Source organism: Kribbella hippodromi (assembly GCF_039531045.1).
In the GTDB taxonomy this organism is placed as follows: domain Bacteria; phylum Actinomycetota; class Actinomycetes; order Propionibacteriales; family Kribbellaceae; genus Kribbella; species Kribbella hippodromi.
Map to the genome: position 1 here is coordinate 1 of NZ_BAAAPH010000033.1, position 56,715 is coordinate 56,715.

Sequence of the window (56,715 nt, forward strand, 5' to 3'; positions counted from 1 at the left end):
TACCAACACCCAACCCCATCAGCCGCTTGACGAAACCCATAGGGACACCCCCCCGGGTGCAGGAGCGAGCTGTGCCTCCACACCCGCCAAGGACGATCGCGGGTACGCGCGGGTGCGCGCGACGAGGGCTCGAGCACGGCGGCCGCCGGTGCACTTGGCGAACGCTCGAGCGCGAGCGTGGCTAGTGCGCTGCGGGTGCTCGGGCAGGTGCGAGCTGGCGGGTAGGGCAGACGGTCGGACAGGTGCGAGCCGCCGGATCGAGCAGACGGTCGGCCAGGCCGACGAGGCAGACGCGAGCCACCGGATCAAACCGACCGTCGAGCAGACGGGCGGGGCAGGTGCGAACCGCCGGATCGGGCCGACGGACGAGGAGGCCGACGGGCAGACGCGAACCACCGGACCGAGCAGACAAACGAGCACGCCGACAGGGCAGACACGAGCCACCGGATCGAGCCGACAGACGGGCAGGCCGGTGGAGCAGGCGCGAGCCGCCGGGTGGGGCAGACGGTCGGGCAGGCGGGTGGGCAGACGGTTGGGGCAGATGGGTGGGGCGTGTACCGCGAGTTTGGTGGGGGTGGCGGAAAGGGCGGGTTGGGTGGGGAGGTGGGTGGGTTAATGCGTGGGTTTGGGTACGGGTGGAGGGTGATGGTGGTGGATCCGCAACCCGACTGCTTTTGGTTTCAGTGGGTTGGTGTTGGTTCGGGTACTGGTTGGAGGGCGATGGTTGTTGACTGGATGATCGTTGCATTGGTGCGGATCCAGGTGGAGAGGACTACTTGGAGGTCTTCGAGGTCGCGTTCTTCGAGGATTACGCCGGGGACGGGGGTGGTGGCGCCGAGCTCGGCTAGGACTGGGCGGAGGTGGTGATCGGCCAGGAGTTTGTGGCTGGGGGCGGCGGAGACGGTTACCGGGATCACGACGGAGCCAGCCAGCGCTTGTGGGCGGAGGATGTCGAGGAAGCTCTTCACCAGGCCCGTGTAGCTGCCTTTGTAGACCGGTGTCGCGATCACGATCACCGACGCGGACGACACCAGATCGACGGCGTTCTCCAGCGCGGCCCGTTCAGCGTCGGCGGCCTGGTCGCCCTGGAAGATCGCCGGCGCGAACGTGACCAGGTCGATCAGCTCGTCGATCCGGTAGGGCGTACCGAGCTCGGAGGCGAGCAGCTCCGCCACGGACGCGGCCGCGGCGGCTGTCCGCGAACCCGGCCGGGGGTTGCCGACCACGGTGACCACCGACTGCGGCCAGACCGGTGGCTCCGGTACGACCTGCGACTCGAACGCGACTGACGGCATCTGACCCAACTCCTGAGGCATCGGTTGTGATCCCTCGAGCGTAGTGAAAGTCGAGCCTCTCACTTGACTTTCTCAGATGGCGAACGTCTGGCCCTGAGCTTGACAACCACGAACCAAGCCACCGCCGCCACCGCACCGACGATCACGACCTTCTGGAACACGCCGACCGACGACTCCACCACGTGCCACCGCTCGCCCAGCTGGTACCCGGCGAGAATGAGCAACGAGTTCCACACCAGACTCCCCAGTGCGGTCAGCGGCAGGAACACCGCGACTCGCATCCGCTCCACCCCGGCCGGAACCGAGATCAAGCTGCGGACCACCGGAACCAGCCGCCCGATCAGCACCGCCTTCGAACCATGCCGGACGAACCACTCCTCCGCCTTGTCCACATCCCGCACCTTGACCAGCGGCAGTTTCGAAGCCAGCGCCCTGGTCCGATCCCGCCCGAGCACCGCACCCACCCCGTACAAAGCGAGCGCCCCGACAACCGAACCGAGCGTGGTGAAGAGGATCGCATTGAACAGCCCGAAATCACCCCGGCTGGCGGCGAACCCCGCCAGCGGCAGGATCACCTCGCTCGGCAGTGGTGGAAACAGATTCTCCAGCGCGACCGCGAGCCCGGCGCCGGCCGGGCCGAGTCGCTCCATCAAATCGATCGCCCACCCGGCCACTCCACCGGTCGGCTCCGCGGTCGTTGCCTGCAGCGTGGTCATCAGCACCTGACTCGTCGTCGTCACCATGCGTAAGAAACTAGAGAGCTGGCTCCCGACAAACACTGGAGCCAGCCCACCGGTCTCACCTCTGGCCATCCACCGTACCGACCGGGGGAAAACCCCCGGTTGTGCGAGCCTGTGCGCACCACACGTCTCCCCGAAGGAGTCTCCATGACCGTCGAGCACGCGCCGCGGATCAGTACGCACCCGACCCGCGAGGACCTCGGCCGCGCCGCCGCCACGGCCGCCGCCGCCGAACTTCTCGAGGCGATCGCCGCCCGCGGACAGGCCCGCGTCATGCTGGCCGCGGCCCCCAGCCAGGCCGCGACCCTAGCCGCACTCGCCGGTGCGGCGGAGATCGATTGGAGCCGGATCGAGTTCTTCCACATGGACGAGTACGTCGGCCTGCCCGCGGACGCCCCGCAAGGTTTCCGGAACTGGCTGCACCGGAGCTTCCTGAACAAGGTGCCGCAGGCAACTTTTCACCCGCTCGCGCCGGAGGACGGCCCCGAGCACTACGCGGAGCTGATGGGCACCGAGCCCTTTGACCTTGTCCTGTTCGGCCTCGGCGTCAACGGCCACCTGGCGTTCAACGACCCGCCGGCCGACTTCGCCGACCCACAGGCCACGAGGATCGTCGCGCTCGACGACACCAGCCGCCGTCAGCAAGTCGACGAAGGCAACTTCGCAGCCCTGGACGACGTACCGACGCACGCGATCACCGTCACGATCCCCCGCCTGCTGAACGCCCACGCACTGATCGGTTCGGTCCCCGGCGCGGTCAAGCTGCAGGCCGTACGCGACACCCTCAACCAACCGATCGGCCCCAATCACCCCGGGACGGCACTGCGCACCCACCCCAACGTCCAGCTCTTCCTGGACACCGAGTCGACACCCTGATCACCCCACGCCGAGATCACCCCACCCCGAGGTGCAGCCCACCGGACGCGTCGATGACCTGACCGGTGATCCATCGCGCCCCGGGCGAGGCGAGGAACGCAACCACCTCGGCGACATCCTCGCCACTGCCCAGCCGGCCGAGAGCGGTCTGGCCGACGATCAGCTCGGTCAGCCCGGGCGCTTCGAAGACCGCGCCGTTCGCCTCGGTCCGGGTCGCGCCCGGGGCGACGGCGTTCACCGTGATGCCCCGCCGCCCGAGCTCCTGCGCGAGCGTACGCGTCATCGTCTCGACCGCGCCTTTGGTCATCGCGAACGAGGTCTGTCCCGGATTGGCCATCCGCGTCGCGACCGACGACAGCGAGACGATCCGCGCGCCGTCGGCCAGCACCGGCAGCAACCGCTGGATCAGGAAGTACGGCGCCCGTACGTTCACCGCCATCAACCGGTCGAACCCGGCTTCCGTGTCCGCACCGATCGGTCCGTTCGGCGGCGCGGCGGCGTTGTTCACCAGTACGCCCAGCGATCGCCCCGCCAAACCAACGCTCAGCTGCCGAAGCACCTCGTCGGCATCACCTGGTACGCCGAGCTCCGCGCCGAGGACGAACCCGCGCCCGCCGATCCGCTCCAGCGTCTCCTCGGCCCCGGCCTTGTCCCGGTTGTAATGCACCGCGATCTCGGCACCGGCTGCCGCCAGCCGCTCCGCGATCGCCCGCCCGATCCCCCGCGAGGCCCCGGTCACCAACGCCACTTGGCCATTCATGTTAGAAACTATCATGATGTTAGTATCTACCACATGAACCTGAGGGACCGCCAGCGCGCGGACACCCGGCAACGCGTCCAGCGCCAGGCGCTCCGCCTGTTCGCGGACCGCGGGTACGACGCGACCACGGTGAACGACGTCGCCGAGGCGGCCGGCGTCTCCGCGATGACGGTCTACCGGAACTTCCCCACCAAGGAAGATCTGGTGCTGTACGACGACTTCGACCACCTGGCCGCGGCGACGATCACCGAACTGCCCGCGACCGGTTCACTCGCCGACCGCATCGGCCGCACCGTGCTCGCCACCCTCGAATTGGCGGTGACCAACGACCACGACCTGCTCCGCACCCGGTTGCAACTGATGATCTCGACGCCCGCGCTGCAGGCCCGGCACCTGGACAGTCAGTTCCGCCTGCAAGAGGTGTTCGTGACCGCGATCTGCGCCGACGATCCGACCCTCGAGTACGCCGCCCGGGCCGCCGCGAGCGCATGCCTCGGCGTGGCGCACACCGCCTTGCTCCGCTGGGCCTCCGACGACAGCGATCCGGACTTGCCGAGCCTGTTCCGCGAGGCCTTCAGCGCCGCCTTCGGACACACTCCCTAGAGCGGCCGGACCGGGTTATATTCCTGGTATGGCAACTACGTTCGAGGTGCTGGCGGAGCCGCGGCGGCGGGAGATCCTCGACCTGTTGCGGACCGGCGAACGTCCGGTCGGTGAACTCGTCGACGCGCTCTCGCTCAGTCAGCCGGCCGTGTCCAAGCACCTGAAGGTGTTGCGGGACGCCGGCCTGGTCGAGGTACGCCACGACGCGCAACGCCGCTGGTACAAACTGCGCCCCGCGCCGCTGGCCGAGCTCGACGCCTGGCTGGAGCCGTACCGCGACCTGTGGCGCGGCCGGCTGGACGCGCTCGAGGCGCACCTCGACCAGATGGACTGAGGTACGCCTCGAGCTACTACCTGGTTCAGCCGTGCTGTTCCGCTACGTCGAACACATTGCCCTCGGGATCGGCCAGCGTGATCCAGTGCGTGCCGTACTCGTTGTGCTCGTCCAGCCGCTTCGCACCCAGCCCGACCAAGCGGTCCACCTCGCCGGCCCAGTCGTCGGCGACCAGGTCCAGGTGCAGGCGGTTCTTCCCGTTCCGCGGCTCGGGGACCTGCAGGAACATCAGCGACGGACCGGCCGCGGCCCGGTTCACGGTCGCGAAGAACTCGTTGCCGTCAGCATCTACCTCGGTGGAGAGCACGGCCGCCCAGAAGGTGGCCAGCGCCTGCGCGTCGGTGCAGTCGACGGTGATGTTCTCCAGTGTCACGGACATCGTTCAGCCTTTCAGTGTTGGATACTTTTCCCACCCCACCGCCCCGGTCACAGGGATGCGCTGGATCGGCCAGCACACTTCGGTTCGGTAGTCGGCCGGGTCTGATACGTCACCCGGCGAGATCGGGTACAGCTCGCGGATCGGCCCCGGCGCCACCTCGCAGAACTCCGCGACATGGCTGCCAAGGGCGCCGTAAGTACGGTCGAAATCGGTCATCGGGCCGGTGTGCACCGCGATCGCGAAGTACCCACCGGGCAGGTCGACGAGCTCGACACCGTCGGCTGCCGGCTGGTCCGGCGGGACCGGATGGAACGCCAGCACCTCACCCTCGTCGTCGGCGAAGAACTCGTCGCTGTACGTGGCGCCCGAGGTCCCCGGAATGTCACCAGTGACCGCGCCGAGCCGCCCGAACGCGTACTCACACCATGGCCCGATGCCGTCCCGCAGCACCTGATCGCGGATGCCGTACGCCCGGAACGGCGGAATGAACCGGTATTCGACGTCGAGCACCGGCCGCCCCGGCGTGAGCAGTTCGCGTAGCGACACCACTACGTCCCGGGTTTGCGCGAGCTCCCGCTCCATCCGCTCGAGGTGCGAGCGCAGCGTCTCCTCGCGGGCGGCACCGTCCCCCGCCTCGACCACGGCGCGTACGTCCGGCAGCGGCATCCGCAACAACCGCAGCCGGCGAATCAGCAGCGCGGTCTCCACCTGGCCGGTGCCGTACCGCCGGTAGCCGGAGGTGGCATCGACCGAGACCGGCGCCAGCAGCCCGATCTCGTGGTAGTGGTGCAGGGTCTTCACACTCAGGTGGGTGAGTCGCGAGAACTCCCCCACCGTCACCGTCGCCGTCATGCGACAAGCTTCCACCCTCCGGTAACCGGAGGGTCAAATGTCGCTCCGGGGTTGCGATGAGAGCGTTCTCATGGGACGCTGCCGCGCAAGCAGCATCCTCATTCAGACGCCCCCGGAAATGAGGTAGTCATGCAGCGTTCCCGCTTGCTCGCGTTCGTCGCGATCGGTGCCGTCGCAGTCGGCACCGCCCTCCTCCAGCCGGCCGCCTCCGGTCATCAGCAGGCCGCGGCCGCTCAGACCGCGACGGTCTGGGAGGACAACTTCGACGGCCCCGCCGGCCAGGCCCCCGATCCCGCCAAGTGGCGGTACGACATCGGCGGCAACGGCTGGGGCAACAACGAAATGGAGTACTACACCAACAGCACCCGCAACTCGGCGCTCGACGGCAACGGCAATCTGGTCATCACCGCTCGCCAGGAGAACGGCGGTTATCAGTGCCACTACGGCCCGTGTCAGTACACGTCCGCGCGGTTGCTGACCGCGCAGACCTTCACCCAGACGTACGGCCGGTTCGAGGCGCGGATCAAGATTCCGCGCGGGCAAGGGATCTGGCCGGCGTTCTGGATGCTCGGCGGCGGCAACTGGCCGAACGACGGCGAGATCGACATCATGGAGAACATCGGCAAGGAGCCGGCCACCGTCCACGGCACGATTCACGGGCCTGGCTACTCGGGCGCGGGCGGTATCGGTGCCGCGTACAACCATCCGAACGGCTGGTCGTTCGCGGACGACTTCCACACCTTCGCCGTCGATTGGGCGCCGGATTCGATCACCTGGTACGTCGACGGTGTGCAGTACCAGCGCCGTACGCCTGCGGATCTGAACGGCAACGCCTGGGTCTTCAACCACCCGTTCTTCATGATCCTGAACCTCGCGGTCGGCGGCTACTGGCCCGGCTACCCGGACGGCACCACCCAAATGCCACAGACCATGACCGTCGACTACGTCCGCGTCTCCACTCTGGGCAGCTCCGGCGGTGGTGGCACCCAGATCACCGGCCTGGCCGGCAAGTGCCTGGATGTAGCCGGCGCGAACCCGGCCGACGGCACCACCGTTCAACTGTACGAATGCAACGGCACCAATGCGCAGAAGTGGACCCGCCCCGGCGACGGCACAATCCGGGCCTTGGGCAAATGTCTCGACGTGGCAAACGCTGATGTTGCCGACGGCACCAGGGTGCAACTCGTGTCCTGTAACGGAAACGCGGCCCAGCAGTGGGTGTACTCGTCGGGCCGCGACCTGGTGAATCCGCGGGCCAACAAGTGCCTCGATGTCACCGGCAACAACTCGGCAAATGCGACACCGACCCAGATCTGGACCTGCTCCGGCGGTGCGAATCAGAAGTGGATCGTCTAGACCCGGATGCCCAGGCCATCACAATCGGCCCGCCGCGCGCCCCGTACGCGGGGCGGCGTTCTCCGGCGGCGATTGTGATGGCCTGGCGATCCGCTAGCCCTTCTGCGTGACCCGGTCGAGCGGGGCCGGAGTCAGGGTCTTGTGCGTACGGAGGTACGAGGCGAACGTCTCGTGGTCCGTGTTATTGCGTACCGGGTTCGTGTACGCCTTGAACGCCGAGTACCCGTCAGCACCGATCACCGTGTAGGCGAGCGCCGCGACCCGGTACGTCTTCGCTGGGTCCAGTGCGACACCATCGAGCTTCACGTCCGCCGGATCGATCCGGTCGCCGACCGGACGGCTCGCGTCGAACGAGTACTTGACATTGGACGACAACGCGAGCGGCGCGAACTTCACCGTACCGTTCGCCTGCGTCTGCCACTGCTGTTCGAGGACCGCGTCCAGCTGCGCACCGGTCAGGCTGACCGTCAGCACCGGGTTGCCGTAGCCGTACGCGTCCCACGACTCGCCCAGCATCACCCGGCCGTCGGCGTCACCCGGCTTGTTGCTCGCAGCAACCAACAGGTCACCACGGACGGCCGTCGATCCAGTCGCCGGCTTGGCGGCAATCACACCAAGGTCAGCCGGCCCGTTCTGCCGAGCGGTCCACAGATGTACGTCGGCCCCGAGGTCGGCCATCGTGCTTTCACCAACAGCGTTCGGCGTACGAGTGAAGTCGCCGGTGATCGTCGCGACCGGCTCGGCGTACTTCCGGTTGCCCGCCGCGGTCCAGTAGTCGACGATCTTCTGGATCTTCGGGTCCGGCGTGACGTCACGGGTGACCGCATGGTTCACCGACGTGGTCTTGTCCCGCAGCACCTCACCGCTGCGCGGGTCCAGCTGCAGGTTGATCTCGCTGATCAGCCGGCCGTGGTTCGCGGCCTCGACCACCGGGCGCGGGTTCCCGGCCGGGTCGGGGATGGTGCAGTTGAACGCCGCGTGCCAGTGCCCGGTGACGATCGCGTCGATCTCCGGTGTCACCTGCCGCGCCACGTCGAAGGCCGGTCCGCTCGGGTTCACACAGTTGTCGTACGTCGCCGACGCGTCCGTACCGCCGTCGTGCATGTTCAGCACGATCGCCTTCACGCCGCGCTTGGTCAGCTCCGCGGCGGCCCGGTTCGCGGCCTCGACCTGGTCCAGGGCCTTCAGCTCCGGCTGGTACGACGTGGAACCGACCGGTGTGTCCGGAACAGTCAGCCCGATGAAGCCGATCGGGTACGTCCGGCCGCCGTTCTTCACCATCCGGATCGTGTACGGCGCGACGATGGTCTTGCCCTTCGCGTCGACGATGTTCGCCGACTGGAAGTCGAAGTCGGCACCGTGGAACCGTCGGCCGGTCGAGTCGGTGAAGCAGCTGTCCACGCCGACCGTGCCGAAGCACTTGCCCTTCTCCATGTGGTCGACGAGGAAGCTCTTCGACACGTCCAGCTCGTGGTTGCCGACGCTGGAGAACTCGACGCCGAGCGCGTTCAGGACCTCGATCGTCGGCTCGTCGGCGTGCACGTCCACCTCGAACGGCCAGCCGGAGAAGTTGTCGCCGTCGGTGAAGAAGATCGAGTTCTTCTTCCCGGCGCGGATCTCGTTCAGGTGCGTGGCCAGGTACGCGGCGCCGCCGACGACCTGGGTGGCGCCGTCCGGCCCGGCGATGGTGCCACCGTCGGCGGGCGTCGGCGGCCGCAGGTAGCCGTGGAAGTCGGTGATCGACACGAGTTGCACGGGAACCGGTGGGGGCGCGGCGTGCGCTGCCGCGGGCACGAGGCCGGCGATCAGCGCAGCCGACAATACGGCGGCGGTTCTGCGCATAATTGTCTCCTTGGCGGTAGAAACAAGCATGATCCGACAGAAGGAGACTGCACCATGATGGCCGCGATGTCACCATCGAACGGCGAGTCGGTGAATCCGGAAAGAATCCACCGGGCCTGGTCCGAGGTCTGTCCCGGCCCGTGGTCTTGCCGCAAACTCGTCGGATGAGCCTCCCCGTGATCCCCGCACCCGCGAAGACCACCGCCGCCGACGGCACGTACACACTGACCACCGCAACCGGCATCGCCGCCGCCCCTGACCTCGCCGGACCCGTGAGCCGATTCATCGAGGACGTGGCGCTGGACACCGGATTGGAACTCACCGGCACCGCGGGCATCACCCTCGCGATCGAGCCCGTCGACGAAGTCGCCCCGGTCGCCGGCCTGCGCGCCGACGGTGAAGCTGTGGACGAACGGCACGGCCTGGAGATCACCACCGACGGCATCCGCGTCTGGGGCCCGACGCCGGAAGCGGTTCATCGCGGCCTGACCTCGCTCCGCCAGCTGATCTCGGCGCAGCTCCAGGACGGCAGCGCAGTACTGCCGGCGACCCGCATCGTCGACGGACCGCGCTTCGCCTGGCGCGGGTTGTCGTTCGACGTGGTCCGGACGTTCCATGGACCGGACGAAGTACGCCGGGTCATCGACATGCTCGCGCTGTACAAGCTGAACGTTCTCCACCTGCACCTCACCGACGACCAGGGCTGGCGGGTCGAAGTACCGTCCCGGCCTGCCTTGACCGAGGTCGGCGCGCGCGGTGCACTCGGCGATCGCCCCGGTGGGTACTACAGCCAGGCGGAGTTGGCCGAGCTCGTGCAGTACGCGGCCGAGCGGTACGTGACCGTCGTACCCGAAATCGACATGCCCGGGCACACCACCGCCGTGTTCGCCGCGTACCCGGAACTGGCGCCGGCCGAGCTTCGCACGATCGACTTCGGCGACGGAAACTCCATTCCGCTGAACGCGCTCCAGCCGGATCGCGCCGAGACCTGGGCGTTCGTCGAGGATGTACTGGATGCCGTCATCCCGCAGTTCCCGCAGAGTGCGTACGTACACATCGGCGGTGACGAGACGTGGGGGATGGCCGACGAGGACCATGCGGCCTTTGTCGAGCAGGCCGCCGCGCTGGTTCGCGCCCGTGGGAAGCGCGTCGTCGGCTGGCAGGAGATCGCCCGCGGCGCAACCGGTCCGGACGACGTGGCGCAGTACTGGATCAGCATCGACATCGACGCGATGGACACCGGCAATGCGCCACGGTTGCCGGAAGATGTACTGCCGATGCTGCTGGAGCATTTCCAGAAGGCGAAGTTGGATGCACCGAAAGCGCTCGCCGCCGGTACGCGCCTGATCGCCTCGCCGACCACGTGGGTGTACTTCGACCGTCCGCATGGTGATCCGTCCTCCGACCCGGCGCAGGAGGAAGCGCGCAAGCGACTGGGGCTCGAGTTCTACGGCCCGGCCACACTGTGGGACGGGATCTCGTGGGATCCGGTCGAAAACACACCGGGTGTCACCTCGACCGACCAGCTTGTTGGCGTCGAAGCGGCGATCTGGTGCGAGACCATCCTCAGCTCCGAGGACCTGGAGTTGATGCTCCTCCCCCGCCTCCCCGGCGCCGCCGAAAAGGCCTGGTCACAGCACACTTCAGTCGACTGGCCCACGTACGCCGCGCGCCTCGCCCAGCAATCGCCGACTTGGCGCCACCGCACCTGGACCTGGCACCACTCCACCGAAGTCAACTGGCGCTGATCGGCAGCAACTGCGCTCCGCCGTACACCCGGCAGCTCGACAGGAGGTGTCCCCTGCGCCGGCCCCATCCCCCGCCTGCACACGCTCGCGGCGCGGCGCAGTGGGCATATACGTACTGTCGAGCCGCCGATCTCTCCCTTGCGCCGGCCCTTGGGGGCTGGCATATTAATTCCTAAATTATGAGCAAAGGAGGCGCCGCGTGCGGCTGGGTGGGCGGGTGATCGTGGTGACCGGGGCCGCGTCCGGGATCGGAGCGGCGTGCGTCGCGCGGGCGGTGGCCGAAGGTGCGCGGGTGGTGCAGGTCGACGTGCATCCCTGTCCGGAAGTGCCGGGGCAGACGATCGCGGTGGTCGGCGATGTGTCCGCACCGGATACCTGGGCGGAAGTACTGTCCCGCGGGCGTGACGAGCTCGGGCGGATCAGCGGCCTGGTCAGCAACGCGTACATCTCAGACGTACGGCCGGCGCACGAAATGACCCCGGCGTCCTGGCAGCGGCAGCTCGACGTGAACCTCTCGGCCGCCTTCCTCGGATTCCGCACGTTGCACGACGACCTCGCGGCGGACGACGGCTCGGTCGTGCTCATCTCGTCGGTCCACGCGCTGGCAGGCATCCCCGGCCACGCGGCGTACGCGGCAAGCAAGGGTGCTTTGGTCGCACTCGCCCGCCAGCTCGGAGTCGAGTACGGCGGGAAGATCCGCGTGAACTCGGTCCTCCCCGGCCCGATCCACACCGCCGCCTGGGACAGGTGCGGGCCGGAGGATCTGAAGCGCAGTGCGCAGGCCACCGCGATCGGGCGGCTCGGCCAGCCGGACGAGGTCGCCAAGGCGGTGGCGTTCCTGCTGTCGGCGGAAGCGTCGTACGTGACCGCCGCCAGCCTGGTCGTCGACGGCGGATGGTCCGCGGTGAAGGATTCCGCGTGACGAACAGGGTGGTGGCGCGCGGGCTGCACGGGCAAATCGTGGAGGAACTGGCGCGGCGGATTCTGTCCGGACAGGTACCAGAAGGCGCGACGATCAACGTCGCCGAACTGCAGACCGATCTCGGCGTCAGCCTGACCGCGGTCCGCGAGGCACTGAAAGTACTGACCGCCAAAGGGCTGGTCGATGCGCGGCAGAAGCGCGGCACGTACGTCCGGCCGCGTGCTGACTGGAACCTGCTGGACCCGGACATGATCCGCTGGCAGGTCACCGATGCCGACGCCCGCCCGGGGTTGCTCGAGGACCTGCATGAGCTACGCGGCATCGTGGAACCCGCCGCGGCGCGCCTGGCCGCGCTGCGTGGCGAGGCCGCGCACTTGACCGCGCTGGACGAGGCGCTCGCGGCGATGGAATCCGCTGACGACCACCACGACGCGGCCGCCGCAGACCTGGCGTTCCACCGAACGTTGCTTGCGGCAACCGGAAACGAACTCCTGACCAAGCTGGAAATGATCATGGAAACCGGACTCGCGGACCGCGATCGCCTTGTCCACAAGGCGAAACCGTTGGCCGATCCGGTGCCGAGCCATCGACGGGTCGTCGACGCGATCCGCGCACAGGATCCGGACGGAGCCGAGCTCGCGATGCGGGAGCTGCTGGCGAGGTCGGCCGACGACCTGACCGAAGTACGCGACTCGAGGCGAGGACGGCAATGAAGATCGAGCGGATCGAGACGTTCCTGGTCGCGCCGCGCTGGCTGTTCTGCCGGGTCGAGACGAGCGACGGCGTGGTCGGCTGGGGCGAACCGGTCGTCGAGGGGCGCGCCGAGGTCGTCCGCGCCGCCGTCGACGTCCTCTCCGAGTACCTGATCGGCCAGGACCCGTTGCAGATCGAGCGGCACTGGCAAGTGCTGACGAAAGGTGGCTTCTACCGCGGCGGCCCGGTGCTGAGCAGCGCGGTCGCCGGCCTCGACCAGGCGCTGTGGGACATCGCAGGTCAGGTGTACGGAGCTCCGGTCGCCGCGCTTCTCGGCGGACGCGTCCGCGATCGGGTGCGCGTGTACGCGTGGGTCGGCGGCGACGAACCGGCCGCGATCAGCGAGGCCGTCACCGCCCAGGTCGAGGCCGGGATGACGGCCGTGAAAATGAACGCCAGCGGGAAGGTGCGGCCGTCGCCATCCGTTGCCGAGGTCAACGATATCGTGTCCCGGCTCGCCGCCGCGCGGGCGGTTCTCGGCGATGATCGTGATGTCGCGATCGATCTGCACGGGCGCGTCGGCGTGGCCGCGGCGCGACGGATCCTGCACGCGGTCGAGGACCTGCACCCGTTGTTCGTCGAGGAACCAGTGCTGCCCGAGCAGATGGCGCATCTGGCCGAAGTCGTTGCCACATCATCCGTTCCGGTGGCTCTCGGCGAACGGCTCTTTCACCGTTCGGAGTTCCTCGCTCCGTTGAACGCCGGCGTCGCGGTCGTACAGCCCGACGTCTCGCATGCCGGCGGGATTTCGGAGTTGCGTCGGATCGCCGTACTCGCGGACGCTCATGGCGCGATGCTTGCGCCGCACTGCCCGCTCGGTCCGATCTCGCTGGCGGCCTCCTTGCAAGTATCGTTCGCGACACCGAACCTGCTGATCCAGGAGCAGAGCCGGGGCATCCACTACAACGTGGGCAGCGACCTCACGTCGTACGTCGTCGATCCCGAGCCGTTCACCTGGGTCGACGGACATGCGGTGTGGAATCCGCGGCCCGGTTTGGGCATCACGGTCGACGAGACAGCCGTACGCGCCGCGGACCGCACCGGTCACACCTGGCGTAATCCGGTGTGGAGGCACGCCGACGGCTCGTTTGCGGAGTGGTGAGGATTGTGTTGTTTCGCGGAATGGTGAGGTTCGCGTGACTGTTGTAGCGGTCGATGTTGCCGATGGTGGTCGTTGGACCTCCCTGCATCTTGCCGGTCGAGAGTGGTTGTGGGCTGGGCCAGGCCTGATCACCGGATCGCGCGCCGGTCTCGCCACCTTCATCGACGCGGGCGGGGTCGACGAGTGCTTTCCGACCGTACGCGGAACGCCTGACCACGGCGGCCTCTGGAATCAGCCTTGGGACGGCTGCGTCGTTTATGGGGACGCGGTGCTCAACCGGGTCTTCACGTTCGGGACAGATACCGTTGCCGTTGACTACCATCTGCAGGCACCGCCCGGCTATCGCTTCGTCTGGGTGGCCCACGCTCTGCTCGATTGTGCGCCTGGAGCAACCATCTTGGCGCCGCCGGCAACCGAATGCCGGATCTATCCCGAAGCGGCGCCGTGGCTGCCCTGGTCGTGGCCGTCCGGAGCTTCCTGGGTGACGGCTGCTTGGCCCACACCACTGGAGCTGACCGCCTACGGACCTACCGATGGGAGCGCGGTCGGGGCGATTTTGGTGGACTGCCCAACGGTTTCGGTTCGCGACCGCGCTGCTGAGCTGACGATGACTTTGAGTTGCCCGGGGCAACCTGTTTCCACTGCATTGTGGCGGAACCAAGGAGGTTTCCCTGCTGACGCGCCGTACCGGAGTCTCGGGGTCGAGCCGATGCTCGGCCGGGTGTTCGACCTTGCGACCGCGGGACCGGACGACGCGGCGGTGGTGCCCGCGAGTGGCGAACTGACCTGGCGGCTCACCTTGTCCGCCAGGTCAGTCTGATGTCAGTTGAGTGGCAGGTCGAGTACGGCGTTGGGCACCGAGGTGCTGTTGGTGGTGCGGATGCTGTTGATTTCGTCCGCGGACAGCGCCCGCTTGTACAGTCGTACCTCATCCATCGACCCGTCGAAATGATGCGCTCCGTCAAGGCGCTGACCGACGTACAGCTGGAACGGCCGCCCCGGACTGACCGATCCACTCGGCGCGGCCACACTCGCCGACTGCACACCATCAACCCAGAGCGAGAGCGTCCCGGCCCTGCGTTGCAGGGCGACGTGGTGCCATGCGTTGTCGTTGTACGCCTTCGCCGTCTGCACCGAGGCAGTGTTGCCGCCGGTGGTGATCAGGCCGCGAATCCGGCTGTCCGCCGGTTCGGCCCGCAGCCAGAACTGGGAGAACTCGTTGATCCCGTACCCCCAGAAGATCGCCTGGTACGCCGTACTCGCGCCGTACTTGATCCAGGCCATCGCGGTGAAATCACCCGCACCGACCGCCAGCGACTCGGCGTACGGGAGCTGCAGCGCGTCATCGACACCATCGAAGTCCCGCGCCTGCCCGAACTTGCCGGCCACCACCGTCGGGGCACCGCGCAAGTAGGTGTGATTGCCCTGTCCCGAGACATCCGGCGTTGTCGCCGTACGCGGCGCATCCGGGAAGCCGATGTCGCTTTCGGTGAACCGCGCGAACCGGATCTGGTCGCGGGCATCCACCGTTCCGCCCTCGTACAGCAGGCCGATCTCGCCAGTGTCGAGGATCGCCAGATCGGAGTAGCCGGACCAGTCGCTGGTGATCCGCGTACCTTGGTCGACGGACTGCCAGGTCTTGCCTTCGTCGAAGCTGGATCGGATCGTCATGTACCGCCGACGGTCCGGATCGGCCGGTGCGGCGAAAAGGATGCGGTTGTACTTGTCGCCCTGGTCGACCGCGCGAAGACGTTGCAGCGAGCCTTGGACGACAGGCGTTGTCAGGCCGGCGATCGTCGCGAACGGGGCAGCGAACGTCTCACCACCGTCGTTGCTGACCGCGCTCATCCGGCTCGCACCGGAAGTGCCGGCGTTGTTGCGCGCACCGGCGTACACCCCGCCGTCGACCTTCTCGACCACGCTGATCTCCTGCGGTACGGCGTCCGCGCGGAGATCGGTCGCGCCCTTGTGCCAGGTCACGCCGTGGTCATCGCTGTACACGAGCTGGCCGGCGTTCTGCTGGTTGCCGTTGTCGTAGTTGGTGCCCGCGACCAGTCGACCGGCGTGCGCCCCGCGGGTGAGTTGGATGCCGTGGACGGGACCGGTCGCGTACCAGCCCCAGGCCGGATCGTCGATTTGCGAGCCGAGGTTCTTCGCCTTGCTCCAGGTTTTGCCGTCGTCGTCGCTGAACTGGACGTACGGGGTGCGCGGGCGGGTCGTCGTACCTGGATCCATGGTGCTGAGAAGCACGATGCGGCCGGTTTCGTAGTCGACGATCGGGGTCGGGTTGCCGCGGGTGGCGACGGCATTCGGGTCGGTGTCGGTGCCCGAAAGGACAGTTTGGGTGGCCGACCAGGTACGGCCGTCGTCGTCGGAGCGGCGGAGGACGAGGTCGATCTCCTGGGAGTCGGCGCACCAGGCGCGACGGGCCTCGGCGAAGGCGAGCAACGCGCCGGACTTGGTGCGGACGATCGCCGGAATGCGGTAGCAGCCGAAGCCGGCATCTCCCTTGTTGAACAGCACGGTCTGGGTGACTGCTTGGGGTTGCGCTTGGGCTTGGGTGGCGGCGGCTTGGGTTGGTGGCGTGAGGGTGGCCGCGGTCAGCGCCAATGCGGCCAGGATTTTGAGCTTAGGCATGAGCGGATGCCTCCAGTAAGTAAACAACGGGGCGGTTGTTCACTCTGAAATTTAGCCACAGATCAGGCGTCCACACCAGAGCTCATGGGACGTCCTATGTCTTATCCGATCACATAAGTTGGAGATCATGGACCTGCTTGCCGAACTCCGCAGCCGGAAGTTGCTCGCGATCATTCGCGCCGACGGGGCCGAGACCGCCCTGGCCTGCGTACAGACACTGGTCGAGGCCGGCGTCACCGCCCTGGAGATCTCGCTGACCACGCCCGGCGCGGTCGAGGCGATCGCCGCGGCCCGCAACCAGTACGACCCGAGCATTCTGATCGGCGCCGGCACCGTCGTCACCGCCGCCCAGGCCGACGAGGTAGCAGCCGCCCGCGCCAGCTTCGCGGTGACTCCCGCGATCACCCGCGGCGCCCACCGCTCGGTCGAGCTCGGCCTGCCGCTGCTCTGCGGCGCCCTCACCCCCACCGAGGTAGTCGCCGCCGTCGATCTCGGCGCCACCGCCGTCAAGATCTTCCCCGCCAAGGTCCACGGCCCCAGCTACCTCCGCGAACTCCGCGCACCCCTCCCCGACATCCCACTGATCGCCGTCGGCGGCGTAGACGCCCAATCCGCCCCCGCCTACCTCACCGCCGGCGCCCTCGCCGTAGGCGTAGGCTCCCCCCTCCTGGGCGACGCCGCCACCGGCGGCCCCCTCTCCGAACTGTCAATCCGAGCCAACACCTTCCGAACCGCCCTAAACCTCTAACCCACCGCCCTCCCCTCACCCACGCCCTTCCCCCCAAACCGGTTTGGGGCGCCCGACGGTCCATTCCAGGGGTACAACCTCCCCCACTCCACGCGCACAACTACCCCAAACCGGTTTGGGGCATCTAACCCCCTTCAGACTTCGGAGCCTGTTGATGACTGATCTTCTGACTCTTGGCGAAACGATGGTCTCGGTGCGAACCCCACGCCCGATGCGCCTCGGCGGAGACGCGCATCTCTCGATCGCCGGCTCCGAAAGCAACGTAGCGATCGGCGTCGCCCGGCTCGGCCACCGCACCACCTGGTTAGGTGCCCTAGGCAACGACGAACCCGGCCGGCTGATCCAGCGCACCCTCCGCGCCGAGAACGTCGACACCACCCAGATCCGCTTCGCCGACGACTCGTTCACCGGCTTCATCGCCTTCGACCAGCCGTCCCACGACATCACCCGGGTCAGCTACCACCGCCGCGGTTCCGCCGCCTCCACCCTCACCCCTGAGGAAACCACCGCCGCAATCCAGGCCACCAAGCCGACCCTCCTGCACGTCACCGGCATCACCCCCGCCCTCTCCGCGGCAACCCGCGCCGCCACCCTCGCCGCCGTACGCACCGCCTCCGTCGCCGGCACCCAGGTCTCCCTGGACGTCAACTACCGAGCCCGCCTCTGGCCCCGCGACGAAGCCGCCGCCACCATCCGCGAACTCCTCCCGTACGTCCACACCATCTTCGCCTCCGACGACGAACTGGACCTCCTCACCGACACCCCCAACCCCATCCCCACCCTCCTGGAACAAGCCACCCAAGTAGTAGTAACCGCCGGCCACAAAGGCGCCTGGCTCCACACCAACGCCGCGGACGCCCCGGCCGACTCAAACGCCGACGCCACCAGCACGTCATCCGGTACGCACAACCACCTCGCGGGCGACTCGTCCGGCGTACACACGATCCATCAGCCGGCGCTTCCGGTGACGGTGGTCGACAGCATCGGCGCCGGTGATGCCTTCGTCTCCGGCTACCTCTCCGCCACCCTCGACAACCTCACCCCCGAAGCCCGCCTGCACCGCGCCACCACCTCCGGCGCCTTCTGCGTAACAGCCTTCGGCGACTGGGAATCCCTCCCCACCCGCGCCGACCTCACCCTCCTGACCCACACCCAAGGCACCGCCCTCCGCTAACCCAAGTGGATACCCGGCTCTTGTGACTGATGTGCGGGCCAGGTGCTGCGGTCGGTGGTGTGCAGGTGGACAGGAGGTGTGGGTTGGACGGGTAGTGCACTTGAGCGTGATGGGGCCGAGAGCGTACGGCGTCTCGGGGTGCACTACCTGTCGAACTGCCGATTGCCCGATGCCAGCGCAGCCGGCCGCAGATAGGCGCGTCAAACTGACGGCCCCGCGGACAACCGCCGGACCATGAACACTCGGCGGAGACCGTGGACAGCTGACCGGGTACCCGCAGTCCCTACAGAGTGTTCAACCTCCGCCGGACGAGCTGGATATCCACTCGTGTGGTGGGTTCTCCACCGGTATACGAGCGGAGACCCCACCACGCGAGTGGAGAAGCTTGAGCGGGCAAGTGGTTGGCGGCCGCGGGACGGAGCAGCTCGGGGGCGTTAGGGGTCGGCAGTGGGGAAGAGGATTGGGCTCAGGAGGTAGCGGGTGCGGTCGGGGGTTGCTTCGTTGGTGAGGGTGGGGAGGATTGCGGCGCGGAGGGTGGTTATCAGTTGGTGGAGTTCGGGTTCGGTCAGCCAGATGCCGTGTTGGCGGTAGCCGACCAGGTCGGTGACCGGGTCGGCGCCTTCGGTGTCGGCGTACGCGTTGAACTCCGCGACCAGCGCCGCCATCGCCACCGCGAACGCGCGGCGGTGGTCCTCGATGGTGACCTCGGCCAGCTGTTCCGGGGTGATGGACGCGCGCTCGGCCTGGAGCCGGAAGCGGCGCTCGACGGCACCGCGGACTCGCTGTTCGGCCGCGACCTCGAGGATTCCGCCCTCGGCGAGTAGCTCGACGTGCCGGTACAGCGTTGCCTTCGAAACGTCCGTGATCCGCTCACCGAGCTCGCCGGTGGTCAGCTCACGTCCGCCCCGGAATGCATGCACGATGCGCAATCGGACCGGATGTCCCAGCAGTTCCAACGGACCCATAGCGGAACAATCTCACATCATGCTACCTTTCGCAAAAGACGAGAAAGGTCATGCTGATGCCCACCTGGACTCCCCCGCCGTACGCGGACCCAACCACCTTCACCGAACGCGACCTCACCCTCAACGCCACCGCCCTCCCCAGCGCCGTCACCCGCCCGGAAACGCCCGCCCGTCCCGACGCCGTCACCGGCACGTCCACCGTCCCCGGCACGCTCACCCTTCCGAATCGTGGACAGCGCACCGGGGTCGTCCTGCTTCCCGGGGCTGGGCCGTTCGATCGCGACGGGAGCAGTGGGCCGAACAAGCCGATGAAGGATCTCGCCTGGGGACTCGCCAGCCAGGGCATCGCCGTCCTCCGGTACGACAAACCGACCGCGAACCGCCCCGAAGCAATGCTCGACCCCGGCTACACGATGACTGCCGACTACGTACCGCACGGCAAAGCCGCCGTCCGCGCCCTCGCCGAGTACGTCGACCGCATCGTCCTGATCGGCCACAGCATGGGTGGAAAGGTCGCCCCGAAGATCGCCACCGACGAACCGCTCGTCGCGGGCGTGGTGATCATGGCCGGCGACACTCAGCCGATGCACCACGCTGCCGTCCGCGTGATGCGCTACCTCGCCGAAACCAGCCCCGAAGCCGTCCCACCGGGAACCATCGAGCTCTTCCAACGCCAAGCAGCCGCCGTCGACAGCCCGGACCTGTCACCCGAGACGACCGATCTCCCCTTCGGCCTGCCCGCGTCCTTCTGGCTGGACCTTCGCACGTACGACCAGGTCGCCACCGCCGCCAAGCTCGACGTACCGATCCTCATCCTCCAAGGCGGACGCGACTACCAGGTCACCGTCGCCGACGACCTGCCCGCTTGGCGTACGGGCGTGCCGAACGCGACCGTCACCGTACTGGACGCCGACAACCACCTGTTCTTCCCCGGGACCGGCCCGTCCACGCCGGCCGACTACCAGACCGAAGGACACCTCGACCCGGAAGCGATCACCACCATCCTCAACTGGTTGCCCTAAGCAATCACCACTCAATCCAGCAACGCCGGATCGGATTCCAGTTCACGCTCCGGATCCAGTGGAAGCACGATCTTGAACACCGTACGCCCCGGCTCGGACTCCACCCGCAGATCACCGTGATGCTTCTTCACCACGATCCGCCAGGAAATGTCCAGCCCCAGCCCGGTACCCTCCCCGATCGGCTTCGTGGTGAAGAACGGTTCGAAGATCCGCCGCCGGATCTCCTCCGGAATCCCCGGCCCGGTGTCACCGATCTCGACCACCGCGTACGCACCGTCGCGCCGGGTCCGGATCGTCAGCGTCCCGGTGCCGCCCATCGCGCTGACCGCGTTGTCGATGATGTTCGTCCACACCTGGTTGAGCTCGGCCGCGTACGCCGGAATCGCCGGCACCTCCGGATCGAACTCCTTGACGAGCTGGTACCCCTGGAGCTTGCCCGACATCATCACCAGCGTCGACTTGAGCAGCTCACGCAGATCGACGGTCTGGTACGGCGCGCGATCGATTTGTGAGTACTGCTTGGCCGCGCCGACGAGGGTGGAGATCCGGGTGACCGAGTCGTCGATCTCGTTCATCAGCGACTCGGTGTCGATCGTGTACATCAACCAGCGCACCGCGCCTTCGAGGTACTTCGGCCCGACCGCCGTCAGCACCTCCTCCATCCACTCCACGTCCAGCCCCGCCGAGGCCAGCACCGGCGCGACATCCCAACTCGCCTGGACGTCGTGATCGTCGAGCCAGTCGGTGAGCGTGTCCTCGCGATCGGACAGCTCCATCGGCGGGATGTCCTTGTCCTTGTTCTTCTCCAGCCGCTCGACCGCGTCGTCCTGGAGCGCGACGATCTGGTGCAGCTTTGTCGCGTCCAGCGTGCCGTCCGCGAGCATCGCCAGCTTCGACCGCATCCCGGACACCCGCTGCCGCAGTGTCGCCGCGGCCCGGACCGCCGCGGCGGCCGGGTTGTTCAGCTCGTGGGTCAGACCGGCGGACAGCGAACCGAGCGCGAGCAGCCGCTCCCGCTCCCCCAGCGTCTCGTTGGTCCGCCGCATGCCCATCACGAAGCCCTCGATCAGGTGCACCGCCATCGGGAACCAGGTGTTCATCATCGTCGCCATCGTCTCGGCGCTGATCACGAAGAACTCCGACGGCTGCGTCACCTGCATGGTCGCCGTGTACGACTTGTGGTCGTTGGCGCCGAAGAACGCGTTGAACGCACCCGAGTACACGCCCCGCTGGCCGGTGCGGTTGATCTCCACGAGCTCACCGTGCGACAGCTTGCACAGCCGGATCTCGCCGGACAACAGCACATAGCAGCAGGTCGCCTCGTCGCCTTCGTTGAAGACGACGCCGTCGTGGACCTCCTCGACGTACCCGGCTTCGGACAGCCAGCCGAGCTGCTCGTCGGTGAGGCTCTCGAACAGGAACAGCGTACGCAGCTCGTCCGGGCTCAGCCGCCGCGGCTCAACGGTGTTCTCGGTCATCAGAGCATCTCCAGGTATCGGTGTACCAGTGTCACGGCCATCGCGCCGTCGCCGACCGCCGAAGCGACCCGCTTGACCGACTCGGCCCGCACATCGCCGGCGGCGAACACGCCCGGCATGCTCGTCTCCAGGTGGTACGGCTCGCGTTCCAGCACCCAGCCCGGCGGTCTGCCGTGCAGGTCCGGGCCGGTGAGCACGAAACCGCGCTCGTCGCGGAGCAGGTCACCGGGCAACCAGTCCGTCCGGGGCGCCGCGCCGATGAACACGAACATCCACTCCGTGTCCACCTCACGCTTCTCCCCGGTCTCGCTATTCAGCAGGGTGAGATGTTCCAGGTGCTCCGAGCCCACACACGAAACGACCTGAGTACAGGTGTGTACGTCGATGTTGTCGATCGCATCGATCTGGTCGATCAGGTACGACGACATCGTCGCGGTCAGTGATGGTCCTCTGACCAGCATATGCACGCGTTTCGCATGCCTGGAGAAGTACACCGCCGCCTGACCGGCCGAGTTCGCGCCGCCGATGATGTACACCTCGGCGCCCGCGCAGGCCGGCCCTTCCGTGGTCGCCGAGCCGTAGTAGATGCCCCGGCCGCACAGATCGTCCACACCAGGCGCCTGCAGCGTCCGATACGCCACACCGGTCGCCAGGATCACCGAGTGCGCCGAGATCTCGCTTCCGTCCGCGAATCGGAGCCGCCGCGCGTTCCCGAGCGTCTCCAGACCGACCACCTGCCGCGTGGTCAACAGCTCGGCCCCGAAGCGCACCGCCTGCCGCCGCGCCCGGTCAGTCAGCTGCGCGCCGGACACACCATCCGGGAAGCCAAGGTAGTTCTCGATCCGGCTCGATTGGCCGGCTTGGCCGCCGGTCGCCAGCTGCTCGACGAGCACAGTCCGCAGCCCTTCGCTCGCGCCGTACACCGCCGCACCAAGCCCCGCCGGACCGCCACCGACGACGACCAAGTCATAGAAGTCCTGCGTGGGCGCGGTGGTCAGGCCGACCTTCTCCGCCAGCTCCGCCTCGGACGGCGCAACCATCACGCTCGCGTCGGGCGTGATGACGACCGGGAGCGCCGATCCGTCGACTTCCGCCGCGTCGAGCAGCCGTTTGGCCTCTTCGTCGTCGACATTCAGCCAGCGGTACGGCACCGCGTTCCGGGCGAGGAAGTCGCGGGCCGCGAACGACGGCGCGGACCAACGGTGACCGATCACGCGCGTCTCGTCACCGGACGGCTCCGGCGTCGCGCGCCACAGGTCGAGCATCGCGTCGACCACCGGGTACAGCTTCTCCTCCGGCGGATTCCACGGTTTCAGCAGGTAGTGGTCCAGATCGACGACGTTGATCGCCTGAATCGCCGCATCCGTGTCCGCGTACGCCGTCAGCAGAACCCGGCGCGCCAACGGGAACAGATCCATCGCCGCCTCGAGGAACTCGATCCCCGACATCTGCGGCATCCGGTAGTCGGCCAGCAGCAACGCCACCGGCTCACCCCGCAGCTTCAGCTCCTTCAGCGCGTCCAGCGCCTGCCCGGGGCTCTCCGCCCGGACGATCCGGTTCTGCTCGCCATACCGCCGCCGAAGATCACGCGCAATCGACCGGGAAACCCCCGGGTCGTCATCCACGGTGAGGATCACCGCACGAGTAGCTGCCGCTGTCATGCCTCCTTCATACCAGCGGCAGCCCACAAACGGTCATCCGTTATCCACAGGCGGCCCGGTTCAGCTGATCGTGATGATCTTGTTCGCGCTGAACGCCGGCCCGTGATCGGCGTCCCCGGGGAACCACACCCGGTACGCGATCTGGCCGCGAACCGCCGGCTTCATCCCGAACGCGTACTTGCCCGATGTACTCAACTTGACCGACGCGATCGACTTCCACACCTTGTTCCCGTACTGCTGGAGGTACGCCGCCTGCCCAGCATGCGCCGGCCCGACGTACCCACTGAACGCACTGGTCTGTCCAAGGCGGATCGCCGTTGGCGACAGTACTGCTGAGATCGTCGGTGCGACCTGAACAGTGACGTCCGGCGTGCGCGTACCCATGTAGTCCGCGTCACCGGGGAAGGTCATCATGTACACCGATGACACCGTCGGCTTGTGTACGAACGACAGCCGCCCGGTCGACGAGGTCTTCAGCGCCGCGAGCAGCGTGAACTTCGTGCCGTTCTTCGGGCGTACGTACAGGTTGACCGGCCAGTCGGCGCGGGCCTGGTTGTCGATCCGCAGCGTGCTGCCGTTGATCGTCAGCGAACTGCCGTACACGAGGTTCGTCGTTGACACCACGATGCCGGTCTTCATGCCGATCAGGTGCCGTAGTGCGATCGGAGTGCTCACATGGCCAGTACGGTCCTTCACCCAGACGCCATAGGTGTACGTCGTGTTCTGCGCCAGGCCGGTGTCCTTGAAGGCGGATGCGGTACCGGCGTACACGAGGGTGCCAGTGGTCAGCGTGGGCTCCGAGCCACCCACGACGCGACGGACGATGACCTGGTCGAGGTCCGACATCGGTGCGAGCTTCCAGCTCAGGTTCGCGGCCAGGTAAGCGCCCGTAGCAGTGAACTCCGGCTTCGCCGGCGCCTCGTCGAGTGTCGTGAACACACTGCGGAACGGTGCGAGCGCAGTGCCGTCCGCCTCCTGCACACCGTTGACGACGAACCAGTACGGCGTGTTGTCCATCAGCCGGGCCGCCGGAGTGATCCGGGCCTTCTTGGCTGTCGCGTCGTAGGTGACAGTGGCACCCACTGTGGAACCGGTCTTAGCGTTCACCAGCTGCACAGTGCTCGCCGTGACACTGGCCGGTAGCACCGGCCGCGCGAACAACAGCTCAGCCAGCGCACGGCTGCCCCCGTCGACGCTCCGCACCGGGTACGCGGTCCCGGCAGTGGTGCCGCCCGGACCACCCTCGCTAACACTCAGCGTGTACGGGCGTGTGTCTCGCGAGCCGTTGTCGTTGCGCACTGCGATGTACGCGACGCCCGCGGGAACACTGACGTTGGCAGTTGCAGTCAGCGGCGCACGGACCGCCGGGTTGGCCGGGAACGGGTTCACCGCTGAGCCCAGGCGCTTCAGGTCCACGTCGTAGACCTCCACGCGCGGGCCGATGTTCACCGGCAAGCCCACGTCGAACACCGAGCCGGTGAGCGACACCTTCAAGTTGCGGGCAGTGGTCGACTGCACCGAGTACCAGTCGACGTCACCCTCGACAGCGAAGGTGGAGCTGACCGACGTCTGCAGTGACTTCGCCGTACCCGGCAGGTCGTCGCGGTCGTTGGTGGCCACCGGGAAGTCGGCCGCCCACTTGCCACCCAGGGCGGCGTACGCGTCCAGCATGCCGGCGCCGAAGTACGGGTCGATGCCCCGCGGGCCGGCGTCCCGCGCGGTCGCCTTCAGCCGGGCCATCACCTGCGCCGGAGTGAAGGTGGGCCACTTGTTTCGTACCAGTGCCGCGACACCGGCAACGATCGGCGACGAGAAGGACGTGCCGGACAAGCCCATCAGGTACGGCTCGTACCCGGCCGGCGTCTTGGCGCGTGGTGCGGTGCTCGTGATGTCGTAGCCCGGTGCGGCGATGTCGACGGTGTCGCCGTACGTGCTGAAGTCGGTCACTGCGCCGTACCAGTTGGTTGCACCGACGGACAGCACCTCCGGGTACGCCGCGGGGTAGTGCGGCGCGGACACACCGGTGTTACCGGATGCGGCTACCAGTACGACACCTTTGGCGACCGCGTTCTTGATCGCGGTATGCAGGATCGGGCTGTCCTCTGAACTACCGAGCGACATGTTGACGACGCGGGCGCCGTTCTTGACCGCCCAGTTGAGACCGTTGATGACGTTGGCGTCGCTGCCCTCACCGCCGTCGTCCAGCACCTTCACCGGGCGGACCTTGGCGTTCCAGGCCACGCCGGCGATACCGATCGAGTTACCCGTCCCGGCCGCGATGATGCCGGTCACCGCCGTACCGTGCCCGTCCCCGTCGTTCGGCGCAAGAGCAGTGTTGAACGTGTTGTAGCCCGGTAGCAGGTGACCCACCAGATCCGGATGACCGGCGTCGACACCGGTGTCCAGTACCGCAACGGTCTGGCTGCCGGCCGACTTGCTGAGATCCCACGCCTGGTTGACGCGTACGGTCGGCAGGTACTTCTGGTAGTTGGTGTAGTACAGGTCGCCGGGAGTCGCTGACTTCCGGCGGATGTAGTTGAGTGAGGCCTGCTCTACCGCTGGATCCGCCTTGACCTTCTTCAGCAGCTCCGGTGCCGGTACGTCACCAGTCACGGTGACGACATCCGGGCTGACCGACTCCCCCGACCGTCCGTTCACCTTGGCCAGCGCAGCCTTGCGCGCCGAGCTGGTCGCCTTCGGCTTGAACTGCACAAGCACGGACTTCGCGTCGTACTTCGCTTTGCCGACGCCGCGGTCGGCCCCGGCCTTCGCCTTGAACGGACGCGGCGCGGCGGACACATCGGCGGAACCGGACGACCCGGTCACCACCACCAGAGTCGCCGCAACCATGGCCGCCGGCAAACCAAGCCGCAACAACTGAACAGGACGAAAAGGCACCAGAACTCCCAGGGACTTCCACAAACGGGCGGATCCGGCGCACCCCGAGCAACACCGGCAAGACAAAAGAGAGTTGTATCGTTCGAAGCCCCCAACCAGCAACCCCTCTGCACTTTGCTGCAAGCCGGCCGGGGCGCTGCCGGGCTCACGGGCCGCAGGTGAAGCAGGGCCACTCGCGGCCGCACTGCGAACAACGCCCGTCCGGCGCAGGCGCCGGTAGCCAAACGGTGGTCGCACCGACGATGGTCGTGCGCTCCTGGCGCGCCGCGGGTGGTGCAGGTGGACCCGCGATGCCCGTGGGTGGTGTAGGTGGAGCCGCGGTGCCAGTGGGGGCCGGGTCGGCAGGCACTGTGGGTGTGGACCAGTGGAGTTGGGTGCGGCCGTTGGTGCCGTGGGTGGCAAGTAGGGCGGGGACGCCGGCGTCCCAGGTGGAGGTGCCGGGCCAGGGGCCGCGCCAGCGGACGGTGGTTGCGCCGTCGGACCACTCCACTCCCTCGGCGAGGATCGCGGTGGGGGTGGTGTGGCGGACCAGGCGGAAGAGGCGAGGCTGTCGCTGCAGTGTGTTCACCTGTTCAACTGTGCCCGGAGGGTGGTGTGGGGAACAGGTGTTTGCTGTGGGCTGTGGGAACAGCCCACAGCCCACATGCCTTGTTTTGCGCGGTTTTTGTCGGTGCGGGCTTGTAGGTTCGCCTGGTACCCACCACCTGGGCTCGAACCGCGAACGGGGTGATCCTGTGACCGAGACACTCGCTGCCACACCGACCGGCCGGACGAAGGCCACAGTGTCCGGACAGACACGCACGAAGGTCACACCGGCCGGCGAACTCGTTGGATCGCCCACCGACCAAGTCTCTGGTGCAGCAGTGGACTTCGGGGCGCGGTTGCGGCAGTGCCGGCAGGCGGCCGGGCTGAGCTTGCGGCAACTGGCGGCGCGCGTCGGGTACGACCACAGTTACCTGTCCCAGGTGGAGCGAGGGCAGCGGCCGGGCTCGGCGGACTTGGCACGCCTCTGCGACCAGGAGCTCGGCGCCGGCAACCAGCTAATCGCCAGCTTCGCACGAGGACCCGCAGACCCAGCACAACAGCCAAAGGGTCAGCAGCGCACAGGTCGAGGCCGGTCTAGCCAAGGGCGCACAGGCCAAGGGAAAGAGGAGCAGCCGGGTCAGGGGCAGGCCGGTAGAGGGTGGGCTGGTCAGCGGGCGACAGGAGAGCAGCAGACAGGGCAATGGTCGGCGGCGCGGCAGCCGACTGCGGAGCAATGCGCCGCGGGACAGCCTTTGGCGACGCAGCACTTGGCGACGCAGCACTTGGCGACGCAGCACTTGGCGGCGCAGCACATGGCGGGACAGCACTTGGCGGGGCAGGAATGGGCGGGACGGCAGTGGATGGATCGGTCGGGCGGTGGGGATCCGCTGGAGTCGGCGTGGCGTGGGCTTGTTGGGGCGGTCGGTGCGCAGGGCGGTCCGGGCGAGGTGCTCGGTGACATTCGGGCCGTACCACCTGCTGCTCTGCTGCCGGAGCTGGTGAGTGTGCTGCAGGCCTGCGACAACGGTGACCCACAGGCGGTTGAGCTGAGCGTGCTGATCGCCGAGACGCTCACCGGCCTGGGCAAGCGCGCGACCGCACAACGCTGGTGGTGGGCCGCACAGTCAGCCGCAGACAGTATCCATGGAGCGGACAGTGCCTGTGGACGGGGCGGCCTGGTTGGAGTCGGGTTGGCGGGGTTGGTGCGGGCGCGGGCGGTGATTAGCGGGCTGGTTGAGCGGCAGGCCTTGGCTGGGCTGCTGCGGTTGGCGGGTGAAGCGGTTGCGTTGGATCGGCGGGCGTCTGGTGCGGCGGGTTTCCTGCCTCGTGCTGCGCGGGCGCTGGTGTTGGCTGAGGTTGGGGAGAGCGAAGAGGCGCGTCAGGCGTTGCGGGAGCTGGTGGGTGCCGGCGACGAACTGCTGGTCAGTGGCGCGAGCGAGCAAAGAGCTGCCGCACACCACCACATGCCTGATCAGCTGTATAGGGGCGAGGGGCTGGTGGGTCAGTTGTCCTGCCAACCGCAGTGGACTGAAGGGCTGGTGCGTGGCTTGCCCTATCAGCTGCACTGGGTTGAGGGGCTCGTCAGTGCGCGGTTGGGGTATGGGGTGGCGGGGTGTGTTTTGGTGGCGCGGGCTCGGGAGTTGTGTCCGGAGCGCTGGTGTGGTGAGCGGGCCAGGGTTGAGCTGGGGTTGGCGGAGTGTTTGGTGGTCTCTGGTGAGGTTTCGGCTGGGCTGGCGTTGGCTTTGCGGGTTCTGGTTGAGCTGCCTGATGAGTGGCACAGCTTGTGGGTGTCGGAGGCTGGGCTGCGGGTTCTCCAGGTCGTGGAGAAGACGGAGCCTGCTCGGCGGGAGTTGACGGAGCTGCGGCGTCTGCTGGCGCAACCGACCTACCGGACTGGCCGGACCGTGCGCCGAGGGTAAGACCTGGACCGGCAGGACCGTGGGCGGCGGGTGAGAGGTGGAGTGGTCGGACCATCAGCCGGGGTGTGAGCTCGGGTGGGCCAGGGTGTGGGGCGGGTGGGTCGGCCGGGGTGTGGGTCGAGTGGTGGGCCAAGGTGTGGGGGCGGGTGGGTCAGCCGGGTTGGGGGGTGGGGTGGTCGGAGTTTGGGCGGTGGGTCGAGGTGGGGGTGGGGGGCGGGGTAGCGTGCGGGGAGTGACAGGTGAACAGCGGGGTACGGCAGTGACGGAAGCGTGGGACTTCGCGGTGGAGTCGCGGAGTGATCCGGCTAGTGCTGAGGCGCGGGCGGCGGTGCTTGCGGAGCCGGTGTTTGGGCAGTCGTTTACGGACCACATGGTGGTTGCCAACTGGTCAGTGGAGCATGGGTGGCGGGATGCGAAGGTGACGGCGTACGCGCCGTTGTCGCTCAGCCCGGCGGCTGCGGTGTTCCACTACTCGCAGGAGATCTTCGAAGGGCTCAAGGCGTACCGGCACGCTGACGGCTCGGTCTGGGCCTTCCGGCCTGACCGGAACGCGGCCCGGTTCACTGCGAGCGCGGAGCGGCTGGCGCTGCCGCATGTGCCGGAGGAGCAGTTCGTTGCGGCGCTGCGTGCGCTGGTAACCGTTGACGAGTCATGGGTGCCGTCCGCCGATGACGGCGAGACCAGCTTGTACCTCCGGCCGTACATGATCGCCACCGAGGCGGTCCTGAGCGTACGGCCGTCGAACGAGGTGCTGTTCGGCGTCATCGCGTCTCCGGCCGGCCCGTACTTCAACACCGGCCCCAAGCCGGTCTCCATCTGGTTGACCACCTCCTCCATCCGCGCGACGCCGGGCGGCACCGGTGCGGCGAAGTGCGGTGGCAACTACGCCTCCAGCCTGGCCGGTCTGGCGGAGGCAGTCGCGAACGGCTGTGAGCAGGTCGCGTTCGTCGATGCGGTCGAGCACAAGTGGCTCGAGGAGATCGGCAGCATGAACATGTTCTTCGTGTACGCGGACGGCCGGATCGCGACGCCTGAACTGTCCGGCTCGATCCTCGAAGGTGTCACCCGGGCGTCCGTCCTGGAGCTGGCCGCGGACCTGGGCAACCCGGTCGAGGAGCGCCGCATCTCCGCGGACGAGTGGAAGGACGGTGTCCGCTCCGGCGAGATCACCGAGGTCTTCGCGTCCGGAACGGCCGCCGTCATCACTCCGATCGGCCGGGTCGCCTGGCCGGAGGGCGACCTCACCATCGGCGACCACACGGTCGACTACGGCGTCGGCCCGGTGACCGCGAAGATCCGCTCCGCGCTCCTGGATCTCCAGTACGGCCGCACCCCCGACACGCGCGGCTGGCTGACCCGACTCGCCTAGTTCCTGGCGAGACTAGTGCCGATTGTCCCCGGCGCCGGTTAGGTTGTGGAGATGGCAGGGAAGGCGAAGACTCCCGCGATCGAGCTGGAGGCCGGTGGGCGGACGGTGCGGGTCTCGAACCCGGACCGGGTGTACTTTCCGGCCCGCGGCGAGACCAAGTTGGACCTGGTCAAGTACTACCTGTCCGTCGGCGACGGGATCGTGAACGCGCTCCGGGAGCGGCCGTGCATGATGCACCGCTTCCCGGAGGGGGTCGCCGGGGAGAAGGTGCACCAGAAGCGGCTGCCGCACGGAGCGCCGCCGTGGATGGAGACGGTCCAGGTCAAGTTCCCGCGCTACAACCGGACCGCCGACGAGCTCTGCGTCACCGAGATCGCGCACGTCGTCTGGGCGGTGCAGATGTCGACAGTCGAGTTCCACCCGTGGAACTCGCGCCGCGCCGACACCGAGAAGCCGGACGAGTGGCGGATCGACCTGGACCCGATGCCGGACTGCCCGTTCGACCGGGTCCGCCGGGTCGCGCACGTCGTTCAGGAGGTACTCGACGAGCTCGGCGCGGTCGGTTATCCGAAGACCTCCGGCGGCAGCGGCATCCACGTGTACGTCCGCGTGCAGCCGGAGTACGGGTTCTCCGATGTACGCCGCGCCGCGCTCGCGTTCGCCCGTGAAGTCGAGCGGCGCGCACCGGACGACGTGACGACCACCTGGTGGCGCAAGGACCGCGACCCGAAGAAGCTCTTCGTCGACTACAACCAGAACGCCCGCGACCACACGATCGCGTCCGCGTACTCGGTCCGCGGCAACCCGGAAGGTACTGTCTCGACGCCGATCCACTGGGACGAGATCGACGACGTGAACCCGAAGGACTTCACCATCGAGACGGTGCCGGCGCGGTACGCCGAGCTGGGCGACCTGCACGCGACCATCGACGACAACGTGTACTCGCTCGCCACCCTGATGGAGTGGGCCGAGCGCGACGAACGCGAAGGCGCCGAAGCGCCACCCGAGGACTGACGTGCTGACGCTTGACTCAGCCGACGCGTACGAGCGCGCGGTCGGCCTGGCGACGTGTGGCCGACGGCAACTTCTCGGCATCACCGGCGCACCGGCGGCCGGGAAGTCGACGTACGCCGAGCAGCTCGCCGCGAAGCTGGCTGCCGACGGGCACCACGTCGCGCTCGTACCGATGGACGGCTACCACCTCGCGCAATCGGTCCTGGACGAGCTGGGACTCGCGGACGTGAAAGGTGCGCCACACACCTTCGACGCGCAAGGCTTCGTGGCCATGCTGCGCCGGTTGAAGCAGACGCCGGACGAGCACATCTGGGCGCCGCGTTTCGACCGCGGTATCGAGGACTCGATCGCCGCGAGCATCGGTGTCGCGCCGGAGGTCACGCTGGTCATCACCGAAGGCAACTACCTGCTTCTCGGTCAGCCGCCGTGGTCGGCAGTCCGTGAGCTGCTCGATCAGTGCTGGTACGTCGAGGTCCCCGAAGCGCTGCGCCACGCCCGGCTCGAAGCGCGCCATCGCCAGTTCGGCAGGTCAGCGCAGGAAGCACATGAGCGTACGTACGGATCGGACGAGCGAAATGCCCAACTGATCGCGGCAACCGCTCCAGCCGCCGACGCGCTCATCCACCTACCCGCACGATGAACCTACCCGCACGATGAACTTACCCGCTCGATGAACGCGGCCACCCCGTCCAGATAGAGCTGCAGCCCGAAGTCGAAATCGGCGTCGTTGCTCTCCTCGAAGCCGACGTTGACCGCAAAAACCCCGGCCTCCAGCACCTTCGCCACCGCCGGGTACACGCGAGGATCGACGACCCGAGCGAGCGTCGCACCGTAGTGCTCGAACGCGGCCGGGTCGTCGTCGAAGCCCGCGCTCAGGTCGAACGAGACCCGGATCTGCCCCTGCACGTAGGTGATCAGGCCCATCACGACGCCGACCTTGGCCTCCTCCGGCAGGCCGGTGTCCTTGAGCGCGCCGAGCGCCAGGTCGAACCAGGCCAGGTTGTTCGGCCCGGCCGGCGGACCGGAGATCGGCACGTTCGCATACCACTTGTGCCTGCGGATCGCGGTCATCACGCCATCCGCCCAGAACGTCAGACCGGTCCGCCAGTCGATCCCCTCCGGCAGCGGATCCGGCCGCTCGATCGCCGCGTCCGACATCAGGACGAGCAGGTCGTCCTTGCTCTTCACATGCCGGTAGAGCGCCATCGTCGAGTTGCCGAGCCGCTCCGCGACCCGCGCCATCGAGACCGCGCCGAGGTCGCCTTCCTCGTCCGCGATCGCGACTGCCGCCGCGACGATGTCGTCGAGCGTCAGGGCCGGCTTCGGCCCGCGCCGCGGCGCCGCCCGCAGCCGCCACATCAGCGCCACGTCGGCCGGCAGCTCGTTGTCGTCCACACGCCCAAGTCTAGGGCTTGCCAGGCGTTACTGCGTACCTGCTACGCTGTTTAGCGTATTCGATACGCAGTAAGGAGGGGACGATGATCATCGAGGCAGCCGGGCTGCGGAAGTCGTACGGGGCGACCGAGGTCCTGACCGGGGTCGATCTGAGCGTCGCGGCGGGGTCGGTGCTCGCGCTGCTCGGCCCGAACGGCGCGGGCAAGACCACGATCGTGCGCATCCTGACCACGCTGACCCGGCCGGACGCCGGCAGCGCGACCATCGCCGGGTACGACGTGCTCCGCGAACCAGGCCGGGTCCGTGGCGCGATCAGCCTGACCGGGCAGTACGCGGCGGTCGACGAGAACCAGACCGGCCGGGAGAACCTGGTCATGGTCGGCCGGCTCATGCACCTCGGGCGGCGCAGTGCGCAGCGGCGTACGCATGAATTGCTGGAGCAATTCGGACTGACTGCCGCGATGGATCGGCGGGTGAAGACGTACTCAGGCGGCATGCGCCGGAAGCTCGATCTGGCGATGAGCCTGATCGCCCAGCCGCAGGTGATCTTCCTGGACGAGCCGACGACCGGACTGGACCCAGCCAGCCGTTCGGCGATGTGGGACGCGATCGTCGACCTGGTCAGGGACGGTACGACCATCCTGCTCACCACGCAGTACCTGGAGGAAGCGGACCGGCTCGCCGACCGGGTGGTACTGCTCAACCAGGGTCGCATCGTGGCGAGTGGTACTGCCGACGCGCTCAAGACGCAGATCGGTGGTGAACGCATCGAACTGCGGTTCGCGGAGGAGGCACAGGTACTGAAGGCGATTGGCGTACTGGACGGTGTGGCCGATCAGCTCGTACTGAACGTGCCCTCGGACGGTACGGCCGCGCACCTGCACTACGTACTCGACGTACTTCGCGACAACGGACTGGAGCCGGAGCGGGTGTCGTCCCACCGGCCCACGCTGGACGACGTGTTCCTCGCACTGACCGCCTGAGAGGCTGCTGATGTCACACCAAGGAGTTGTCGCCGCCTGTTCGGATGTGGCGACCATGATCGACCGCAGCGTGCGGCTGGCGCGGCGCAACGTCGACACATTGTTCGCCTCGATCCTGCTGCCGCTGCTCATGATGGCGCTGTTCGTGTACGTGTTCGGCGGCGCGATCAACACAGGTACTGAGTACGTGAACTACGTCGTACCGGGAATCCTGCTGCTCACTACTGGGTACGGTGCCGCGTCCACTGCGATGGTGGTTGCCGATGACATGAATACCGGGATGATCGACCGGCTGCGCTCACTGCCGATCCGGAGCTTTGCCGTACTGACCGGGCATGTGGTCGCGAGTGTCGCGCGCAATGCGGCGTCCACTGCGATCGTCATCCTGGCGTCCTTGGCGATGGGGTTCCGCCCGGGCGGTGGAGTGATCGACTGGGTCGCGGCGATCGGTCTGTTGCTGCTCTACGTGGTGGCCCTGTCCTGGTTGGCGGCTGGGCTCGGCGTGATCGCCAAGACAGTCGAGTCGGCGAGTACGCTTAGCTTCTTCATGCTGTTCCTGCCGTACCTGAGCAGTGCGTTCGTACCGCCGGACTCGATGCCCAAGTGGCTGCAGCCGATCAGTGAGCATCAGCCGATCACACCGGTGATCGAGACAGTTCGCAGTCTGCTGACCGGTACGCCGATGGGGAACAACGGGCGGACCGCGCTTGCGTGGTGTTGTGGTCTACTCCTGTTCTCCGTGCTGCTGGCAACCGCTCTGTACCGGAGACGTACCAGCCGGTGAAGAATTCCGGACCGAAACCACCCGCTGTGACCCCTTCGTCGAGTTAACGTCAAGGTCCCCCCCTCGTGTGGTGGTCCCATCCCCCCGGGACCCACACGGACAGGCGCCCCGATCATCGATCGGGGCGCTTTGTTTTCCGCACCTTTTCTTCGCCGCACTGTCGTTTTCGCCGCCCTTGGTTCGACGTATCAGTAAGAGCGACCAAGGGAGAGGGTCAGAATGAACATCAGCGCCGACGTCCGGAACATGATCATCACCATGCTGGCCGAGGGGAGCCCGGTCTGGTACGTCGCCGGCATGGTCAACATGCGCAGCCACGACGTCTACGTCATCGGCCACGCCGCCGGCTACCCGGACAAAACCAAACTCCGCCGCGCCGTCTGGGCCACCCAGAACCACCTCCCCCAAGCCGCCTGAGCCACCCACTAGTTTGGTGCTCATGATCTTCATCACCGCGAAGTTCCGGGTCCGGCCCGAGCACACCGACGACTGGCCGGCGATCACCGCCGACTTCACCACCGCGACCCGCGCCGAACCCGGCTGCCTGTGGTTCACCTGGTCCCGCTCCGTCGACGACCCGGACGAGTACGTACTGGTCGAGGCCTTCGCGGACGACGCGGCGGCGACACACCACGTCACCTCGGACCATTTCAAGGCAGCTCAGCAACAGCTTCCGCCGTATCTGCTCGAGACACCGCGGATCATCAACTTCAAGGTCCCGCAGGACGACTGGTCCGAGCTCGGCGAGATGGCGGTCAAGTAGGCGGCGGTCAGCCGTTGGGGTGTTCGATCTGGTACTGCTCGATCAGCTCCTCGAAGCGGCTCGGGTCGCCCTCTGCCAGCAGCACTGTGCGGCCCCCGACAACGGCGCGGACCTTCTCGGCCACCTCGGCCGCCTTCTCCGGGGTCGCGTAGATCCCGAGCAGCAGGTCGTGGCTCTCGTCGGCGAGCGTGAACCCCCAGGGCACGTCGCACGGGCCGTTGTGGGCCTCGACCGGGCAGAGCACCCGCGCCACCGGCTCCTGCATCTCCAGCGCCTCGCCGGTCCCGGAGAAACCCTGAATTCTCAACTCGTACGTCTTCACGAACCGAAAGTTACCGACGCCCGGCCGCACCGCGCATCGGGGTTTTCGCCCCAACCACCCCTGACTGCCGGTCAGACCGAAGTATGACTCCGTCGAGCGTAAAGTAACCGATTGGTTACTGGTGATCGCTGAACGGGGAGAGATTGTGATCAGGACTGTCGTCGCGCTGACCGGCTGCACGGCTCTGGCGATCGCCGGACTCGCGCACATCACGCCAGGAGAAGCCCAGTCACCTAGCGGCGACCAGAGCCGGACCGTTCAGGTGTGGCTGACCCCAGACCTGGCCGGCGCCGAGCAGTACGCCACAGCCGTCTCCACCCCAGGCAGCCCCGACTTCCACCACTACCTCAGCCCAAACGCGTACACGGCTCGCTTCGGCCCGTCCGCCGCGAAGGCCGAGGCTGTCTCGGACTGGTTGCGCCTCCGCGGCATGACCGACGTACGCATCAGCAGCGGCCGCGACTACATCTCAGCGTCCGGCCAGGCGTCCAAAATGCAGCCCGTACCTGACGAGCTCGCACCGGACATCCTGTCCGTCACCGGCCTGAACAACTCGGCGGCAGCGCGTGCGGCATCCGTAGCGCGGCCGCAGCCGACCTGCTCCTCGTACTGGGCTCAGCGCGCAAAAACGATCAGCCCGCCCTACCGCGGATTCACCAAGGCCTCGCTGCCGGTGTGCGGCTACTCCGCCCAGCAGTTGCGCGCCGCGTACGGAGCGTCCTGGGCGGCAACCGGCCGCGGCCAAACCATCGCACTGACTGAGAGCGAAGCGCCGACCAACATGGCGCAGACCCTCCGGGAGTACGCGCGCCGGAACCACCTACCAGCTCCGAAACCGGGCCAGTTCCGCGAGGTCCACGTCGGCGGCACCGGCTCGTGCAGTGCGAGCACCCGAAGCGCCCAGCAGTACAACGACGAGGCGGAAATGGATTCCGAGGCCGCGTACGCGATGGCGCCCGCGGCGAACCAGCTGATGGTGGTCGGGAGCGGCTGCGACGAAGACCAGTCGCTGCTCAACGCCGTACTGGCCGTCCTGACCGGCAATGGTCACCGGCCGAGCGCGTCCATCGTGTCGAACTCCTGGCAGATCCCGATCGGCGACGCCTCTCCGAAGACCTGGCACGCGATCACCCTCCGGGCGGCGGTCGAAGGGGTCGGCCTGTACATGTCCTCCGGCGACACCCCCGGCCTGACCATGACCGCGTCCGATCCGCTGGTGACCGCAGTCGGCGGTACGACCCTCGGACTCGATGCCCGCAGCAACCGAGTGTTCGAGACCGGCTGGTCGAACGGCCAGGCGATGTTCGAGGACAGCAAGTGGAGCGACCTCGGCATCACCGGCGCGGGCGGCGGGACCAGCCTGCTCTACGCGCAGCCCGCGTACCAGAAAGGCGTCGTCCCACCGTCGATGTCACACGTACGCCTTGGCGGTAAGACAGTCGCCAACCGGGCCGTACCCGACATCGCCGCCGTCGCTGACCTCGATACCGGCATGCTGACCGGCTACACAACGCTGGACGACAAGGGCAGGCCCACGTACCAGACGATGGTCAACGCGGGTACCAGCCTGTCCGCCCCGCTGGTAGCCGGCCTGATAGCAGGCGCCCAGCAGGGGCGGCGGACACCGTTCGGTTTCATCAACCCGCTGGTGTACCGGCTGCACGGCACCCGCGCGATCAATGACGTACTGCCGATCAACCAGGCGATGCCCCAGCAGAACCGGGCCGCCTACACCCCGGCCAACGGGACCGACAGCGCAACCATCGACGTCTTCGACGCCCATAACGCGACCGACACCGATCAGACGACCGTCAAGGGCTACGACACAACCACCGGCCTCGGTACCCCCAACGGCCTCCCCTTCATCCTGGGCCTGCGCTACCTGGCGCACTAGCGGGGTACGAAGTACTTCCAGGTCTTGCCGTGATCGGTGCTGGTGATGGCGTTGTCGCCGTTGTACTGCATCCCGTACACGAACTCGCCGAGCGCTTCCAGGCCACCTAGGTCGGTTGGCGGAGTGAGTGGTGCACCGATGCCGGGCCGGAGGAGTTCGCGTTTCTTGCCCTGATAGAGCACGAGCCCCGTGCCGTTGTCGAAAGCAACAAGCGCGGATACGTAGGTGGTGTCACGTTCAGCCACGATTGTCCAGTGCTCGCCGCGGTCGGTGGACAACCGCAGCGGCACCGGTTCGTCACTGTGCCGCGCACTGGGCTTCGAGCCCGGGATCACCAGCAGCGTCTTGCCGTCCGGGCTGACCGCCAGCTTGCCACCCATCCGGCCCGGACTGATGACCGAGTGATCCCAGGTCTTTCCGTGGTCATCGGTCCAGTAGATGTTGCCGACGCCGCTGTTCCTGCCGCCGACCAGCCACCACCGTCCGGTGTTGTCGCGGTAGGTCTGGTACACGTTGTCGATCCCGGGGATCTTCACCTCCCGCAGCACCCCGCTCTCCGGGTTCAGCGCCCGCAGAGTCCCGGCCGCCAGCAGCACATCGCCATCGGCGAACTCGCCGGTCGGCGGAGCCCAGCGCAGCTTCTTCTCGTCCCGGCCCTGATCCGTCAGCCGGACCATCACAGACTGCGCCCAGGTCGGATCGGTCCCCTTCATGCTCGTCGGCATCGACAGCGCCAGCACCTCGTCGCCGACCCGGACCACGCTGTACCCGTTCTTGCGCACCGGCGCGGTGGTGCGTACGCCGTCCCGGACCAGCACCGCGGCGCCCAGGTAGGTGTAGTTGGGCCCAGGCGACGACCACGCCGAGGCCCATCGCGTCGGTGTGCCGAACTCGATGGCGCCCGCGCCCGACTTCTTGTCGGCGATCAGCTTCTCGGCTGTCGGGTCGACCTGGATCGACGTCGGCGGACCAGCCGGTGGCTTCTCGGTACCGATAACGTTCCGGAGCGGCAGCACTGCTGCCAGGACCGCGATCGCGACCGCCGCGGCGACGCCCGCGCCGGTCAGCGCCTGCCGACGGTGCCGGCGGCGGATGCCACGGCGCTCCAGCGCCTCGAAGGGCAACGGCTGGACGGTCTCCTGAATCTCCCAGGACAGTTCTTTCAGCTCAGACATGGTTGACCTCCTCGGCGTCGTCGGCACCCTCAGCTGTAGCGTCATCAGCATCGTCGGCGAATTCGTGCACGAGCGGCGCCAGCCGGGACCGGCCCCGGGACAGCCGGGCCTTGACCGTCCCCTCCGCGACCCGGAGCTGGACAGCGATCTCACGCACCGGCAGATCGACGATGTGATGAAGCACGATCGCCTCCCGCTGCTCGTACGGGAGATGCCGCAGCGCCTCGACCAGCGCGACCCGGTCGGCCGACAACCCGGCGGTCGTGGTCTCGGCCAGCCCCGCGCGGGACATCAACCCGTGGAAGCGGAGCGCGCGGCGATAGCGCTGGCGTACGGCATTCAGCGCGACCGTCCGCAGCCATCCCTCCGGGTTCTCGAGCTGCGCGAACCGGCGCGGTTTCTCCACCGCCCGGACGAACGCCTCCTGCACCGCGTCCTCGGCCTCGCCCAGGTTCCCGCAGATCGCGAACAACTGGCCGACCAGCCGCCGGTAACACCCCTCATACAGCTCCCGCACCGTGTCGCCGTCCGCCATCACCACTCCCCAGATTCGCCCCTTTCCCTCCACAAGTCCCGGCAACCCCATCCGGTTGCATCACCAAACCAAATTGGGCTACCCGGCGGGGATGTGGATCGTGATTTCCAGACCGCCGGTGGGGCGTACGGCGGTGGTGATCGCGCCGTCGTGTGCGGTGACGACGGCGTGCACGATCGACAGTCCGAGCCCGGCTCCGGCATCGCTGTGCAGGCGAGCGCCATCGCCCCGGACGAACGGCTCCGGGAGCCTGTCCACTGAGGCGGAGGTGACCACGGCGCCGGTGTTACGGATCCGGAGGACGGCCTGGTCGTGCGCGCGATGGGTCGTGATGTCGATCCGGCCGCCGCTGTGGTTGTAGGCGATCGCGTTGTCGACGAGGTTGTGGATCATGCGTTCGAGGAGTACGGGCACCCCGACGATCACCGCCGGCAGCAGGTCGGTCCGCACGGTCAGCTCGCGCCGGCGGAGGTCGTCAGCGACGCCGTCGAGGACGGTGGTCACGATGTCGGCCAGATCCAGCGGATGCTTCGGTCCGGCGCCGGCCTGGCTCCGAGCCAGCGTTAGCAGCCCATCGAGAGTGCGCTGGCTGTGCTCGACCGCCGCCTTGACATCGCGCGTCATGGTGAGCAGTTCGTCCAGGTCGGGCCGGCCGTCGAGGGTGACGTCGATGGCGGTACGCATCGTGGTCAGCGGCGTACGAAGCTCGTGCGCGGCGTTCGCGGTGAACATGCGCTGACTGTGCAGAGCCCCATCGCGCTCGGCGATGCCCTGCTGGATTCGGTCCAGCATCCCGTTGACGGTGGTGGCCAGCGCGGCGAGCTCGTCGGCCGGCCGGCTGACCGGCACCCGTTCGGACAGGTTCTCCACCGAAAGGCGCTGGGCCGTGGCCGAAATGTTCCGGATCGGGCGAAGTACCCGCCCAGCCACCAGCCAGCTGACGATCGCGGCCAGCACAGTCACGATCGTCAGGGCGATCGTGGCCTGGGTCAGGAACTCGGCGAGCGTCGTGTGCCGCAACTGGTCGCCCATCTTGGAAAGATCATCCGGCGGCCAGGACGGCAGCGGTCCGTGACCGTCCGGATCGACGACGATGACCGCGATGCGCCGGGCTAGGCCCTGGCGCATCAGCAGATAGGTCAGAAAAGTCAGGACCAGACCGGCGGCCAGGACCATCCCTGTGTAGAGGACAGTCAGCCTGGTCCGTGCGGTCAGCCGGAAGCGCATGTGCTGATCCGGTATCCGGCACTGGTCACCGTCTCGATCAGCTGCGGCTCGCCGAGTTTGCGGCGCAAGGTGCCGATGGTGATCCGGACCGCGTTCGTGAACGGGTCGGCGTGCTCGTCCCACACCTTGTCCAGCAGGACCTCCGCGCTGACGACGGCGCCATCAGCGGCAAGTAGCTGCTCGAGTACGCCGAACTCCTTGGGCGTGAGGTACAAAGGCCCGCCGGCCCGTTCCGCCGTACGCCGGGCCGGGTCGAGAGTGACGTCCGCGGCGCGCAGCACCGGTGGGCGCGCCGGACTGCTGCGCCGGGCCAACGCACCGACCCGAGCGATCAGCTCCGAGAACGCGAACGGTTTTCCCAGGTAGTCGTCAGCGCCCAGGGTCAACCCGTCGACCCGGTCCTCGACCGCGCCGGAGGCGGTCAGCATCAAGATCCGTGACGTACCCCGCTCGGCCAGCTGCCGGCAGACCGCGTCGCCGTGCAGCACTGGCAGATCGCGATCGAGGACGACCACGTCGTACGGCGTGAGGTCGCATTTGTCCAGGGCGCTCCGGCCGTCGAAGGCAAGATCGACCGCGAACCCGTGCTTGCGCAATCCGGACGCGACGTACTTCGCCAACGGTTGCTCATCCTCGACCAGCAGAATCCGCACCCGGTCATCATCGCAGCCGGGACTTATGGATTTGCTATGGAACAACCATCGGTCACCCATCGGCCGCTCTCGGTAGACCTTGGGGCATGACCACGGGAACCGAACCGGCCGCTCCGGCGAAGACCGCGACCGTCGACATCGTCGTACCGGTGTTCAACGAGGAACGCGCACTGCCAGGCTGCGTACGGGTCCTGAGTTCCTGACCAGGCAGTTTCCGTTTCCGGCCACCATCACCTTGGTCGACAACGCGAGCACCGACAGTACGCTCCGGGTCGCGAGCTCGCTGGCCGCGGCAGTCGACCGCGTCCGGGTGCTGCACCTCGACCGCAAGGGCCGCGGGCTGGCGTTGCGGGCGGCGTGGGCCGGCAGCGAGGCCGACGTCGTCGTCTACATGGATGTGGACCTGTCCACCGGACTCGACGCGTTGCTGCCGCTGGTCGCGCCGTTGGTCAACGGGCACTCCGATCTGTCCATCGGCTCCCGGTTGGCGCCGGGCGCGCGGACAGTACGCGGGCCGAAGCGGGAGCTGATCTCGCGCGCCTACAACCAGTTGATCCGGCTCCTGCACGGAGCCCGGTTCTCCGATGCGCAGTGTGGTTTCAAGGCGGCTCGTACCGGCATCGTCCGGCCGCTGCTCGGGCAGGTTCAGGACGACTCGTGGTTCTTCGACACCGAACTGCTGTTACTTGCCGAGCACAACGGACTGCGCGTTCACGAGGTGCCAGTGGACTGGGTCGAGGACGTCGACAGCCGGGTGGACGTGATCGGGACCGCTTGGGACGACATCCGCGGCCTTCTCCGGATGGCCCGGGCCAAGGCCTCTGGGCAGGCCCGCGTACGGGATCTCCCGCAACGGCCCGAGCCGATGGCCGCGCATCCCGACGCCGTGCTCGATCGCCGCGAGGGTGGCCTGACCTGGCAACTGCTGTCCTTCGCCGTCGTCGGCGGGCTCTCGACCGTGACGAACCTGGCGCTGTATGCCCTGCTCAGGCACTGGTGGCCACTCCTGACCGCAAACCTCGGCGCACTCGTCCTCACGACGCTGCTCAACACCGAGGCCAATCGCCGGTTCACCTTCGCCGGTACGCACACCGGGCCGGGACGAACCCGAGTCCATCTCCAGGGCCTGGCCGTGTTCGGCCTCTACTACCTCTTCACCTCAGCGGCCCTGCTCGTACTGCATGTGTGCGCCGCCGCTCCTTCCCGCCTGCTCGAGTTGTCCGTGCTGCTCGTCTCGTCCGGGCTCGGCACCGCCGGGAGATTTCTGTTGCTCCGACGCTGGATCTTCAAACCGGTCCGGCCGACCGAAAGGGACCTCTGATGACGGCGGCTACCGAAGCAGCGATCGAAGCGTTGCCCAGGGCAAAGAGATTGTGGCGAGGGCGGGCGCTGGCGGCGATCTGCTTGTTGGCCGGGATGCTCTACGCCTGGAAGATCGGCGACGGCCAGCTCGGCAACACCTACTACTCGGCCGCGGTCAAGTCGATGACCGACAGCTTCCCGAACTTCCTCTTCGGCTCGCTCGACCCGTACGGCGTGATCACCGTCGACAAGCCGCCGATGGCGCTGTGGCCGCAGGCGATCTCGGTGCTGATCTTCGGCTTCCACGGCTGGGCGCTGCTGCTGCCCCAGGTGATCGAGGGCGTCGCGGCCGTGCTCCTGCTGCACCGGACCGTACGGATGTGGGCGGGTGACGGGGTCGCGCTACTGGCCGCGCTGTTCTTCGCTCTGACGCCGGTCACTGTGGTCATCAATCGGGACAACAACCCGGACACGTTGCTCGTCCTGCTCCTGGTGGCCTCGGCGTACGCGGTCACTCGGTCGGTGCAAGCGCCTTCCGCACGGACTCGTACGACGTGGCTGCTGTGGTGCGCGTTCTTCGTCGGCTGTGGGTTCCTCACCAAGATGCTCCAGGCGTGGATCGTCGTACCCGCGCTCGGGCTGGCGTTCTTGGCCGGCACCACCGGGCCGCTCAAGCGCCGCGTGCTCGATCTGCTCGGCGCCGGCGCGGTATTGATCGTGTCGTCGTTCTGGTGGGTCGCGGTACACACGTGGTGGCCCGGCCGGAAGCCGTACATCGGTGGGAGTTCGGACGGTACTGCGTGGAACCTGATCTTCGGCTACAACGGCTTCGGACGGATCGCGGGTGACGGCCAGGTCGGCGGCATGATCACCGTTCAGGACGGCAAGACGACGACCGGATCGTTCGGCGGGACCCCGGGGCTGTTCCGGATGTTCAACGAGTTGGTCGGTGGGCAGATCTCGTGGTTGCTCCCGCTGGCGTTGGTTGTTCTGGTCGCGGTGTCGGTTGCGGAAGTGCGGGCGATAGTACGCAAGGCAATCGGAGACCCGGCTACCCGCGCAGGCTGGTTCCTGTGGGGCTCTTGGCTGCTGATCAGCGCGCTGGTCTTCAGCTTCGCGCAAGGGATCATGCATCCGTACTACACGACCGCGCTGGCACCGGCGATCGCCTCGCTCTGCGCGGCCGGGCTGGCTGTGCTCTGGCGCTGGTACAAGCACAGCCACTCGTTGTCGTGGGTTGTGCTGCCGGCCGGAATCGCGATCACCGCGGCCTGGGCGTTCGTCCTGATCTCACGCGACACGACCTGGTACAGCTGGAGCCGCTGGGCGGTAGCCGCCGGCACCACCGCCGCCCTCCTTGGCCTAATCACCGGCCGCCTGCCGGGGGAACGTCCTATCCTTGCACCGCAGGCCGGGCGGCTGTCCGGGGAACGTCGGGCTGTTCTCGGTAGGCCGGCGCTGGCGGTCGGGGTCGTCGCGCTGCTGCTCACGCCGGCTACCTGGTCGGTCGCCGCGGCGACAGTCAATGCCAACGGCAACACCCCGGCCGCCGGCCCGGCCCCCACCGGGCCTCCCGGCGGAAGCGGCTTGGTGATGTCGCCCGGTCCCGGCGTTCAACACAAACCCGCCCAGGTCCAGGGCCGACCGGAGACGGTCATCGGTGGTGGGAGTGGGGCGGCGAAGCTCACCGACGAACAGCGGCGGATTCTGGCGTACGCCGAACGCAACGCCCCGGGCGCCGACATCGCCCTAGCCATCAACGCCGACGCCGGAACCTTAGCCCCGTTCATTATGGAATCCGACGCGACGGTGATCGGTATGGGCGGCTTCAACGGCGGCGACAACGCCCCATCCACCGACCAGCTCCAGCAGTGGATCGAGTCCGGCAAACTGCGCTACATCCTGAGCGCGGCCCCAGGCCAACAGAATCAACCCATGCCAGGTGGCGGAAAGGGCCAGCGCAGAGCCGCAAACCAGCAACAACGCCAAACCTGGATCGAGCAACACTGCACAGTCGTCTCCCCCACCGAGTACAGCAGCAACCCAGGTACCACCCAACAACCATCGGCTCCGGCCATGCTCGGCAGCCCGCCTACTACCCTTTACCACTGCACCTAGCCTCAAGCCCCGGCGGTGAACTGTCGTACTTCGCGCCGCCGGCAACAGAACTATCACCTCGTCGCGGGCGGCAGCCTGCGTACGTCGGACCGCAAGTCGTGGGCTGAAATGATTTGGGAGGATGCCGGACAGGTAGGGGGTATGACCGAGACAACGATCAGGCCCCGGCTCGGGCCGGTGAGTGAGGACGCCGTGCACGATCCGCCGCTCGACCACCGTCGACGGCGGTTCGAGGAGGTGTTCGGCACCCATCGGGAGGCGGTGCTCGGGTACCTGCTGCGCCGCACCGGCTCGAGCCACGACGCCGCCGACCTGCTGTCCGACACGTTCGTGATCGCCTGGCGACGCCTTGAGGAGGTGCCGGCCGGTGACCAGACCAGGCCGTGGCTGTTCGGCGTCGCCCGGCGCGTACTGGCGAACCACCGGCGCGGCGAGGTACGGCGGACGGCGCTCACGGACAAGCTCCGCGACGAACTGACAGAGACCTCTACACCAGGACCTGAACTCGTCGATGCCGATTCCACGATGGCGCGAGCTTTCCGCGCACTGCCCGAACCGGATCGCGAACTGCTCACACTGATCGCGTGGGAAGACCTGGGCACCGCGCAGATCGCCACGGTCCTTGGCTGTTCGCGTAACGCGGTGCGAATCCGGCTGTTCCGGGCCCGGCGCCGCTTCACCGAACTGGTCACCGCCCATTCGAATGCTCCTGTGAACGGAGAGATCTCGCATGAAGACGTCTGACATCGACGCGGCGATCCGCGCCCTCAAGCCCACTACCCGCACCGACGTCGGCGCCGCTGCCTGGACCGAGCTGTCCAGCAACATCACCACGCTCAGCCCGAACGAAGAACACCGCGCGACTACGGCGACCGGACGGCGCCGCTTCCAGTTCGGGTCTTCCAGACGGCCACAGCTCGCGATGGCCGGTGTGTTCAGCCTGCTGATCAGCGGCGCCGTCACAGCAACCGTGGTCGATGGCCCAGGGCAAACTCAGGCCCGCGCGTTGTCCTTCACCGAAGCAGGCGATTCCGTGATCGTCCGCGTCATCGACCCCAACGCCGACCCGGCTCGCTACAACGCCGAGTTCCGCGACATGGGATTGCCAGTGACAGTGAAGGTCATCCCCCTCAGCGCGAACGCGGTAGCGCAGTTCGCCGGCTACTCCGTACCCCGGGGAGAAGCGGGCAAGCTCCGAGTGCTCGAGCCAGGTGAAAAGTGCCCCGGCACCCTCACCGCCGCCGACCCCGGCTGCCAGTCCGGCCTGGAAATCGCCAGAGACCTCAAGGGCTCAACAATCGTCGAATTCGGTCGCGCCGCCAAGAACGGCGAGAGTTACTACCACAGCAGCCGCTGAACCACCGCGTTCTCGTACACCCAGCGGAATTTAGGTCGCGTCCCGGGCGAGGGAGCCGCTACGGTCGCCAAGGTGATGGAGACCGCGAAACACTTGCTCGCCCGCTATCCACGCGACACGTGGAGCCTGGTGGAAACCGGCGAGTCCGGTGCCGAGGTGTATCGATCGGCTGGGCTGTTCCTGAAGGTGGATGAGGACTTCGCGGCAATCAGCGCGGAGACCGAGCGGCTGGAATGGCTGGCCGGGCAGGGCGTCGCGACCGCGAAGATCGTTGACCACGGGCAGGACGGCCAGGTGGGTTGGCTGATCACCGAGGCGGTGCCGGGAATTGCCGCCGCGGACTGGCCGCGTGATGACCTCGGCACGGTCGTCCGGTCGCTCGCGAGCATCGTCAGGATGCTGCACGAGCTCCCGACCGACAGCTGTCCTTTCCCTCGCGACACGACAGTCACGACCCGGCTGGCCACCGCTCAGGTGGAAGGCGGTCTGGTCGATCTGGACAACCTCGAGGACGAGTACGCCGGGTGGACGGGCAGCCAACTGCTCGGCGAACTCGAACGCAAGCGACCGCCCACCGAGGATCTGGTGCTTTGTCACGGCGACCTGACACCCGAGAACGTCTTGCTCGTCCCCGGCACCGGTGAACTGGCCGGTCTGATCGATGTCGGCAATCTCGGAGTGGCCGACCGCTGGCTGGACCTCGCGATCCTGCACCGCGAGCTCAGCGATGACCCCTTTCAGCCCGACCACGCCGAGCAGTTCCTGGAGCAGTACGGCACACCACTCGCGCCGGCGAAGCTGTCGTACTACATCCTCCTCGACGAGTTCTTCTGAGTCAGTCGTGGCCCAGCATTCGGGTCAGAAGGTTGTAGGTGGCTCGTTGCAGCCGGGGATCCTGGAGGCGGGGGTGGCTCAGGCCAAGGGACCAGTGGAAGGTGCCGGCGTTCCAGACGTACCCGCCGGCCGGAGCGCGGTGCAGCACGGTCTGCTGGAGGTCCTCGTCTCCAGCAGCGTTGCAGAACGGTGAGCTGGTCAGCGTCGCGTGCTCGGAGCCGGCTGCTTGCTCGAACTCATCCATCACCCGGTCCGCTTCCACCGCCACGATCCGCGGGAACTGGGTTCCCTGCTGGACCCCGGTACCGGCCCACATCCAGTGCTCAGGAGAGCTCACCACCAGAGGGTGCGGCTGCTTCATCCGGGAGGTGTACTGACTGCCCATCAAGGCTTGCTCGGGCTGGTCGAGCTGCCGCCACTGGCGGGTCGGGGCGGAGCGCTCGGGGTCGTCCTTCGACTTGTAACAGGTGACGATCCGGTTCGTGCCGCCGGTGCGGCCTGCCTCCAGCCGGACCCGCCAGTACATGGCGTTGGCGCCGAAGAAGGCCAAGTTCGTCCCGTGCGATCGCGCTTTGAGTACCACCGAGCGCATCGCGTCCGAGTAGTACTCGTCATGCCCGCTGGAGACCAGCAGCCGGTGCCGAGCCGGATCGACCCGGCCTTCGTGCAGGTCGACGCTGGTCGCGTACCGGCAGTCGAAGCCCTGCTGTTCCAGCCACCAGATCAGCCGGTGATCCAGGTCGTGCCGGCTGGGCAGTCCGTTTTCGTGGTACGGGCGGTCGAAGCTCACCTGCTTCGCCTTGCCCTTGGCGCCCTCGATCCCGTACAGGCTGGACCCCGTCTGCCCGTCACGGGGCCACCAGTTGTACGCGGCATAGGTGGTGAAGGGCAGCACCACCAGTACCTCGCTGGCCGCCGCGTCGTCTCGCACCACGAAAACAGTTCCCGCCCGTACGCCATCGGCTCTGGTGAAGACGGCCTGGTAGTACCCGGAGACCCAGTCGGCCGGGATACGCACCGTCCACGTACGGGTCCACTCGCACCACACCAGACGGGTACTGGGGTCGGTGCGAGGTGCTTGCTGGGTCTCCGCGTGCAGCGGCGGGCTGCTCAGTACCAGCCGACCGCCCTTGCCGTTGTAGAAGCCCAGGCGATACAGGTCGATGCGCACTTGCTGTGGCGAGTCGCAGCTGAGGTGGAAGTGCAGCTCTTCGCCGGCCTGCACGCTCGTGGCCGAGGCGTAGCCCTGGATCTGGCGCCGCTTGTCGTCACTGGTCCGGCCGGCGCGGAGGTTCCAGCCGTTCGAACCCCTCCGGCTGTTCTCCCGCGTGATGACCGCCGAAGGACGGCGCAACCCGGTCGGTGCGACGCGAGCCAACGCAGCTTTGTCCACGGTGGGAATCGGCGCGGTCGAGGAGTCCGTACACGTGCACTGGTCGTCGACAAACCACCACACGGCCGCGCCACCACCAACGCCCGCAATCCCCAGTGAAGTCAGCACTGCGCGCCGCGTCGGCCGCCAATTCATCCTGAGTCACCAATCCGTTTCGTCGGAGTCAGCTACAGGAGTGATGGTAACTATTTACCAAAACTGAATCCCTTTTCAGTAAAAATGTCACAGCTCTTCGTCGTTCCCATTACAGACCGTCGGAGGCCGAAACATCCGGCGCTTTCCGGACATAAACCTGGTGTCCACCATCTGTGAGGCCTACGTGGAGGTGTTATGAGGAAGGGACGAAGTCGTCCCGTCGTGGCCGTCGTGGCCACGCTGGTTGCCGGCGGCTGCCTGCTTGGCGGTGCCGCGGCAGCAAATGGATCGCAAGCCAATGGATCCGAGCCATCGGCGGAGCCACCGGCCGCCGGCACGGTCGCCGGCAATAAAGTTGCCAGCGGCAAGGTTTCCGGTGACGTCACCCTGGTCACCGGCGATCGTGTCAGCCTGCGCGGTGACCAGCCGGCCAAGATCCGTCCGGCCAAGGGCCGGGAGAAGGTCACGTTCATCGAGCGCAAGGAGGTCAACGGCGACCTCACCGTGGTGCCGATGGACGCGGAGGCCGCCGTACGCTCCGGTGAGCTGGATCCGCGGCTGTTCAACGTCACTCAGCTGATCAAGCACCGGTACGACGACCGGTCCCGGTCCGACATCCCGCTGATCGTCAGCGGCCCGGTCGCGCTGCGGTCCGGTAGCAGCAAGTCGGTCAGCCTGCCGAGCATCGGTGGCACGGCGATCCGCATCGGCAAGAACGCGCCGTACTGGACCGGTGCCCGGACAGCGCTGCGGACGAAGTCCAAGTCCAAGCAGTGGATCCGCCTGGACGGACCGGTGCGCGCCTTTCTGGACAAGAGCGTTCCGCAGATCGGCGCGCCCGAGGCCTGGAAGAACGGTTTCACCGGCAAGGGCATCGAGGTCGCCGTACTGGACACCGGGATCGACACCACTCATCCCGATCTCAAGGACGCGGTCGCGGCCGCCAAGGACTTCACCGATTCCAAGAGCGGGACGATCGACAAGTTCGGCCACGGTACGCACGTGGCATCGATCGTGACCGGCGAGAACCCTGTCTATCGTGGCGTCGCGCCGGACGCGAAGCTGCTCAACGGCAAGGTCCTCGACGACGACGGGTACGGTTCCGAAGCGGGCATCATCGCCGGGATGGAATGGGCCGCGAAGGCCGGCGCCGAGGTCGTCAACATGAGCCTGGGCTCCGACTGGCCGGATGCCGGCACCGATGTCATGTCGCAGGCCGTCAACCGCCTGACCAGCGAGACCGGCGCGCTGTTCGTCGTTGCTGCTGGCAACAGTGGTGGTACGCCGGGCAGCCCGGCCGCGGCCGATTCCGCGCTGACCGTCGGCGCGGTCGACCACAACGAGAACCTGGCCGACTTCTCCAGCCGTGGCCCGCGCTACCTGGACAACGCGATCAAGCCCGACATCACCGCGCCCGGCGTCGACATCGTCGCCGCGAAGGCCAAGGACAGCGTTCTGGCGGGCCAGGCCCCGAATGTCGGCAAGGACCACCTGCAGCTGTCCGGGACGTCGATGGCAGCTCCGCATGTGGCTGGTGCCGCGGCGATTCTGGCCCAGCAGCACAAGGACTGGAAGGCCGGCGAGCTCAAGGCCGGCTTGATGGGTACGGCGAAGCCCAACCCGAAACTGTCCGTTTTCGAGCAGGGCTCCGGCCGGGTCGACGTGGCCGCGGTGACGAAGTCGACGGTGCGCGCCTCGGTGGGCAGCATCAGCAACGGCATCGTCCGCTGGCCGCACCAGGACGACAAGCCGATCAGCCGCGAGGTCACGTACTCCAACTTCGGCACGGCCCCGGTCACGCTGGACCTGGCTGCCCAGGTGAACGACGCGGACGGCAAGCCTGCTCCCGCTGGAATGTTCACGGTCTCCCCCGCCACACTGACCATCCCGGCCGGCGGCAAGGCGACCGCGACCGTCACCACCAACACCGCGGTGGAGGGCACTGACGGCATCTACAGCGGGGTGATCACCGCGGGCGCGCTCCGGACACCGATCGCGGTCGACCGCGAGGTGGAGAGCTACGACGTCAAGGTGAACTTCGTCGGCTTCGACGGGAAGCCCACCACGGACTACGGGTACCGGTTCGTCAGCATCAAGGACCCGGTCGCCGTGTTCCCGGACAAGGACGGCGTGAGTACGACGACGGCCCGGCTGGTCAAGGGTCAGCACTACTTCGAGGCCTATGTCAACGACGAAGCGCTGGCCAAGTCGTCGTATGCCGCCGAACCGGCGTTCACGGTCGACGGGCCGCGCGAGCTCACCGTCGACGCGCGCGCCGGCGTACCGGCCGGCTTCCAGGTCGACAAGCCGGACGCCGTCAGCTCGACGGCCGTCTTCGGGATGGCACGGGACACCGTCTGGGGTGGCGACGAGTCGACCGGAGTCACCTATGTCACCAACACCTTCGACGGCTCGTACATCATTCCGAGCCGGACCAGTGTGGCGCCCGACGAGTTCCGGTTCCTGAAGGGGGCCGAGCTGGCGGCGCCGGCCAATTCGACCTACCAGTACCACCTGGCAAAGGACGATCTCGGCAGGGTCCCGGACAAGCTGGTGAGCCGTGTTCGGGACAGTTCGCTGGCGCGGGTCAAGGCGGAGCACGTCGGCAGCAAGCCTGGTACGTACGGGATCCGGGAAGGTGTCACGAGGGCGCTGCCGTTCACGCTGGACGAGCTCTACACGCCCGGCAAGGACTGGTACCCGAGCTTCGTCGAGACCGAGAAGCCGGACGACATCCGCGGGTTCCAGATGCAGGTGACGGCCGCGCCGGTGACGTACAAACTCGGCCGGACGACGGCACGCTGGGGTTTCCCGGTGTTCGGCCCTGCCCTGCCATCGTATGGCCGGAGCTACAGCAGCGCCGGGCGGATCGGCGACGAGATGCACTTCGAGATCCCGTTGCACACCGACGCGCGGCCCGGCGGTACCGGGTACGCGGTCACCGAGGGAACCACCGTCCTCTCCAAGGACGGCAAGGAGATCGCGACCGAGACGTACCCGGGCTACCTTGAGAGCGCAAAGGTTCCGGCCGGTGCGGGTACGTACCAGCTGCACACTGTCGGCACCCGGACCAACCCGTTGTCGTCGCGGATCGTCGCGGACTGGACGTTCCACTCCGACACCGTCACCGGCGAGAAGCCGGCGCCGCTGCCGCTGCTGGCAGTCCGCTTCGCGCCACCGGCGAAGACCTCGGCGAAAATCCCGACCCTGCTCCCGATCACCGTCGACCACAACACCGGCAAGCGCGGGCAGGTCGACTCACTGGCAGTCTCGCACGACGGCGGCGCGACTTGGCAGCCGGTCAAGGTGTACTCGGCGGGAGGCAAGACGCTGGCGCTGATCAAACATCCTGCCGGGGCCACGTCCGTCTCCCTCAAGGCGACCGCCTCCGATGCCGACGGCAACAAAGTTGACCAGACCATCGTCAACGCGTTCCTGCTGAAGTAGTCGGCTGATGGTCTCCTACTGAAGCAGGTGTGACGCTTTCCCGCTGAAGTAGCTGGACGTGCGGCTGGGGTGTCGTCTCGCCACGACACCCCGGCCGTGCTTTGTTCCTCAGTCCGTCAGGCCGGTCATCCGCATGGTGATGTTGATCCGTCCCGTCGTGAGACCACAGTTCTCCGGGGCGGTGTGCGGGTGGATGCGGGTGATGCCGTGGTACGCGAGCCGCGACGCTCCGCCGAAGACAAAGAGATCCCCGGAACACAATCTGAGATCGGTGTACGGCTTGCCGCGGTTCTCGGTGTTGCCGAAACGGAACGTACAGTCGTCCCCGATCGACAGTGACACCACCGGCGCGAGGGAACGTTCGTCCTTGTCCTGGTGCATCCCCATCCGCGCGACGTCGTCGTAGTAGTTCACCAGCGCGGTGTCGGGAGCGTACGCCTCAACTTCCGCATCGGAGTGACCGGTCTCGCGGAGGGCACGGCGGCCGAGGCGAACCATCCAATCCGGAAACGGCAGTACCCGGGCACCGTTGACGTCGGTCGCGTCGCGCGTGTACTCGTACGGCTGCCAGTGCCAGCCCAGACACACCGTACGCACAGACATCTCGTGCCCACGCACCTTGGCCGCCCGAATCGGCACCGGCCCGGCGACCCACCTCCTGAACTCACCCACAATCCACGCCTGCTCATCAAGAGCGAGCCAACCGGGCGCGAGAAACGCCCCATTCGCAATGCGCCTGGGCGAACCACCGTCGTCCATCGGAAACAGCGTCATAGCTGGATTCCCGGTCCCGCAATCCCCTTCAGATTGTGCAGCCCGACGAGGTCCAGTACCCGCGGGTCGGCGAGCTGTGCAGAGACCAGAGTCCGGCCAGGCTCCCACGGCGTCGACCACAGCAGCCGCCGAGTCATCTGCGCCCACCCGAGCTGCGGACCGAACATGATCCACAGGTCAGCCTCAGACGCCGCGAACCGAGTCGCCTGCCGAAGCCAAGACGCCGCCACCTCCGGCCACGACAAGTCCAGCACGACCTCGCCTCCCTGCGCCTCCCATGCATCCGCCAAGGTCTCGACTGTATCCCGGACCCCAGCGTCGCGCCCCGACCCAACCGCAATCGTCCTCGCGCCTCTCCCCCGCGCCAACTCCACCAGCTCCGCCGACTCCCGACGGCCGCACGACAGCTCCGCGTTGTCGGGCGCCGGGCCCGGAGCGATCGCCCCCTGGGCGCTGACCTGCGTCCGCAACAACGGACTCTCCAGGGCTTCCATGGTCGCGCTTCGTCCCCTCACACACTCCGACGGATGTATTCACCCATCAAACGGCACCACCGCGCCTGGTGTGAGCCTCGGCTGGCAATCATGAGCGACCGACTGCCGCGCCGGATGACGCGGCAGCCGGTAGCTCAGAGCCGGTCGTTCGTGTCAGTTGCACAGCCCCGCGGGCATCGACGTGTGACAACTGTTGTCCAGGAAGCGGTTTCCCGCACCGAGGCCGTCCCAGCGGATGTCGGCTGGGCGGTTACCGAACGCCTCGTTGCCGACGACCGTGTTCCAGGCCGCGTTGGCGCCGTGGAACATGGCGGCTGACACCAGTACGATCCCGCCGGAGTTGAACTGCTTGCCGACGTTCCCGAGCACCGTGTTGTCACGCAGCACGTTCTTGGTGCCGCCCAGAACCAGCAGGCCACCGCCTTGCAGCGGCGGGTGCTCGCTGTTCGCGGCGCAGAAGTTGTTGTTCCGGTTCAGGTCGTTGTCCCACGCGGCCACGTTCCCGGCACCGCCGGCCTGGCCGTCGTCCAGGATCAGCAAGCCCTGGCAGTTGCCCCAGGACCTGTTGTCGAACACCTTGACGTACCGGGCATGCCGGACGAACAGGCCGAGTTCGTTCCCGGTCGCGTCGTTGTCGCGGACGACCGCGTTCGCCATCGCGGTGTCGCCGACATAGATACCGGCTTCGTTGTTGTTCTTTACCACGTTGTCGTACACAGCCCCGCCGACTGTGTTGAACCGGGCGATCCCGTAATCACCGTCGTGGATCGCGGTCACATCGTGGACGACGAACCCCGAACCGCCGAACGCCACGATCCCCATCCCGTCGAAGCCGCGTACCTTCAGGTCGGAGATCTTGGTGTCGAACACCCGGGTGACCACGTTCATCTTCGCGTCCAGCTTCTTCGCGAACACACAGAACGCGGCACCGTGACCGCCGAGGAAGTCCGTCGTACAGACGTTCTTCGGCAACTTGGCCGGCGGCATCAGGATGGTGCCGTCGCCCTCGCCGCGGATGGTGAGATGGTCCTTCCGGATCAGCACGCTCTGCCGGTACGTTCCGGCTTCGAGAACGATCGTCGTCCCCGGCGCGGCCCGATCAACGGCCGCCTGGATCGACTGACCCGGATGTACCGTGATCGTCGTCGCGGACGCCTGCGCCGGCACGGCGGCGAGTGACGCGAACACCACGGCCGGTACGGCGGCCAGCACAGCAAGTTTCCGTCGCATGACATTCCCCTCCCTGGATGCAGCAACCAATCCGCACGCTAGTGTCCTGAGTCGGAGGTTGGGCGAGTGATTTCGGTGGTCAGGTGCGTGCATCGGGGTGCTTGGTCAGTGGCCTCGATGCGGAGCATCGTGGGCGCTGGGCAAGTGCCGCGAGGTGCGTGCCTGGGCGCCGAAAGCACCGTCGAACCTCCGACTCAGGACACTAAGCCCGAATCGCGACCGGGGGAACCCCAACGAGAGCACGCAGCAGCCCCAAAACCCTTACCACACGGGAATTCCACCCCTTGATGACAAAACCATCATCAACCGGTCATGAACTTCTCATGTTGCTGATAGGAAAGCGCCGGCCTCTCGGATCAGGGGCGGCCGTAGATGCCGAAGGCGTCGAAAGCGATCCAGGAACCGTTGTCCTTGAGCAGCTGGATCACGTTCTGGCCGGGCTTGAACAGGTCCTTGGGCAGCGGGCGTTCGAGGTACGACGGCTTCAGCGGCGAGTTCGGCAACGTACTGTCGCTGATGGTCGAACCCTTCGTTGCACCAGGGGCGAAGGTGAGCCGCTCGACCATGGTGCCGTTGACGGACAGCACAGCGGAGCCGGGGATCTTCGCATGACTGTCGATCAGCCAGAGCGCGAGATCCAGGTCCTTCGCCGGCGCCTCGGGCAGGTCGAAGCGGAACAGCACCTGATGGTTCTTGGAGCCGGCCCACTTGTCGGCCGGCCCCGGCATCAGGTAGCACCAGTCCTCTGTGGGCACAGACGTCGGGTACGTGTAGTCGACATCGTTCGGGAACTTGACCGGGTACTGTGCGCTCTTGTTCGGCGTCAGCGCGAACTCGCCCTTCCCGTCGTAGACGCCGACCTGGGCGATCGGCGTGCCCGACACCGTGACGGAGGTCTTGTTGGCCACGGCGACTGCCGCCGAAGGTGCCGAACGGCTGCCTGCGGCATCCACCGTGACGATCCGGTACGACCTGGTGACGCCGGTGAACCCGAGCCCCCGATGCACGAAGTGCGGGTACACCGTCTTGGCCAGCAGGGTCCAGGGCGAGCTCGCCGTCGAGACATAGACGGCGTAGTGGTCGACGACCGTTGCCCAGGGCACCGGAGTCCAGCTGAGCGTGACGATGCCGATGTCGCCGGTACCACCGAGTCCGGTGATGGTGGGCGGGTTGTGCCTCCGGGTTTCAATCATCACAGGGCCTCCAATCGGGGCGCGCCGGCCGGCGTCCGGAATCTCGCCGCCACGGTCGCGACGGCGTTCGCGTCGGCCTGGACGTACGGGACCTTCACGAACTCCGAGATCATCTCCGTCTCGGTGATTTGCGCGTACACATAGCCGCGACGGGCGTTGTAGAACTTCATGTACGGGTGAGCCATCCAGTCCTTGGCGTACGCGTCGGTCTCGGCGCCGTCGCCGTCGGAGCCGATCGAGGAGCAGATCAACTCGACGCCGATGGTGTCCGACGCCGGGTCCGCGAAGTCGGCCTTCAGCTCGGAGGCGATCGCGCGGTGCACATCGCCGGTCAGGACCACCGTGTTCGAGGTCTCCCCCATCGCGGCCAGCAGCCGCTTGCGGTTGGCGGGATAGCCGTCCCACTGCTCGACCCGGTCGTCGGTGACCGCGGTGAACACCACTCCGTTGGCCAGGATGTTCCAGGTGGCCGGGGAGTTCCTCAGTCCGTCGTACAGCCACTGTTCCTGGGCCGCGCCGAGAATGGTGCGCGACTCACTCAGCCGGTCGGCTTCGCTGGTCGGCACCGGGTCGCGGTACTGGCGGCCGTCGAGCATGTTGATCCGGGCCAGCGTACCGACGTCGAGCCGCCGGTAGAGCTGCAGATCGGGGCCTTCCGGCAGGCTGTCCAGTGAGATCGGCAGGTTCTCGTAGAAGGCCCGGTACGCGACAGCGCGGCGATACGGAAAGAGCTCGGGCGGGATGCCGTAGTACGACGTGTTGTTGCCGTAGTTGTTCTGGACCTCGTGATCGTCCCAGGTGAGCAGCCAGGGCGCCGCCGCGTGTGCCGCCTGCAGATCGGGATCGGACTTGAACAGGCCGTAGCGCAGCCGGTACTGCTCCAGGGTCTCGATCTCGACCGCGTGCTCGGGGCCGACCGTGACGCCCTGTTTCCAGAGATTGCCGCCAGCAACGATTCCGTACTCGTAGATGTAGTCGCCGAGGAAGAACACCGCATCCAAGTCGGTACGAGCGGCCAGGTGCTTGTACGCCGAGAAGTACCCGTGGTACCAGGCCTGGCACGACGCGGTCGCGAAGGAGAACGTGGCTCCCCGCTGCCCAGGCGCCGGGAAGGTCTTGGCCCGGCCGACCGGGCTGACCTGGGCGCCGGCACGGAACCGGTAGAAGTACTCGCGGCCAGGCTGCAGTCCGCGAACCTCAGGGTGGACCGAGTGCCCCAGCTCCGGCGACGCGATCGCCACGCCGGCGCGCACGATCCGGGTGAACCGCCGGTCCGTCGCCACTTGGTAGGTGACCGGCACGTCCTCCTTGCCCATCCCGCCGTGCCCGTCCAGCGCGCCGGGGTTCGGTGCGAGCCGGGTCCACAGCACGAATCCGTCCGCCCTGGGCTCGCCGGAGGCCACGCCCAGCGCGAACACGCCGTCCGGAATCGGCCGGCGTGGCTCGGCGACCGCACTGGCCGGCGCGGCAACGCCGAGTGAAACCGTAGCGGCGGTCAACCCACTCAACTGCAGAAATCGCCGCCGATCGAGTCCGGGCGGTGGGGGTGCGGTCACGGGCGCTCTCCGTTCGATCGACAACTTGCGCCGCATTCTTACGTAAGAAACCTTCGAAAGGTAGCCGTCACCAGAAACTCGCCACCCTCTGCCGCACGGCCGCGCTCAGGCCTCGATCACCGCAGACCCCGCCAAAGCCCACCGGCGATCAAGAACGTGCGGGTATTGTCACGTTCATG

Annotated in this window: 52 protein-coding genes and 1 pseudogene (1 of these 53 only partly in view); 29 read left to right on the top strand and 24 right to left on the bottom strand. The window is 67.4% G+C overall.

Translation table 11 applies throughout. From position 1 onward, the window contains the following. Positions 1–680: 680 nt before the first annotated feature. Complete coding sequence (locus tag ABD260_RS34610; RefSeq protein WP_344240671.1) at positions 681–1,316, bottom strand: NADPH-dependent FMN reductase; 636 nt, start codon at positions 1,314–1,316, stop codon at positions 681–683. A 38-nt stretch (positions 1,317–1,354) separates the two neighbouring features. Next, positions 1,355–2,038, bottom strand: a complete 684-nt coding sequence (locus tag ABD260_RS34615) for a DedA family protein (protein ID WP_344240673.1) — start codon at positions 2,036–2,038, stop codon at positions 1,355–1,357. Positions 2,039–2,182: 144 nt separating this feature from the next. Here ABD260_RS34615 and ABD260_RS34620 point away from each other — a divergent pair, with 144 nt between their 5' ends. Beyond that, a complete protein-coding gene (locus ABD260_RS34620; RefSeq protein ID WP_344240675.1) occupies positions 2,183–2,911 on the top strand; it encodes a 6-phosphogluconolactonase in 729 nt (242 codons plus the stop codon). Positions 2,912–2,927: 16 nt separating this feature from the next. Here the strand turns inward: ABD260_RS34620 and ABD260_RS34625 are convergent, their stop codons facing one another. Continuing rightward, a complete protein-coding gene (locus ABD260_RS34625) occupies positions 2,928–3,671 on the bottom strand; it encodes an SDR family NAD(P)-dependent oxidoreductase (RefSeq protein WP_344240677.1) in 744 nt (247 codons plus the stop codon). A gap of 33 nt (positions 3,672–3,704) precedes the next feature. On the opposite strand from ABD260_RS34625, the gene ABD260_RS34630 reads away from it, so the two are divergent. Together ABD260_RS34630 and ABD260_RS34635 are read left to right on the top strand one after the other, a co-directional pair. Further along, positions 3,705–4,274, top strand: coding sequence for a TetR/AcrR family transcriptional regulator (locus ABD260_RS34630; protein ID WP_344240679.1), 570 nt, complete (start codon positions 3,705–3,707; stop codon positions 4,272–4,274). Between the two features lie 28 nt (positions 4,275–4,302). After that, positions 4,303–4,608: an ArsR/SmtB family transcription factor gene (locus ABD260_RS34635; RefSeq protein WP_344240681.1), complete on the top strand. Its 306-nt coding sequence runs from the start codon at positions 4,303–4,305 to the stop codon at positions 4,606–4,608. Between the two features lie 25 nt (positions 4,609–4,633). Here ABD260_RS34635 and ABD260_RS34640 read toward each other — a convergent pair whose 3' ends face one another. Both ABD260_RS34640 and ABD260_RS34645 read right to left on the bottom strand, forming a co-directional pair. After that, on the bottom strand, positions 4,634–4,987 hold the full coding sequence (locus ABD260_RS34640) for a VOC family protein (protein WP_344240683.1): 354 nt from the start codon (positions 4,985–4,987) through the stop codon (positions 4,634–4,636). A 3-nt stretch (positions 4,988–4,990) separates the two neighbouring features. After that, positions 4,991–5,839 carry a MerR family transcriptional regulator gene (locus tag ABD260_RS34645; RefSeq protein WP_344240685.1) on the bottom strand — a complete coding sequence of 283 codons (849 nt, stop codon included), beginning with the start codon at positions 5,837–5,839 and terminating at the stop codon, positions 4,991–4,993. Positions 5,840–5,968: 129 nt separating this feature from the next. On the opposite strand from ABD260_RS34645, the gene ABD260_RS34650 reads away from it, so the two are divergent. Continuing rightward, complete coding sequence (locus tag ABD260_RS34650; protein ID WP_344240687.1) at positions 5,969–7,195, top strand: family 16 glycosylhydrolase; 1,227 nt, start codon at positions 5,969–5,971, stop codon at positions 7,193–7,195. 93 nt (positions 7,196–7,288) lie between these two features. Here the strand turns inward: ABD260_RS34650 and ABD260_RS34655 are convergent, their stop codons facing one another. Beyond that, positions 7,289–9,037: a bifunctional metallophosphatase/5'-nucleotidase gene (locus tag ABD260_RS34655; protein ID WP_344240689.1), complete on the bottom strand. Its 1,749-nt coding sequence runs from the start codon at positions 9,035–9,037 to the stop codon at positions 7,289–7,291. A 164-nt stretch (positions 9,038–9,201) separates the two neighbouring features. On the opposite strand from ABD260_RS34655, the gene ABD260_RS34660 reads away from it, so the two are divergent. The 5 genes from ABD260_RS34660 to ABD260_RS34680 all read left to right on the top strand — a co-directional run bounded on the left by ABD260_RS34660 (position 9,202) and on the right by ABD260_RS34680 (position 14,382). Beyond that, positions 9,202–10,785 (top strand): beta-N-acetylhexosaminidase, encoded by a 1,584-nt coding sequence (locus ABD260_RS34660; protein WP_344240691.1) that lies wholly within the window; start codon positions 9,202–9,204, stop codon positions 10,783–10,785. A gap of 199 nt (positions 10,786–10,984) precedes the next feature. Then, positions 10,985–11,707, top strand: coding sequence for an SDR family NAD(P)-dependent oxidoreductase (locus ABD260_RS34665; protein ID WP_344240693.1), 723 nt, complete (start codon positions 10,985–10,987; stop codon positions 11,705–11,707). Further along, positions 11,704–12,420, top strand: coding sequence for a FadR/GntR family transcriptional regulator (locus tag ABD260_RS34670; RefSeq protein WP_344240695.1), 717 nt, complete (start codon positions 11,704–11,706; stop codon positions 12,418–12,420). The genes ABD260_RS34665 and ABD260_RS34670 overlap by 4 nt, the downstream gene beginning before the upstream one ends. After that, positions 12,417–13,562: a galactonate dehydratase gene (gene dgoD, locus ABD260_RS34675; protein ID WP_344240697.1), complete on the top strand. Its 1,146-nt coding sequence runs from the start codon at positions 12,417–12,419 to the stop codon at positions 13,560–13,562. The genes ABD260_RS34670 and dgoD overlap by 4 nt, the downstream gene beginning before the upstream one ends. 34 nt (positions 13,563–13,596) lie before the next feature. Continuing rightward, positions 13,597–14,382 (top strand): hypothetical protein, encoded by a 786-nt coding sequence (locus tag ABD260_RS34680; protein WP_344240699.1) that lies wholly within the window; start codon positions 13,597–13,599, stop codon positions 14,380–14,382. 2 nt (positions 14,383–14,384) lie between these two features. Here the strand turns inward: ABD260_RS34680 and ABD260_RS34685 are convergent, their stop codons facing one another. Further along, complete coding sequence (locus tag ABD260_RS34685) at positions 14,385–16,199, bottom strand: exo-alpha-sialidase (RefSeq protein WP_344240701.1); 1,815 nt, start codon at positions 16,197–16,199, stop codon at positions 14,385–14,387. A 127-nt stretch (positions 16,200–16,326) separates the two neighbouring features. On the opposite strand from ABD260_RS34685, the gene ABD260_RS34690 reads away from it, so the two are divergent. Then, the gene (locus ABD260_RS34690; RefSeq protein WP_344240703.1) at positions 16,327–16,947 is read left to right on the top strand and encodes a bifunctional 4-hydroxy-2-oxoglutarate aldolase/2-dehydro-3-deoxy-phosphogluconate aldolase; all 621 of its coding nucleotides are present in this window, start codon (positions 16,327–16,329) and stop codon (positions 16,945–16,947) included. Positions 16,948–17,101: 154 nt separating this feature from the next. After that, positions 17,102–18,121: a sugar kinase gene (locus ABD260_RS34695; RefSeq protein ID WP_344240705.1), complete on the top strand. Its 1,020-nt coding sequence runs from the start codon at positions 17,102–17,104 to the stop codon at positions 18,119–18,121. Positions 18,122–18,555: 434 nt separating this feature from the next. Here the strand turns inward: ABD260_RS34695 and ABD260_RS34700 are convergent, their stop codons facing one another. Beyond that, positions 18,556–19,086: a helix-turn-helix domain-containing protein gene (locus ABD260_RS34700; protein ID WP_344240707.1), complete on the bottom strand. Its 531-nt coding sequence runs from the start codon at positions 19,084–19,086 to the stop codon at positions 18,556–18,558. A gap of 56 nt (positions 19,087–19,142) precedes the next feature. On the opposite strand from ABD260_RS34700, the gene ABD260_RS34705 reads away from it, so the two are divergent. Beyond that, on the top strand, positions 19,143–20,108 hold the full coding sequence (locus tag ABD260_RS34705; RefSeq protein WP_344240709.1) for an alpha/beta hydrolase family protein: 966 nt from the start codon (positions 19,143–19,145) through the stop codon (positions 20,106–20,108). Between the two features lie 11 nt (positions 20,109–20,119). Here ABD260_RS34705 and ABD260_RS34710 read toward each other — a convergent pair whose 3' ends face one another. The 4 genes from ABD260_RS34710 to ABD260_RS34725 form a co-directional block, all read right to left on the bottom strand. Beyond that, the gene (locus tag ABD260_RS34710; protein WP_344240711.1) at positions 20,120–21,586 is read right to left on the bottom strand and encodes an ATP-binding protein; all 1,467 of its coding nucleotides are present in this window, start codon (positions 21,584–21,586) and stop codon (positions 20,120–20,122) included. Then, positions 21,586–23,247: an FAD-dependent oxidoreductase gene (locus ABD260_RS34715; RefSeq protein WP_344240713.1), complete on the bottom strand. Its 1,662-nt coding sequence runs from the start codon at positions 23,245–23,247 to the stop codon at positions 21,586–21,588. The genes ABD260_RS34710 and ABD260_RS34715 overlap by 1 nt, the downstream gene beginning before the upstream one ends. A 60-nt stretch (positions 23,248–23,307) precedes the next feature. Next, positions 23,308–26,145: a S8 family serine peptidase gene (locus ABD260_RS34720; protein WP_344240715.1), complete on the bottom strand. Its 2,838-nt coding sequence runs from the start codon at positions 26,143–26,145 to the stop codon at positions 23,308–23,310. A 145-nt stretch (positions 26,146–26,290) separates the two neighbouring features. Then, a complete protein-coding gene (locus ABD260_RS34725; protein ID WP_344240717.1) occupies positions 26,291–26,713 on the bottom strand; it encodes a hypothetical protein in 423 nt (140 codons plus the stop codon). A 295-nt stretch (positions 26,714–27,008) separates the two neighbouring features. Between ABD260_RS34725 and ABD260_RS34730 the strand changes: the two are divergent. From ABD260_RS34730 to ABD260_RS34750, 5 genes and pseudogenes are all read left to right on the top strand, one after another. Next, positions 27,009–27,149 (top strand): annotated as a pseudogene (locus ABD260_RS34730) (helix-turn-helix domain-containing protein); the annotation flags it as partial. 273 nt (positions 27,150–27,422) lie between these two features. Next, positions 27,423–28,589, top strand: a complete 1,167-nt coding sequence (locus ABD260_RS34735; RefSeq protein ID WP_344240795.1) for a hypothetical protein — start codon at positions 27,423–27,425, stop codon at positions 28,587–28,589. Positions 28,590–28,812: 223 nt separating this feature from the next. Continuing rightward, positions 28,813–29,958 (top strand): branched-chain amino acid aminotransferase, encoded by a 1,146-nt coding sequence (locus ABD260_RS34740; protein WP_344240719.1) that lies wholly within the window; start codon positions 28,813–28,815, stop codon positions 29,956–29,958. Between the two features lie 51 nt (positions 29,959–30,009). Then, entirely contained in the window at positions 30,010–30,972 is a 963-nt protein-coding gene (gene ligD / locus ABD260_RS34745) for a non-homologous end-joining DNA ligase (protein ID WP_344240721.1), read from the top strand. Position 30,973: 1 nt separating this feature from the next. Beyond that, positions 30,974–31,612: a nucleoside/nucleotide kinase family protein gene (locus ABD260_RS34750; RefSeq protein ID WP_344240723.1), complete on the top strand. Its 639-nt coding sequence runs from the start codon at positions 30,974–30,976 to the stop codon at positions 31,610–31,612. A gap of 2 nt (positions 31,613–31,614) precedes the next feature. On the opposite strand, the gene ABD260_RS34755 is transcribed toward ABD260_RS34750, so the two are convergent. Beyond that, positions 31,615–32,367 (bottom strand): TetR/AcrR family transcriptional regulator C-terminal domain-containing protein, encoded by a 753-nt coding sequence (locus ABD260_RS34755; RefSeq protein WP_344240725.1) that lies wholly within the window; start codon positions 32,365–32,367, stop codon positions 31,615–31,617. Between the two features lie 83 nt (positions 32,368–32,450). On the opposite strand from ABD260_RS34755, the gene ABD260_RS34760 reads away from it, so the two are divergent. The 4 genes from ABD260_RS34760 to ABD260_RS34775 all read left to right on the top strand — a co-directional run bounded on the left by ABD260_RS34760 (position 32,451) and on the right by ABD260_RS34775 (position 34,897). Then, positions 32,451–33,350: an ATP-binding cassette domain-containing protein gene (locus ABD260_RS34760; RefSeq protein WP_344240727.1), complete on the top strand. Its 900-nt coding sequence runs from the start codon at positions 32,451–32,453 to the stop codon at positions 33,348–33,350. Between the two features lie 55 nt (positions 33,351–33,405). Further along, positions 33,406–34,134: an ABC transporter permease gene (locus ABD260_RS34765; RefSeq protein WP_344240729.1), complete on the top strand. Its 729-nt coding sequence runs from the start codon at positions 33,406–33,408 to the stop codon at positions 34,132–34,134. A 219-nt stretch (positions 34,135–34,353) separates the two neighbouring features. Further along, a complete protein-coding gene (locus tag ABD260_RS34770; RefSeq protein ID WP_344240731.1) occupies positions 34,354–34,551 on the top strand; it encodes a hypothetical protein in 198 nt (65 codons plus the stop codon). 22 nt (positions 34,552–34,573) lie between these two features. After that, complete coding sequence (locus tag ABD260_RS34775; RefSeq protein ID WP_344240733.1) at positions 34,574–34,897, top strand: putative quinol monooxygenase; 324 nt, start codon at positions 34,574–34,576, stop codon at positions 34,895–34,897. Between the two features lie 7 nt (positions 34,898–34,904). Here the strand turns inward: ABD260_RS34775 and ABD260_RS34780 are convergent, their stop codons facing one another. Continuing rightward, positions 34,905–35,219, bottom strand: coding sequence for a hypothetical protein (locus tag ABD260_RS34780; protein WP_344240735.1), 315 nt, complete (start codon positions 35,217–35,219; stop codon positions 34,905–34,907). A 145-nt stretch (positions 35,220–35,364) separates the two neighbouring features. Here ABD260_RS34780 and ABD260_RS34785 point away from each other — a divergent pair, with 145 nt between their 5' ends. After that, a complete protein-coding gene (locus ABD260_RS34785) occupies positions 35,365–37,113 on the top strand; it encodes a S53 family peptidase (RefSeq protein WP_344240737.1) in 1,749 nt (582 codons plus the stop codon). On the opposite strand, the gene ABD260_RS34790 is transcribed toward ABD260_RS34785, so the two are convergent. The 4 genes from ABD260_RS34790 to ABD260_RS34805 all read right to left on the bottom strand — a co-directional run bounded on the left by ABD260_RS34790 (position 37,110) and on the right by ABD260_RS34805 (position 40,703). Next, positions 37,110–38,288 (bottom strand): WD40/YVTN/BNR-like repeat-containing protein, encoded by a 1,179-nt coding sequence (locus ABD260_RS34790; RefSeq protein ID WP_344240739.1) that lies wholly within the window; start codon positions 38,286–38,288, stop codon positions 37,110–37,112. The two genes, ABD260_RS34785 and ABD260_RS34790, sit on opposite strands and share 4 nt — an antisense overlap. Then, positions 38,281–38,823, bottom strand: a complete 543-nt coding sequence (locus tag ABD260_RS34795; RefSeq protein ID WP_344240741.1) for an RNA polymerase sigma factor — start codon at positions 38,821–38,823, stop codon at positions 38,281–38,283. Before ABD260_RS34795 ends, ABD260_RS34790 begins: the two co-directional genes overlap by 8 nt. 78 nt (positions 38,824–38,901) lie before the next feature. After that, entirely contained in the window at positions 38,902–40,050 is a 1,149-nt protein-coding gene (locus ABD260_RS34800; RefSeq protein ID WP_344240743.1) for a sensor histidine kinase, read from the bottom strand. Then, positions 40,035–40,703 carry a response regulator transcription factor gene (locus ABD260_RS34805; RefSeq protein ID WP_344240745.1) on the bottom strand — a complete coding sequence of 223 codons (669 nt, stop codon included), beginning with the start codon at positions 40,701–40,703 and terminating at the stop codon, positions 40,035–40,037. Before ABD260_RS34805 ends, ABD260_RS34800 begins: the two co-directional genes overlap by 16 nt. 235 nt (positions 40,704–40,938) lie before the next feature. On the opposite strand from ABD260_RS34805, the gene ABD260_RS34810 reads away from it, so the two are divergent. The 5 genes from ABD260_RS34810 (at position 40,939) to ABD260_RS34830 (ending at position 46,314) form a co-directional block, all read left to right on the top strand. After that, on the top strand, positions 40,939–42,024 hold the full coding sequence (locus ABD260_RS34810; protein ID WP_344240747.1) for a glycosyltransferase: 1,086 nt from the start codon (positions 40,939–40,941) through the stop codon (positions 42,022–42,024). Further along, positions 42,024–44,123, top strand: coding sequence for an ArnT family glycosyltransferase (locus tag ABD260_RS34815; RefSeq protein WP_344240749.1), 2,100 nt, complete (start codon positions 42,024–42,026; stop codon positions 44,121–44,123). The genes ABD260_RS34810 and ABD260_RS34815 overlap by 1 nt, the downstream gene beginning before the upstream one ends. Positions 44,124–44,264: 141 nt before the next feature. Beyond that, complete coding sequence (locus ABD260_RS34820) at positions 44,265–44,867, top strand: RNA polymerase sigma factor (RefSeq protein ID WP_344240751.1); 603 nt, start codon at positions 44,265–44,267, stop codon at positions 44,865–44,867. Continuing rightward, a complete protein-coding gene (locus ABD260_RS34825; RefSeq protein WP_344240753.1) occupies positions 44,854–45,480 on the top strand; it encodes a hypothetical protein in 627 nt (208 codons plus the stop codon). Before ABD260_RS34820 ends, ABD260_RS34825 begins: the two co-directional genes overlap by 14 nt. Positions 45,481–45,555: 75 nt before the next feature. Then, positions 45,556–46,314, top strand: coding sequence for an APH(3') family aminoglycoside O-phosphotransferase (locus tag ABD260_RS34830; protein ID WP_344240791.1), 759 nt, complete (start codon positions 45,556–45,558; stop codon positions 46,312–46,314). A gap of 1 nt (position 46,315) precedes the next feature. On the opposite strand, the gene ABD260_RS34835 is transcribed toward ABD260_RS34830, so the two are convergent. Further along, positions 46,316–47,707, bottom strand: a complete 1,392-nt coding sequence (locus ABD260_RS34835) for a N,N-dimethylformamidase beta subunit family domain-containing protein (protein ID WP_344240755.1) — start codon at positions 47,705–47,707, stop codon at positions 46,316–46,318. A gap of 330 nt (positions 47,708–48,037) precedes the next feature. Between ABD260_RS34835 and ABD260_RS34840 the strand changes: the two genes are divergently transcribed. Beyond that, on the top strand, positions 48,038–51,289 hold the full coding sequence (locus tag ABD260_RS34840) for a S8 family serine peptidase (RefSeq protein ID WP_344240757.1): 3,252 nt from the start codon (positions 48,038–48,040) through the stop codon (positions 51,287–51,289). A 108-nt stretch (positions 51,290–51,397) separates the two neighbouring features. Here ABD260_RS34840 and ABD260_RS34845 read toward each other — a convergent pair whose 3' ends face one another. The 5 genes from ABD260_RS34845 to ABD260_RS34865 all read right to left on the bottom strand — a co-directional run bounded on the left by ABD260_RS34845 (position 51,398) and on the right by ABD260_RS34865 (position 56,536). Continuing rightward, positions 51,398–52,063 (bottom strand): alpha-ketoglutarate-dependent dioxygenase AlkB family protein, encoded by a 666-nt coding sequence (locus ABD260_RS34845; protein WP_344240759.1) that lies wholly within the window; start codon positions 52,061–52,063, stop codon positions 51,398–51,400. Continuing rightward, positions 52,060–52,353, bottom strand: coding sequence for a type 1 periplasmic-binding domain-containing protein (locus ABD260_RS34850; RefSeq protein ID WP_344240761.1), 294 nt, complete (start codon positions 52,351–52,353; stop codon positions 52,060–52,062). Before ABD260_RS34850 ends, ABD260_RS34845 begins: the two co-directional genes overlap by 4 nt. A 357-nt stretch (positions 52,354–52,710) precedes the next feature. Continuing rightward, entirely contained in the window at positions 52,711–53,787 is a 1,077-nt protein-coding gene (locus ABD260_RS34855) for a right-handed parallel beta-helix repeat-containing protein (RefSeq protein WP_344240763.1), read from the bottom strand. 356 nt (positions 53,788–54,143) lie between these two features. Beyond that, on the bottom strand, positions 54,144–54,983 hold the full coding sequence (locus ABD260_RS34860) for a hypothetical protein (RefSeq protein ID WP_344240765.1): 840 nt from the start codon (positions 54,981–54,983) through the stop codon (positions 54,144–54,146). Continuing rightward, entirely contained in the window at positions 54,980–56,536 is a 1,557-nt protein-coding gene (locus ABD260_RS34865; protein WP_344240767.1) for an alkaline phosphatase D family protein, read from the bottom strand. Before ABD260_RS34865 ends, ABD260_RS34860 begins: the two co-directional genes overlap by 4 nt. 176 nt (positions 56,537–56,712) lie before the next feature. Between ABD260_RS34865 and ABD260_RS34870 the strand changes: the two genes are divergently transcribed. Continuing rightward, positions 56,713–56,715 carry the 5' end (the start) of a TetR/AcrR family transcriptional regulator gene (locus tag ABD260_RS34870; protein WP_344240769.1) on the top strand. Its footprint extends 618 nt past the window's final position, so the window shows 3 of its 621 coding nt (coding positions 1–3); its start codon is at positions 56,713–56,715; its stop codon lies beyond the right edge, outside the window.

Coding starts and splice junctions, on each gene's coding strand:
- ABD260_RS34610 (WP_344240671.1), bottom strand. CDS start 1,316: ATGCCTCAGGAGTTGGGTCAGATGCCGTCAGTCGCGTTCGAGTCGCAG.
- ABD260_RS34615 (WP_344240673.1), bottom strand. CDS start 2,038: ATGGTGACGACGACGAGTCAGGTGCTGATGACCACGCTGCAGGCAACG.
- ABD260_RS34620 (WP_344240675.1), top strand. CDS start 2,183: ATGACCGTCGAGCACGCGCCGCGGATCAGTACGCACCCGACCCGCGAG.
- ABD260_RS34625 (WP_344240677.1), bottom strand. CDS start 3,671: ATGAATGGCCAAGTGGCGTTGGTGACCGGGGCCTCGCGGGGGATCGGG.
- ABD260_RS34630 (WP_344240679.1), top strand. CDS start 3,705: ATGAACCTGAGGGACCGCCAGCGCGCGGACACCCGGCAACGCGTCCAG.
- ABD260_RS34635 (WP_344240681.1), top strand. CDS start 4,303: ATGGCAACTACGTTCGAGGTGCTGGCGGAGCCGCGGCGGCGGGAGATC.
- ABD260_RS34640 (WP_344240683.1), bottom strand. CDS start 4,987: ATGTCCGTGACACTGGAGAACATCACCGTCGACTGCACCGACGCGCAG.
- ABD260_RS34645 (WP_344240685.1), bottom strand. CDS start 5,839: ATGACGGCGACGGTGACGGTGGGGGAGTTCTCGCGACTCACCCACCTG.
- ABD260_RS34650 (WP_344240687.1), top strand. CDS start 5,969: ATGCAGCGTTCCCGCTTGCTCGCGTTCGTCGCGATCGGTGCCGTCGCA.
- ABD260_RS34655 (WP_344240689.1), bottom strand. CDS start 9,037: ATGCGCAGAACCGCCGCCGTATTGTCGGCTGCGCTGATCGCCGGCCTC.
- ABD260_RS34660 (WP_344240691.1), top strand. CDS start 9,202: ATGAGCCTCCCCGTGATCCCCGCACCCGCGAAGACCACCGCCGCCGAC.
- dgoD (WP_344240697.1), top strand. CDS start 12,417: ATGAAGATCGAGCGGATCGAGACGTTCCTGGTCGCGCCGCGCTGGCTG.
- ABD260_RS34685 (WP_344240701.1), bottom strand. CDS start 16,199: ATGCCTAAGCTCAAAATCCTGGCCGCATTGGCGCTGACCGCGGCCACC.
- ABD260_RS34690 (WP_344240703.1), top strand. CDS start 16,327: ATGGACCTGCTTGCCGAACTCCGCAGCCGGAAGTTGCTCGCGATCATT.
- ABD260_RS34695 (WP_344240705.1), top strand. CDS start 17,102: ATGACTGATCTTCTGACTCTTGGCGAAACGATGGTCTCGGTGCGAACC.
- ABD260_RS34700 (WP_344240707.1), bottom strand. CDS start 19,086: ATGGGTCCGTTGGAACTGCTGGGACATCCGGTCCGATTGCGCATCGTG.
- ABD260_RS34705 (WP_344240709.1), top strand. CDS start 19,143: ATGCCCACCTGGACTCCCCCGCCGTACGCGGACCCAACCACCTTCACC.
- ABD260_RS34710 (WP_344240711.1), bottom strand. CDS start 21,586: ATGACCGAGAACACCGTTGAGCCGCGGCGGCTGAGCCCGGACGAGCTG.
- ABD260_RS34715 (WP_344240713.1), bottom strand. CDS start 23,247: ATGACAGCGGCAGCTACTCGTGCGGTGATCCTCACCGTGGATGACGAC.
- ligD (WP_344240721.1), top strand. CDS start 30,010: ATGGCAGGGAAGGCGAAGACTCCCGCGATCGAGCTGGAGGCCGGTGGG.
- ABD260_RS34760 (WP_344240727.1), top strand. CDS start 32,451: ATGATCATCGAGGCAGCCGGGCTGCGGAAGTCGTACGGGGCGACCGAG.
- ABD260_RS34765 (WP_344240729.1), top strand. CDS start 33,406: ATGATCGACCGCAGCGTGCGGCTGGCGCGGCGCAACGTCGACACATTG.
- ABD260_RS34770 (WP_344240731.1), top strand. CDS start 34,354: ATGAACATCAGCGCCGACGTCCGGAACATGATCATCACCATGCTGGCC.
- ABD260_RS34775 (WP_344240733.1), top strand. CDS start 34,574: ATGATCTTCATCACCGCGAAGTTCCGGGTCCGGCCCGAGCACACCGAC.
- ABD260_RS34790 (WP_344240739.1), bottom strand. CDS start 38,288: ATGTCTGAGCTGAAAGAACTGTCCTGGGAGATTCAGGAGACCGTCCAG.
- ABD260_RS34795 (WP_344240741.1), bottom strand. CDS start 38,823: ATGGCGGACGGCGACACGGTGCGGGAGCTGTATGAGGGGTGTTACCGG.
- ABD260_RS34800 (WP_344240743.1), bottom strand. CDS start 40,050: ATGCGCTTCCGGCTGACCGCACGGACCAGGCTGACTGTCCTCTACACA.
- ABD260_RS34815 (WP_344240749.1), top strand. CDS start 42,024: ATGACGGCGGCTACCGAAGCAGCGATCGAAGCGTTGCCCAGGGCAAAG.
- ABD260_RS34820 (WP_344240751.1), top strand. CDS start 44,265: ATGACCGAGACAACGATCAGGCCCCGGCTCGGGCCGGTGAGTGAGGAC.
- ABD260_RS34825 (WP_344240753.1), top strand. CDS start 44,854: ATGAAGACGTCTGACATCGACGCGGCGATCCGCGCCCTCAAGCCCACT.
- ABD260_RS34830 (WP_344240791.1), top strand. CDS start 45,556: ATGGAGACCGCGAAACACTTGCTCGCCCGCTATCCACGCGACACGTGG.
- ABD260_RS34840 (WP_344240757.1), top strand. CDS start 48,038: ATGAGGAAGGGACGAAGTCGTCCCGTCGTGGCCGTCGTGGCCACGCTG.
- ABD260_RS34845 (WP_344240759.1), bottom strand. CDS start 52,063: ATGACGCTGTTTCCGATGGACGACGGTGGTTCGCCCAGGCGCATTGCG.
- ABD260_RS34855 (WP_344240763.1), bottom strand. CDS start 53,787: ATGCGACGGAAACTTGCTGTGCTGGCCGCCGTACCGGCCGTGGTGTTC.